Genomic DNA, 57,671 nt, shown 5'->3' with positions numbered 1-57,671 from the left:
TTTTTGAGAACATCAAGAAAGAATCTCTAAATAATGTTAGGGAATTCCCTAAACAATAGAAAATATATCAGAAAAAGCAAAAAAAAGCGCCTCTGTCTTACGACAGAAGCGCTTATATGTAGTGAGATCTTTTGTAACTTATTCAGCTGCAGCCTCTTCAGTTGCAGGAGCCTCAGTTGCAGGAGCCTCCTCAGCCTTAGTTGCCTTGCGACTACGACGAGTCTTCTTAGCAGCAGCCTTAGGAGTCTTAGCCATGTTCTCATCAAAGTCAACGAGCTCGATGAAAGCAATCTCAGCTGCGTCACCCTGACGGGTACCCAACTTGATAACGCGAGTGTAACCACCTGGACGGTTAGCTACCTTCTCAGCTACCTCACCGAAGAGAGCCTTAACAGCATACTTGTTCTGAAGATAACGGAAAACAACACGACGTGATGTAGTTGTATCATTCTTTGAACGAGTGATTAATGGCTCAACATACTTTTTGAGAGCCTTTGCCTTTGCGAGGGTCGTAGTGATTCTTTTGTGCTCGCTCAAGATAAGTGATGCAGCCATGTTAGCCAACATCGCGTTACGATGAGAAGCAGTACGACCTAAATGGTTGAATTTCTTATTGTGTCTCATTTTTGTTTTTGTTCTTTTTGGACAAAGGATGCATTACGCATCCTTGTCTAATTTATACTTTGAAATATCAGTTCCAAAAGACAGATTCAGACTCTCGAGCAAATCATCAAGCTCTGAGAGCGATTTCTTACCGAAGTTGCGGAACTTCAAGAGGTCAGTCTTGTTATACTGAACCAAATCACCAAGAGTCTCAACATCAGCTGCCTTCAAGCAGTTGAGCGCACGAACACTCAGGTTCATATCTACGAGACGAGTCTTAAGCAACTGGCGCATGTGGAGAACCTCCTCATCAAACTCTTGATTGCTCTCTTGATCAGGGCTTTCAAGCGTGATCTTCTCATCAGAGAAGAGCATGAAGTGATAAATGAGGATCTTCGCAGCCTCTTTCAGTGCATCCTTAGGACTAATGGAACCATCTGTTGTAACTTCAAGCACGAGCTTATCGTAGTCAGTCTTCTGCTCAACACGATATGGCTCTACAGCGTACTTCACGTTACGGATAGGGGTGTAGATGGAATCGATTGGGAGAACGTTAACGTCTGTGCAGAATTGACGATTCTCATCAGCAGGCACGTAACCACGTCCCTTATTAATAGTCAAATCAATCTGCATCGAAGCTTTGGAGTCTAAATGACAAATCACCAAATCAGGGTTTAACACTTCAAATCCAGTCAGATACTTGCCAATGTCACCAGCCTTGAATTCTGTAGAATTCTCAACGGTGATACTAACTTTCTCATTCTCGAATTCTTCTACTACTTGCTTGAATCGAACTTGCTTGAGATTCAAGATAATGTTGGTAACATCTTCCTTTACACCAGGAACTGAAGAGAACTCGTGCTCAACACCCGCAATGCGGATTGTGTTGACAGCATAGCCCTCCAGTGATGAAAGGAGAATGCGGCGCAAGGCGTTACCGATGGTTACGCCAAAGCCAGGCTCCAAAGGACGGAATTCAAACTTTCCGAACTGGTTGTCAGCCTCCAGCATTACTACTTTATCAGGTTTTTGAAATGCTAATATCGCCATTAATTTAATGATTTATTTAGAGTACAACTCAACGATTAACTGCTCCTTGATATTCTCTGGAATGTCAGCACGCTCTGGCTTGTGCAAGAACTTGCCACTCTTTGAATTATCATCCCACTCAATCCATGGGTACTTGCTATGATTGAAACCAGCGAGTGCTGCTTCGATTACCTCGAGAGACTTAGACTTCTCACGAACAGCAACAACCATACCTGGCTTAACTGCAAATGAAGGGATATTAACTACCTTGCCATCAACAGTGATGTGCTTGTGACCTACCAACTGGCGTGCAGCAGCACGTGTTGGAGCGATACCAAGACGGAAAACCACGTTGTCAAGACGGCACTCGAGATTCTGAAGAAGAACCTCACCAGTAATACCCTCAGCCTTAGCAGCCTTCTCAAACATATTACGGAACTGACGCTCTAATACACCATAAGTGTACTTAGCCTTCTGCTTCTCTGCCAACATGACACCATACTCAGACATCTTTCTACGACGGCTGTTGCCATGCTGTCCAGGAGGGAAGTTTCTCTTGGACAAAACTTTGTCTGCGCCGAAGATTGGCTCACCAAAACGACGCGCAATTTTAGATTTCGGACCTATATATCTAGCCATAATATTTATAAAATGCTATAATGTTTGTATCAATGAATGCTATTATACACGACGACGCTTTGGAGGGCGACATCCGTTGTGTGGTAATGGAGTTACGTCAACGATTTCAGTAACCTCGATACCTGCACCGTGTACGGCACGAATAGCAGACTCACGACCATTACCTGGACCCTTAACATAAGCCTTAACCTTGCGAAGACCAAGGTCGAATGCAACCTTAGCACAATCCTCCGCAGCCATCTGTGCAGCATAAGGAGTATTCTTCTTAGAACCACGGAAACCCATCTTACCAGCTGAAGACCAAGAAATAATCTGACCCTCGTTGTTAGCAAGAGATACAATGATGTTGTTGAATGAGCTGTGTACGTGAAGCTGACCGATAGCGTCAACGCGTACGTTTCTCTTCTTAGATGTTGCTTTTTGCTTTGCCATAATTAATTTCCTCCTTAGAATTACTTAGTAGCCTTCTTCTTATTAGCAACAGTCTTCTTCTTACCCTTACGAGTACGAGCATTGTTCTTAGTGCTCTGTCCGCGAACAGGAAGACCATTACGATGTCTAACTCCACGATAGCAACCAATATCCATCAGTCGCTTAATGTTCATCTGGATCTCTGAACGGAGATCACCTTCAACCTTGAACTCAGCGCCGATAATTTCACGGATCTTGGCTGCCTGATCGTCAGACCACTCGCTGACTTTCAGGTCACGGCTTACACCTGCCTTATCCAATATCTTTGCTGAACTACTTCGACCAATACCGTAGATATAGGTCAATGCGATTTCGCCACGCTTATTCTGGGGCAAATCTACTCCAACAATTCTTATTGCCATTGTTTAATAAAAAATTAAAAAATTAATACCTTGCGTTAAAAGCGGTGCAAAAGTACAACTTTTTTTTGAAATAGCCATACTTTTACCAAACTTTAACATTAACCCTGACGCAATTTCATCTTAGGGTTCTTCTTGTTAATAACGAAGAGACGACCCTTACGACGTACGATCTTGCAATCAGCTGAACGCTTCTTCAATGATGCTCTTGTCTTCATAACCTTATATTGTGATAATTATTTGTATCTAAAAACAATTCTACCCTTTGTCAAGTCGTATGGACTCATTTCCACCTTAACCTTATCACCAGGTAAAATCTTGATGTAATGCATTCTCATCTTACCAGAGATGTGGGCAGTAATGTCAACACCATTCTCCAATTCTACTCGGAACATAGCATTTGATAATGCCTCTACAATAGTTCCATCTTGCTCAATAGCGGCCTGTTTTGCCATAATCAAAAATTTTGTCCTTCTAAATGTTCAACTTCTACGAATGAAGATAAAATTTCAGCTTTACCTTTTCGAACAACTATAGTATGCTCGTAATGAGCAGCTGGCAGACGATCTCTAGTTACTATACTCCATTTATCGGGAAGTAATCCTATCTTTCGGTCGCCCATAGTAATCATTGGCTCAATGGCAAGGCACATGCCCTCTTTCAACAAGATGCCAGAACCTCTACTACCGTAGTTACGGACTGGAGGATCTTCATGCATTTCCTTTCCAATACCATGACCAGTCAATTCACGAACAACTCCATAACCAAAACCTTGGCAATGGTTTTGAATCGCATAACCAATATCACCCAAGTGATTTCCTGCTACAGCCTGTTCAATACCTAGATACAAAGATTCTTTAGTTACCTTTAGAAGTTGCCTAACATCAGAAGATATTTCTCCAACGGCGAAAGTATAGCAACTGTCACCATTGAAACCTTCGAGAAGAGTACCACAATCAATGGAAATAATATCGCCATCCTTGAGAACACTCTTTTCACTTGGTATTCCATGTACAACTACATCATTGAGAGATGTACATATACTAGCGGGAAAAGGCTCTCCAAATGGATTAGGAAAATTCTTAAACGTTGGAATCGCACCATGATCACGGATGAATTCCTCGGCTACCTTATCCAATTGGAGAGTCGTTACACCTGGTTTTATATGTTTACCTAACTCTGCAAGGGTAGCACCAACAAGTTGGTTTGCCTTGCGCATTAGGTCAATTTCATCCTCTGTCTTCAGAAATATCTGCATTTCAAAAGATAAAGATTAATATGCAGCAACACCACCCTGACGAGTATGGCCTGAATTAAGAAGACCATCGTAGTGGCGCATAAGCAAATGACTCTCAATCTGCTGCAATGTGTCAATAACAACACCTACCAAAATCAACAGAGATGTACCTCCGAAGAATTGTGAGAAGGCCTGCTGCACATCAAGAAGTCCTGCAAGAGCTGGCATAATCGCAATAAATGCTATAAATAATGAACCTGGTAAAGTAATACGAGACATTACGGTATCAATGTACTCAGCGGTATCCTTACCTGGCTTGACACCAGGAATGAAACCATTGTTACGCTTCATATCCTCTGCCATCTGAGTTGGGTTCAATGTAATCGCAGTATAGAAGTATGTAAATGCAATCACTAAGATAACATAAACAACATTATAAAGCAAACTGCGGTTATCCATGAGCTGCTGAACTACGCTGCTGGCGTTCTCAGACTGATAGCGAACTATCGCCAATGGAATAAACATCAAAGCCTGTGCAAAGATGATAGGCATTACGTTGGCTGCAAAAAGCTTCAATGGAATGTACTGACGTGCACCACCATACTGCTTATTACCAACCAGACGCTTGGCATACTGAACCGGAATCTTGCGTGTACCCTGTACCAAAAGAATTGAAGCACAAACTACAGCATAGAGAATGAGTATCTCAACAATGAACATAATAAGACCACCACCAGAGATTGCCTGCAAACGGGAAGTAACCTCCTGTACGAATGCCTGAGGCAAACGAGCCATGATACCAATCATAATGATCAGAGAGATACCATTACCAACACCCTTATCAGTAATACGCTCACCTAACCAGAGAATGAACATACTACCTGCTGCCAAGATGATAGTTGCCGGAATCATGAAGACAGTCCAGCTAATACCTGTTGCCAGAGCATTAGCTGCCTGCATCTTCAAGTTCAAAAGGTAACTAGGAGCCTGAAAGACCAAGATGGCGACAGTCAGGACTCTAGTATACCATTGTATTTTTTTGCGGCCACTCTCACCCTCTCGCTGCATCTTCTGGAAATAAGGTACAGCGACAGCAAGAAGCTGCATAACAATTGAAGCTGAGATATAAGGCATTATTCCCAACGCAAAAATAGACGCATTGGAAAATGCACCACCAGAGAACATGTCCAAAAGCGACATAAGACCGCCAGAGGTCTGCGACTGCAATTTTTCCAACATGCTCGGGTTGATACCAGGAAGTACAACGAACGAGCCAAAACGGTAAATAGCCGTAAACAGAAGAGTAATAAGGAGTCTCTGACGGAGATCCTCAATCTTCCAACAGTTCTTTAGTGTCTCAATAAACTTTTTCATTTACTTAGATTATAGTTGCGTTACCACCAACTGCCTTGATTGCCTCTTCAGCAGTCTTTGAGAAAGCATTAGCTTCAACTTCCAATTTTGCTTTAAGTTCACCGTTACCGAGAACCTTAACCAGTTCCTTACCATTGGTAAGACCTGCAGCCTTAAGTTCCTCAATACCGATCTTTGTAAGGTTCTTTGCCTCAGCAAGAGCCTGAAGAGTTGAAAGGTTAACTGCGAAGTACTCCTTATGGTTGATATTCTTGAAACCAGCCTTTGGAACACGACGCTGCAATGGCATCTGACCACCTTCGAAACCAATCTTTCTCTTATAACCAGAACGAGCCTTGGCACCCTTGTGACCACGTGTAGAAGTACCACCGAGACCAGAACCTGGACCACGACCAATACGACGACGTGAATGGGTAGAACCTGCAGCAGGTTTCAAATTATTTAATTTCATAACCGTTCCTAATTTATAAAAATTAATTAATCAACTACACTTACGAGGTGATGAACCTTACGGATCATACCACGGTTGCTAGGAGTATCCTCTACCTCAACAACCTGAGAAATCTTGTGGAGACCAAGACAAGCGAGTGTACGCTTCTGATCTACTGGAGCACCGATTTTACTCTTAATCTGCTTGATTTTAATTGTTGCCATATTCGACTTTTCCTAATTAACCGTTAAATACTTTATCCATACTGATACCACGCTCACCTGCAACAGTGTAAGCATCACGCATCTGAGCAAGAGCTGCGATAGTAGCCTTTACAAGGTTGTGGGCATTAGAAGAACCCTTAGACTTTGCGATGACATCCTTGATACCAACACTCTCAAGTACAGCACGCATAGCACCACCGGCCTTCAAACCGGTACCGGCTGCAGCAGGCTTGATGAGCACCTTAGCACCACCGAATGCAGTCTCTACCTCGTGAGGAACTGTACCCTTGAGTACAGGAACCTTAACCAAGTTCTTCTTAGCAGCCTCAGTACCCTTGGCGATGGCAGCTGTAACCTCACCTGCCTTACCAAGACCGTAGCCGATTACGCCATTACCGTCACCAACAACGACGATAGCAGCGAATGTGAAAGTACGACCACCCTTAGTAACCTTAGTTACACGGTTGATAGCAACCAAGCGATCCTTAAGTACTTCTTCGTTATTTACTTTTACTTTATCCATTGCCATAATCGTTTAAAATTTAAGACCACCATTACGAGCACCCTCAGCCAACTGCTTTACGCGACCATGGTAGAGATAACCATTACGGTCGAAAACTACTGCCTCAACGCCAGCAGCCTTGGCCTTCTCAGCGATGAGCTCGCCAACCTTAGTTGCCTGCTCCTGCTTAGGCATCTTCTCCAAACCGAGTGAAGAAGCTGATGCAAGTGTAGTGCCTGTCAAATCATTAATAACCTGAGCGTAAATCTGCTTGTTAGAGCGGAAAACACTAAGACGTGGACGCTCAGCTGTTCCGTTAACACTCTTACGAATGCGGAACTTTATCTTAATTCGTCTTTCTACTTTCTTTGTTGTCATAATCGTAAATACTTAAAATTACTTAGCTGAAGCACTCTTACCAGACTTTCTGCGAATAACTTCACCCTTAAAGAGAATACCCTTACCCTTATAAGGCTCAGGCTTGCGGAAAGAACGAATTTTTGCACAAACGAGTCCCAACAACTGCTTGTCGCATGACTCCAATGTCAAGATTGGGTTCTGGTTTCTTTCAGACTTAGTCTCAACCTTAATCTCCTTAGGCAACTGGATGAAAATAGGGTGAGTGTAACCCAAAGCGAACTCAATAAGGTTGCCCTGGTTAGAAACACGATAACCAACACCTACCAATTCCAAAACCTTTGTATAACCAGCGCTAACGCCAACAACCATGTTGTGAACGAGAGAGCGATACAAACCGTGGAAAGCCTGCTTCTGCTTAACATTTACAGGACTATTTTCATCGATTTCAAAGCTAATATGACCATCTGCATTGTTAAACTTGATAGATGGATCAATCCACTGAGAAAGTTCACCCTTAGGGCCCTTTACTGTACAAACGTGTGAATCGTTGTCATAGTTTACAGTAACGCCTGCAGGGATACTAATTGGCAATTTTCCTATTCTAGACATATAAAAGCCTCCAATTAATAAATATAGCAAAGAACCTCGCCACCGATCTTAAGATCAGAAGCCTCTTTGTCTGTCATTACACCTTTGGATGTAGATAAGATTGCGATACCTAATCCGTTAATAACTCTTGGCATGTCCTTGTAACCAGTGTACTTACGCAAACCTGGAGTAGACACGCGCTTCAAACACTTGATAGCGTTTTGCTTTGTAGTTGGGTTGTACTTCAAGGCAACCTTGATTGAGCCCTGAGGACCATCCTCTACAAACTTGTAGTTGAGGATGTAACCTTTCTCGAAGAGGATCTTAGTAATCTCTTTCTTCAAGTTAGACGCAGGAACTTCAACAACACGGTGATGAGCCATGATTGCGTTTCTGAGTCTTGTCAGATAATCTGCTATTGGATCTGTCATAATATAAATGTTTAATTAATCGGGACTACCCCGACAATATTAAATAAAAAAATTCTTTTGCCTGTAAGGATTACCAGCTTGCCTTCTTTACACCTGGAATCAAACCTGCAGAAGCCATCTCACGGAACTGGATACGAGAAAGACCGAACTGGCGGATATAACCCTTTGGACGACCAGTGATCTTGCAACGGTTGTGAAGACGGATAGGGTTTGCATTCTTAGGGATAGCCTGAAGCTTACGAGCTGCCTCGTATGCTTCGGCTGGATCATTAGAAGTTGCAATAATCTTTTTCAGAGCTTCGCGCTTTTCAGCGTAACGAGCTACAAGCTTTGCACGCTTAATCTCGCGAGCTTTCATTGATTCTTTTGCCATATCTCTTAATCTTTATTTGCGTTCTTGAATGGAAGACCAAATGCCTTCAAAAGAGCAAAACCTTCCTCGTCTGTCTTAGCAGTTGTAACGAAGGTGATGTTCATACCCTGGATGCGATCGATCTCATCGATGTTGATCTCAGGGAAGATAATCTGCTCAGTGATACCCAATGTATAGTTACCACGGCCATCAAACTTGCTCTCAATACCCTTGAAGTCGCGGATACGAGGAAGAGAAACACGAACGAGCTTCTCCAAGAACTCATACATACGCTCACGACGCAATGTTACCATAACACCGATAGGCATCTTCTTACGAAGCTTGAAGTTTGCAATATCCTTCTTAGAATATGTAGCAACAGCCTTCTGACCGGTGATAGCAGTAATCTCATTGATAGCTACGTCAACAATCTTCTTGTCCTGTGTAGCATCACCGAGACCCTGGTTGATAACAATCTTCTTCAACACAGGAATTTCCATTGCTGAAGAATAGTTGAACTGCTTCTGCAAAGAAGGAGCGATAGTCTCCTTATATACTTTCTTTAACTGTGCTGTATCCATTACTTGATTTCCTCCCCTGACTTTTTAGCGATGCGAACAACGTTTTTACCCTCATGCTTGATAGCAACGCGAGTAGCCTTGCCACTCTTAGGATCGATCAAACTCAAATTTGAGATATGAATAGGAGCCTCCTGCTTAACAATACCTCCCTGAGGATTCTTTGCAGATGGCTTAGTGCTCTTAGATACCATGTGCACACCCTCAACGATGGCACGGTTCTCGTCAACGAGGACCTTGAGCACCTTACCTGTCTTGCCCTTATCAGCACCGGCAATAACGATAACGGTATCGTCTTTCTTAATATGTAACTTACTCATTACTTTATACTTTTAAAAATATTAAAGAACCTCAGGTGCCAAAGAAACGACTTTCATATTAACTGCACGAAGCTCACGAGCAACAGGGCCGAAGATACGGCTACCACGAAGCTCACCTGCATTGTTGAGCAATACACAAGCGTTATCATCGAAACGGATATATGAACCGTCTGGACGACGAATTTCCTTCTTTGTGCGAACAATCAAAGCCTTTGATACTGCACCTTTCTTCAAATCACTTGATGGGATAACGTTCTTGACAGCAACGACAATCACGTCACCAACACTAGCGTAACGACGGCCTGTACCACCGAGAACTCGAATGCAAAGAGCCTCGCGAGCACCGCTGTTGTCACATACTGTAAGTCTTGATTCTGCCTGTATCATAATTACTTAGCTTTTTCTACAATTTGTACTAATCTCCATCTCTTAGTCTTAGACAGAGGACGAGTCTCCATGATCATAACTGTATCACCTACGTTAGCCTCATTGTTCTCGTCATGTGCATGGTACTTCTTTGTCTTCTGGACAAACTTACCATAAATAGGGTGCATCTCCTTGAACTTAGCTGCAATAACAATGGTTTTATCCATCTTGTTGCTGATAACAACACCCTGTCTTACTTTTCTTAAATTTCTTGTTTCCATCTGGACCATTATTATTTGTTAAGTTCTCTCTGACGAAGTTCAGTTTTCATACGTGCGATATCACGACGAGCAACCTTAATCTCTGATGGATTCTCAAGTGGAGTTACATTGTGGTTGATCTTCTTCTTGTTCAAAGCGTCAACAGCTGCCTCCAACTTCTCAACCAATTCCTTGGTCTCGATATTTTTAATTTCTGCAATCTTCATAATTAAGCGTTTTTATCGTAATCACGTCTAACAATAAACTTAGTCTTCACAGGAAGTTTCTGAGCGCAAAGACGGAGTCCCTCCTTTGCGATGTCGAAACTAACACCCTCTACTTCAAAGAGAATGCGACCTGGTGTAACAGGTGCAACCCATCCTGCTGGATCACCCTTACCTTTACCCATTCGGACATCGGCTGGCTTACGAGTGATTGGCTTATCAGGGAAAATGCGGATCCAGACCTGACCCTGACGATTCATGTAGCGGTTCAATGCCACACGAGCTGCCTCGATCTGACGGCTATCGATCCACTTTGACTCAAGAGTCTTGATGCCGAAAGAACCGAATGCCAATTGTGTACCTCTATGAGCGTTGCCTTTGTTGCCACGACCATCTTGAGGTCTTCTATATTTTACTCTTTTTGGCTGTAACATGATAGCTTTCTAAAATTTAACGGTTATTGTTTCTTTTACGATTACCACCACGGTTGTTAGAGCGACCGTTACCACGGTTGTTGTTGCTCTTGTTATCCTGAGAGAAGTTTGGAGTAAGATCAGCCTTACCATAAACCTCACCACGACAAATCCAAACCTTGATACCAAGCAAACCTACCTTAGTAAGTGCCTCGCACTGGCAGTAGTCGATGTCTGCACGGAAAGTGTGAAGAGGAGTACGACCCTCCTTGTACATTTCCTTACGTGCCATTTCAGCACCGTTCAGACGACCTGTAATCTGAATCTTGATACCCTCAGCACCAGCACGCATAGTGTTAGCAACTGCCATCTTGATAGCGCGACGATAAGCAATCATGTGCTCAATCTGGCTCGCGATGTTCTTACCTACGATGGTAGCATCAAGCTCAGGCTTCTTAACCTCGAAGATGTTGATCTGAATATCTTTCTTATAAAGCTTCTTCAACTCTTCCTTCAACTTATCTACATCCTGACCACCTTTACCAATGACAATACCTGGACGGGCTGTGCAAATAGTAATGGTAACAAGCTTCAATGTACGTTCGATAACGATACGAGAAACGCTTGCCTTAGCAAGGCGCTCGTTAAGATACTTACGGATTTTCTGATCCTCAACGAGGTTGTCACCGAAGTTCTTACCACCGAACCAATTTGAATCCCAACCACGGATAACACCAAGTCGGTTACTAATCGGATTAACTTTCTGTCCCATTCTACTTAATTATTTTTCGTCATTAGTTTTTGCATCAACAAAGAGAGTTACATGGTTAGAACGCTTACGGATTCTATAACCACGACCCTGTGGTGCAGGTCTCATACGTTTCATTGTAACGCCTTCGTCAACGAAGACCTTACTGATATAAAGCTCACCGTCTTCAGCCTTGCGATTATTCTTTGCCTCCCAGTTAGCGATAGCTGAACGAAGTAATTTCTCAACGTCAGCAGATGCCTGCTTCTTAGAGAAGCGAAGTACTCCGAGTGCACGGTTAACCTCCATACCACGAATCATGTCTACTACATAGCGCATCTTACGTGGAGAAGAAGGAACGCCTACCAACTTAGCGAAGTACAAGTTTTTACGGGCTTCTTTCAATTTCTCAGCCGCAATATGTTTTCTTGCTCCCATTATTTACTTAAATTTTTAAATGGTTTAACCCTTAGCTTACTTTCTGTTACCAGAGTGACCGCCAAAGCGACGTGTTGGAGCGAACTCTCCAAGCTTGTGGCCAACCATATTCTCTGTAACATAAACAGGGATAAATTTGTTACCGTTATGAACTGCAACAGTATGTCCTACGAAATCAGGAGATATCATTGAAGCTCTAGCCCATGTCTTAACAACATTCTTCTTGCCACTCTCGTTCATAGCGAGAATCTTCTTCTCGAGAGAAACGTTGATGTATGGACCTTTTTTAAGTGAACGACTCATAATTTACTCTTTATTTTTTGTTAGCTCTTTCGATAATATACTTGTTAGAAAGCTTCTTAGGTGCGCGAGTCTTAAGACCCTTAGCGTACAAGCCCTTACGTGAACGTGGGTGACCACCACTCTGGCGACCTTCACCACCACCCATTGGGTGATCAACAGGGTTCATAACAACACCACGGTTGTGTGGACGACGACCCAACCAGCGTGAGCGACCAGCCTTACCAGACTGCTCAAGAGCGTGGTCAGAGTTACCAACACTACCAACTGTAGCCTTACAAGCACTCAAAATCTGGCGTGTTTCACCAGAAGGGAGCTTAATTACACAATAACTGCCCTCACGAGAAGTCAACTGAGCAAAATTACCAGCCGAACGAACCAACAAGGCACCCTGACCAGGACGCAACTCAATGTTGTGGATCACTGTACCAACAGGGATGTTTGCCAAAGGAAGACAGTTACCAATCTCAGGAGCAGCTTCTGCACCTGACATCAAAGTAGCGCCTACCTCAAGTCCGTTAGGAGCAATAATGTAACGTTTTTCACCATCAGCGTAGTAAAGCAATGCGATACGAGCCGAACGATTTGGATCGTACTCGATTGTCTTAACAACTGCTGGAACACCATCTTTCTCACGTTTGAAGTCGATTAAACGATACTTCTGCTTGTGACCACCGCCAATGTAGCGAACGGTCATCTTACCGGTGTTGTTTCGACCGCCGGTAGAACGTTTACCGTAAACGAGAGACTTCTCTGGCACGGATGCAGTAATATCCTCGAACGTGCCAATAACCTTGTGTCTTTGACCCGGAGTAACCGGTTTTAATTTACGTACTGCCATTTTTTATTTTAAATATTGCTGTAAAAATCAATTGTATCGCCCTCCTTAAGAGTAACGATTGCCTTCTTGAACGCATTCTTCTGACCCTTAACAAGACCTGCCTTAGTGTAACGGGCAGAGCGCTTGCCAGCGTAGCGAATTGTGTTCACGTCAACTACTGTAACATTATACAGACTCTCAACTTCCTTCTTAATCTCGAGCTTATTAGCCTCAGGACGAACAACGAAGCCATAGCGGTTAGGCTGCTTGTCTGTAATCTTGGTCATCTTCTCAGTAACCAATGGTTTGATAATAAATGCCATATTCTAATATCTCCTTTTTACTTTGTTAAGATCTGGTCGATAGTCTCCAGCGACTTTTCAGTAATCACTACTACATCAGCGTTCAAAACTTTGTACGAATTGACGTTAGATGCGAGGATAACCTCAGCGCGCTGTAAGTTACGTGCAGACAAATATACGTTTTTATTTGATTCTGGCAAAACGAAGAGCACTTTTTTGCCCTCAATTTTAAGATTCTTAAGAACACTTAAGAATTCTTTAGTCTTAGGAGCCTCAAAAGTGAAATCTTCCAACATCACGATAGAGTTCTCCTGAGCCTTGTAAGACAATGCTGACTTACGAGCAAGAATCTTTACTTTCTTGTTGAGCTTAAAGCGGTAATCACGTGGCTTAGGACCAAATACGCGAGCACCACCTACGAGTACAGGTGAGTTAATATCACCACGACGAGCACCGCCGCCACCCTTCTGACGACCAAGCTTACGAGTAGAACCGCTCATCTCGCTTCTCTCCTTAGACTTAGCTGTACCCTGACGCTGGTTAGCGAGATACTGCTTTACGTCGAGGTAGAGAACGTGATCGTTAGGCTCAATGCCGAAGACTGCATCATTAAGAGCTACCTTGCGGCCGGTCTCCTGACCTTTGATATCTAATACGCTAACTTCCATTATTTCTCAATTAAAACAGTTGAACCTTTGCATCCAGCGAAAGAACCCTTAACGATAAGGAGATTCTGCTCTGGAATTACCTTTAACACCTGAAGGTTCTGAGTAGTAACTCTGTCACCTCCCATTTGGCCGCCCATGCGCATACCCTTGAATACCTTAGCAGGGTAAGAACATGCACCAATAGATCCCGGCTTGCGAGCGCGGTCATCCTGACCGTGAGTAGACTGACCTACACCACCGAATCCGTGACGCTTTACAACGCCCTGGAAGCCTTTACCCTTTGATGTACCAATTACGTCAACGAACTTGCAGCCGTTGAAGATTTCAACTGTAATGGTGTCACCGAGGTTGTACTCCTCATCAAACTTGAACTCGGCCAAGTGCTTCTTAGGTGTTGTGCCTGCCTTCTTGAAGATTCCCATCATAGGCTGAGAAGTACGCTTCTCCTTAGCCTCACCGAAACCTAACTGATAAGCCTTGTAACCATCCTTCTCTACGGTCTTAACCTGGGTTACAACACAAGGACCTACTTCGATAACAGTGCACGGAATATTCTTACCGTCGGCACTGAAAACGGATGTCATTCCGATTTTCTTTCCAATTAATCCTGGCATTTCAATTTAATTTTTAATAATTAGACTTTGATTTCTACTTCTACACCACTTGGCAATTCAAGCTTCATCAAGGCATCAACTGTCTTAGCTGTTGAGCTGTAGATGTCGATGAGACGCTTGAAATCTGAGAGCTGGAACTGCTCGCGAGACTTCTTGTTAACGAAAGTACTGCGGTTTACAGTAAAAATACGCTTGTGTGTTGGCAATGGAATAGGACCGCTAACGATAGCGCCTGTTGCCTTAACAGCCTTCACAATCTTCTCAGCTGACTTGTCAACCAACTGGTGGTCGTAAGACTTCAGCTTAATTCTGATTTTCTGACTCATTTTTAAAATTAAGTTATTAATATTATGAATTATTTTAGTCTAATGGAAGAAGAGGTACGCTGCTTAAGAGTCATTCGCTAAGCAGCGCCTCATCTTACCGTTATTTCTTTTTATTAAAGGAGTTCTGCGTGACCCTTAACCTCCTCCAACACTGCCTTAGCGATTGTTGAAGAGAGAGGTGCATGGTGATCATACTCCATAGAGCTTGTTGCACGACCAGAAGTGATAGTACGCAAAGCTGTTACATAACCGAACATCTCAGCCAATGGAACCATAGCCTTTACGATGCGAGCACCGCTACGGCCTTCCTCCATACCCTGAACGAGACCACGGCGCTTGTTCAAGTCACCGATTACATCACCCATGTTCTCTTCTGGAGTAACAACCTCTACCTTCATGATAGGCTCCATCAAAACAGGACCTGCCTTAGGGCAAAGTACCTTGAATGCCTGATGTGCTACCAACTCGAATGACAACTGGTCAGAGTCAACTGGGTGGAAGCTACCATCGGTCAAAGTTACCTTCAAACCTGTCATTGGGAAGCCACCGAGTACACCATTTGACAAGCAATCAGCGAAGCCCTTCTGTACAGATGGGATGAATTCTTTAGGAACGTTACCACCCTTAACCTCGTTGATGAACTGCAAGTCGCCCTCCTTGTAATCCTCGTCCTTAGGACCGATGGTTACGTCGATACAAGCGAACTTACCACGACCACCAGACTGCTTCTTGTAAGTCTCACGGCTCTGAGCTGTCTTAGTGATAGCCTCCTTGTAGTTAACCTGAGGCTTACCCTGGTTACACTCAACCTTGAACTCACGCTTCAAACGGTCGATGATGATATCCAAGTGGAGCTCACCCATACCAGAGATGATAGTCTGACCGCTCTGCTCGTCTGTACGAACTGTGAAGGTTGGGTCCTCCTCAGCCAACTTAGCGAGACCGTTATCCATCTTAGCGATGTCAGCCTGGCTCTTTGGCTCAACTGCGATAGAGATCACAGTATCAGGGAATGTCATAGACTCCAATACGATTGGGTGATCCTCATCACAGAGTGTATCACCTGTACGGATATCCTTGAAACCTACACCTGCACCGATATCACCAGCATCGATAGACTCCATTGGAATCTCCTGCTTTGAGTTCATCTGGAACAGACGGCTGATACGCTCGCGCTTACCGGAACGTGGGTTGTAAACGTAAGAACCAGCAACAACCTTACCTGAGTAAACACGGAAGAATACCAAGCGGCCCATGAATGGGTCTGTAGCAATCTTAAATGCGAGAGCAGATGTTGGCTCATCCTCAGATGGCTTGCGATCCTCTTCCTCCTCAGTATCAGGGTTAGTACCGATGATATTTGGAGTATCCATTGGTGAAGGCAAGAATGCGCATACATAGTCGAGCAATGGCTGAACACCCTTGTTCTTGTATGAAGAACCGAGCAACATTGGGCAGCACTCCATAGCGCAGCAACCCTTGCGGATAGCAGCGAGGAGCTTCTCCTCAGGAATATCCTTACCATCGAGATAGAGCTCCATCACCTCGTCATCGAAGTTAGCAGCACCCTCAAGAAGCTTATCACGCCACTCAGCAGCCTCATCAGCCAAGTCAGCAGGAATTTCCTCTACGTCATACTCAGCACCCATAGTCTCATCGTGCCAGAGAATAGCCTTCATCTTGATCAGGTCAACTACACCCTTGAAGTTCTCCTCTGCACCAATAGGAATCTGAATAGCAATAGGATTAGCACCCAAGATATCCTTCATCTGCTGAACTGTCTCAAAGAAGTTAGCACCTGAACGGTCCATCTTGTTTACATAACCGATACGAGGTACATTGTACTTGTCAGCCTGGCGCCATACTGTCTCTGACTGTGGCTGTACACCATCAGCTGCAGAATATGTAGCAACAGCACCATCGAGTACACGGAGTGAACGCTCAACCTCAGCAGTGAAGTCAACGTGTCCCGGAGTATCGATCAAGTTAATCTTATAAGACTTACCGAGATAGTTCCAGTTACAAGTTGTAGCTGCAGAAGTAATAGTAATACCACGCTCCTGCTCCTGGGCCATCCAGTCCATTGTAGCAGCACCATCGTGTACCTCACCAATCTTATGAGTCTTACCTGTGTAGAACAAGATACGCTCAGATGTTGTTGTCTTACCGGCATCGATGTGCGCCATGATACCGATGTTACGTGTCAAATGTAAATCGCGATTTGCCATTTTTCTTTTAAACCTATTTATATATTAAATTAGAATCTGAAGTGAGCAAATGCACGGTTAGCCTCAGCCATACGATGCATATCCTCCTTGCGCTTGAAAGCGCCACCCTGATTGTTATAAGCATCCATAATCTCAGCAGCGAGCTTATCTGCCATAGTCTTACCACCACGCTTACGAGCGAAGATAATAAGATTCTTCATAGAGATACTCTCCTTACGATCAGGACGAATTTCTGTAGGAACCTGGAAAGTAGCACCACCGATACGGCGGCTCTTAACCTCAACCTGTGGAGTAATATTATCGAGAGCCTGCTTCCAAATCTCAAGTGCAGACTTCTCCTCGTTAGCCATCTTAGCCTTTACGGTATCGAGTGCATTGTAGAAAATCTCATAAGATGTATTCTTCTTACCGTCATACATCAAATGATTTACGAATTTAGAGACCTTCTGGTCGTTGAAGACTGGATCTGGAAGGATCACTCTCTTCTTTGGTTTTGCTTTTCTCATTTTTAATTGAAAAATTTAAATTCTGCATGGGGCTGTATATCGTTCTTCAACACTCGCACCCGAGTATTTACTCAACCTGTTACTTCTCCAGCAAAACGTTTAAAAAATAATCTTTTTACCTAGAACTCCCGACCTTCTCCGACCGTGAGTTTTTGGATTTTAATTTTTGTCCGGATTGAAGAATTACTTCTTAGCCTTTGGACGCTTAGCACCGTACTTAGAACGACGCTGTGTACGGTTTGCAACACCTGCAGTATCAAGAGTACCACGAACGATGTGATAACGTACACCAGGAAGGTCCTTAACACGACCACCACGAACCAATACGATTGAGTGCTCCTGCAAGTTGTGACCCTCTCCTGGGATGTAAGAGTTAACCTCCTTAGAGTTTGTCAAACGAACACGGGCAACCTTACGCATTGCCGAATTAGGCTTCTTAGGAGTTGTTGTGTAAACACGGACACAAACACCACGACGCTGTGGACATGAATCCAAAGCTGGTGACTTGCTCTTGTCTACCAAAACTCGTCTGCCTTTTCTTACTAACTGTGAAATAGTAGGCATAATTTTACTTTTTAATTTATTATTTTGTTTTTATTATTGTCTTATTTCCGTATAAGCCACCACATTATGGGGCTTTCGGGGTGCAAAGTTACGATTTTTTCGGCAAACTACCTAATAATAAAAGTAACTTTTGAAAAAGGAAGGCAAGTTTTAACGTTATATAACTATTAAAAACAAATATTATAAAGAAAAAGCAGTATTCAGCGGAAAATTTAGTCTTAGTACGTATGCTCTGTCAATTAAGCCTCTCCTTTTGGAGTACCGAATGGAGCGATGGTACGCTCTTGCTCATCGGCAATCTTAATCTTACCAAAAGTCTGCTCGTAATTGTAGATATTACCCTGCAATGCCTGAAGCAGACGCTTAGCATGTTCTGGTGCCATGATAACACGGCTCTTAATCTGTGGCTGTGGCATTCCTGGGAGTGCACATGCAAAATCCAAAATGAAATCAGAACTTGAGTGAGTAATCAAAGCCAAATTTGAATAGGTGCCTTCTGCAACCTCTGGCTTGATGCCCATCTGAAACTGACTCTGCTCTTGATTATTCTTATTTTCTTCCATAATTATATTAAGTTAATAGGGTTAAACTTCTTTTGATGATGCAAATTTACACATAAAATCTGAAAAAAACAAATATTTTTATACTTATTTTTAAATCAGCACTCAAAAAAGACAAAGAACAGCCTACAAAGCAAAGAGCCATAGATGAATCATCACCTATGGCTCTATACCTTATTATATATACTCTATATGGTTTTAATCAACGATTGGTGAATCACCATAGTCGAGTACTGTCTTTCTATTAGCCTGCATGCGCTCGTATTCTTCCTTAGAGCCTACAATCAGCTTATCCCACTGACGAAGACCTGTACCTGCAGGAATCAAGTGACCGCAGATTACATTCTCCTTCATTCCCTCAAGGTAATCTACCTTACCACGGATGGCAGCCTCATTCAAGACCTTAGTGGTCTCCTGGAAGGAAGCAGCACTCATGAAGCTCTTAGTACCAAGAGCAGCACGGGTAATACCCTGAAGAATCTGAGTTGATGTTGCAGCTACGGCATCACGAACCTGAACAAGTTTCTTATCACGACGCTTCAAAGCAGAATTCTCATCACGCAACTTGCGGGCTGTGATAATCTGACCTGGCTTGAGTTCTGTACTGTCACCAGCGTTGGTAACAACCTTCTTACCCCAGATACGGTCATTCTCCTCTGCGAAGTCGAGCTTGTCAACCAACTCCTGCTCCAGGAATGTAGTATCACCTGGATCGTCGATACGAACCTTACGCATCATCTGACGAACAACCACCTCGAAGTGCTTATCGTTGATAGCCACACCCTGGAGACGGTAAACGTCCTGAATCTGGTTAACGATGTACTCCTGAACTGCGGTAGGACCCATGATAGCGAGGATATCGCCTGGAGTTACGCTACCATCAGAAAGAGGTGTACCAGCACGAACGGCATCATGCTCCTGTACCAGAATCTGCTTAGAGAGTGATACGAGATACTTCTTCTGGTCGCCAGTCTTTGAGGTAACGATGATTTCACGGTTACCACGCTTTACCTTACCCATGGATACCTCACCATCGATTTCTGATACGACAGCTGGGTTAGATGGGTTACGAGCCTCAAGAAGCTCGGTTACACGTGGAAGACCACCGGTGATATCACCTGCACCACCTACGGCACGAGGAATCTTAACAAGCACCTCACCTGTCTTGATAGTCTGACCATCCTCAACAACAAGGTGACCACCTACAGGGAAGTTGTAAGTACCAATTACCTCACCATGAGCATCGATTACATCACAAGATGGAACCATTGCCTTGTTCTTTGAATCAGTGATGATCTTCTCCTCCAAACCTGTAGTCTCATCGACCTCGGCACGGTAAGTCTGATCCTTCTGAACATCATTGAACTTCAATGTACCAGCATACTGGCTGACGATAACGGCGTTGAATGGGTCCCAACGGGCAATCACAGTATCCTTCTCTACTACTTCACCCTCCTTGTGATACAAAGAAGAACCATAAGGAACATTCAATGTTGCAAGGATGATATTGGTATTAGGATCAACGAAACGGATTTCAGCCAAGTGGCTTACAACCTTCTCGCACTTGATATCGTTGCCTTCCTCGTCTTCCTCTACGAATGGAACAGTGCTCAACTCATCAAACTCGATACGAGACTTATTCTTCGCTGCAATCTTAGCATTGGCAGCAGCGTTAGATGCAATACCACCGGCGTGGAATGTACGGAGAGTAAGCTGAGTACCAGGCTCACCAATAGCCTGAGCAGCGATGACACCCACAGCCTCACCAAGCTGAACCATACGGGCTGTAGCCAGGTTACGACCGTAACACTTCATGCAGACACCCTTCTTGCTCTCGCAGGTAAGTACTGAGCGGATTTCTACGCTCTCGATAGGTGACTCGTCAATCATCTTAGCCTTAGCCTCTGTGATTTCCTCACCCGACTTAACAATCAGTTCACCAGTAGTTGGGTGAATGATGTCATGTACAGAAACACGACCCAGGATACGCTCATAGAGAGAAGAGATGATCTCATCACCATTCTTCAAAGCCGTGCAAACCAAGCCACGCAATGTACCACAGTCTGGCTCAGTAATAATCACGTCATGTGATACGTCTACAAGACGACGGGTCAAGTAACCGGCATCGGCAGTCTTCATCGCGGTATCAGCAAGACCCTTACGGGCACCGTGAGATGCAATAAAGTACTCCAATACAGACATACCCTCCTTAAAGTTAGAAAGGATAGGGTTTTCAATAATCTGCGCACCCTCGGCACCAGCCTTCTGAGGCTTAGCCATCAAACCACGCATACCAGACAACTGCTTAATCTGATCCTTAGAACCACGGGCTCCGGAATCAAGCATCATGTAAACGGCATTGAAACCCTGGTCAGCCTCGGTCATCTCCTTCATCAAGATGTTACCCAAGTCGGTGTTCACGTGAGTCCACGCATCAATCACCTGGTTGTAACGCTCCTTGTTGGTGATGAAACCCATATTGTAGTTATTGGTGATTTCCTCAACCTCCTTGCGGCCACGCTCTACGATAGTCTCCTTCTCTGGTGGGATGATGATATCACCAAGGTTAAATGACAAACCTGCCACGTAAGCCATGCGGTAACCCAAGTTCTTGATACCATCGAGGAACTCACATGCCTCAGCCATACCTACAGCCTTGATAACATTTGAAATCAAACCGCGGAGAGTCTTCTTAGAGATGACATCATTAAAGAAGCCCACCTCATCAGGGATGATACCATTTACGATAACACGACCTACAGAAGTCTCGATCATACGCTTCTGAATCTTACCATCAACCAAGTCATCAACGATAACCTTTACCAGAGCGTGAAGGTCACAACGACCCTCATTACGGGCAATCAAAGCCTCCTCAGGTCCATAGAATGTCAATCCCTCGCCCTTAGCACCTGGGCGAATCTTGGTAATATAGTAGAGACCAAGCACCATATCCTGAGAAGGAACGGTGATAGGCGCACCATTAGCAGGGTTCAGAATGTTGTGACTCTGGAGCATCAAGATCTGAGTCTCCAAAATAGCCTCATTGCTCAATGGAAGGTGAACAGCCATCTGGTCACCATCGAAGTCGGCGTTGAACGCTGTACATGCCAATGGGTGCAACTGGATAGCCTTACCCTCAATCATCTTAGGCTGGAAAGCCTGGATACCGAGACGGTGAAGTGTAGGGGCACGGTTCAACATAACCGGATGACCCTTCATTACATTCTCCAGGATATCCCAGATAACAGGCTCACGGCGATCCACAATCTTCTTGGCACTCTTCACAGTCTTTACGATACCACGCTCAATCAACTTGCGGATGATAAATGGTTTGTAAAGCTCTGCAGCCATCAACTTAGGGAGACCGCACTCACCCATCTTCAACTCAGGACCAACGACGATAACCGAACGAGCAGAATAGTCAACACGCTTACCCAAGAGGTTCTGACGGAAGCGACCCTGCTTACCCTTCAAAGAGTCAGAGAGTGACTTCAATGGACGATTGCTCTCACTCTTCACAGCAGAGCTCTTACGAGAGTTGTCGAACAAACTGTCAACAGCCTCCTGCAACATACGCTTCTCGTTACGGAGAATAACTTCAGGAGCCTTAATCTCAACCAATCTCTTCAAACGATTGTTACGGATAATAACACGACGATAGAGATCGTTCAAGTCGGATGTTGCAAAGCGACCACCATCCAGTGGTACCAAAGGGCGGAGCTCAGGTGGAGTAACTGGGATAATCTTCATCACCATCCACTCAGGCTTGTTGATGCCCTTGCTGGCACGGAAGCCCTCTACTACGTTCAAGCGCTTCAAAGCCTCAGTCTTACGCTGCTGGCTAGAATCGTTATTAGCACGGTCGCGGAGCTCGTAAGACAATGAATCGAGGTCTACATTCTGCAACAACTGATAGATTGCCTCAGCACCCATCTTGGCAATGAACTTGTTTGGATCAGAATCATCCAAGTTCTCGTTGTCACCATTTGGGTCATACTTGTCGAGGATGTCCATGTATTCATCCTCTGACAAGAGATCAAGCTTGGCAGAACCAAGCAAAGGAAGACCGTCGGCATCTACCTTACCCTCGAGAATACCTGGCTGAATCACTACATACTTCTCGTAGTAGATAACAGCATCAAGCTTCTTGGTTGGCATACCCAAAAGGTAACCAATCTTATTTGGCAGAGAACGGAAATACCAGATATGAGCTACAGGAACAACGAGTTCGATATGACCAGAACGCTCACGACGAACCTTCTTCTCAGTAACCTCAACACCGCATCGGTCACAAACGATTCCCTTATAACGGATGCGCTTGTACTTTCCGCAGGCGCACTCGTAGTCCTTGGTAGGACCAAAAATGCGCTCGCAGAACAAACCGTCACGTTCCGGCTTATATGTACGATAATTAATGGTTTCAGGCTTAGTAACCTCACCATACGAATTTTCCAGGATCTCCTCTGGCGAAGCGAGACCGATGGTAATCTTCGTAAAATTATTCTTTACCTTTGTATCTTTTTTGAAAGCCATGTTTCTTTATCTTAATTAGGGGTTCTCAAAATTAATCAAGTTTGATGCTCAAGCCAAGGCCGCGAAGCTCGTGGAGCAATACGTTGAGTGACTCTGGAATGCCAGGTGTTGGCATTGGGTCGCCCTTAACAATTGCCTCGTATGCCTTGCTACGTCCTACAACATCATCCGACTTAATGGTCAGAATCTCCTGCAATACGTGGCTAGCACCGAATGCCTCGATGGCCCAAACCTCCATCTCTCCGAATCGCTGACCACCAAACTGTGCCTTACCACCAAGTGGCTGCTGGGTAATCAGAGAGTAAGGACCGATAGAACGTGCGTGCATCTTATCCTCAACCATGTGACCCAACTTCAAGAAGTAGGTCATACCTACGGTAGCTGGCTGGTCAAACTGCTCACCTGTCTCACCATCATAAAGGTAAGTAGAACAGAAGCGTGGCAAGCCTGCCTTATCTGTCCATTCAGAGAGGTCTTCCAACTTAGCACCATCAAAGATAGGAGTAGCGAACTTAACGCCCAACTTCTTACCTGCAGCACCGAGAATACACTCGAAGATCTGTCCAAGGTTCATTCGAGAAGGCACACCCAATGGGTTCAATACCATATCTACAGGGCGACCATCAGCCATAAACGGCATATCCTCAAGACGTACCACCTTAGAAACGATACCCTTGTTACCGTGACGACCGGCAAGCTTATCACCTACCTGGATCTTACGCTTCTTCGCGATGTATACCTTAGCCATCTGGAGAATACCAGAAGGAAGCTCGTCACCGATAGTAATAGCAAACTTACGACGCTTCAACTCTGCATCAAGCTGCTTGTACTTGCGGATATAGTTCATGATCAGACGCTGAATCAAAGTATTTGTATGATCATCATCTGTCCAACCATTAGACTGAACACCATCGTACTCCAAGTTCTTCAAAGCTGCTGCTGTGAATGTGCTACCCTTAGTGATGATTTCAACACCTGAGTAATCCTTCACACCCTGAGAAGTCTTGTCTTCCGTCAGAGTGAGCAACTTATCAACCAGGATATCCTTCAAGTCATCACCCTTAGCCTCATACTCCTCATCAATCTTGGCAAGGATAATCTTATCCTGCTTCTTAGACTCACGAGTCTTAACGGCACGAGAGAACAGCTTCTTGTCGATGACAACACCACTCAATGATGGATTAGCCTTCAAGGAAGAATCCTTCACATCACCAGCCTTATCACCGAAGATGGCACGAAGCAACTTCTCTTCTGGAGAAGGATCACTCTCGCCTTTAGGAGAAATCTTACCGATCATGATGTCGCCTGGCTCAATACGCGCACCAACACGTACGATACCGTTATCGTCGAGATCCTTTGTTGCTTCCTCACTTACATTAGGAATATCAGAAGTGAACTCCTCTACACCACGCTTTGTCTCACGTACATCGAGAGAATACTCATCCACGTGAACAGAGGTCAAAACGTCATCACGAACCATACGCTCAGAGATAACGACAGCATCCTCATAGTTGTAACCCTTCCAAGGAATGTAAGCAACCAGCAAGTTTCTACCCAAAGCCAGCTCACCGTTCTCGGTAGCATAACCCTCTGTCAGGATATCACCAGCCTTAACGCGCTGACCCTTGTTACAGATAGGACGCAAGTCGATGGTCATATTCTGGTTGGTACGACGGAACTTAGGAATGCGATACTCCTTCAAGGCAGGCTCGAAGCTGACGAACTCATCATCCTCTGTGCGATCATAAAGGATACGGATGGTTGTTGCGTCAACATACTCGATAACACCCTCGCCTTCTGCGGTAATCATTGTACGTGAATCCTCACATACCTGCTTCTCAAGACCGGTACCTACGATAGGTGCATCATTGTGAAGCAATGGCACTGCCTGGCGCATCATGTTACATCCCATCAACGCACGGTGACCATCATCGTGCTCCAAGAATGGAATCAGACCGGCAGAAACAGATGCAATCTGCTGTGGAGAAACATCCACATAGTCAACGTCTGATGGTGGAACCACTGGATAATCAGCATCCTGACGGCACTTAACCACGTCACGGATGAAGGCACCATCCTCTGTCAAAGGCGCATTACCCTGACCGATGATCTTAGCTTCCTCATCCTCAGCTGTCAGATAAACAACATCCTCGTTGTCCATATCTACAGTGCTGTCATTTACCTTACGGTAAGGGGTAACGATGAAACCGAGGTCGTTGATCTTTGCATACATACAGAGTGAAGAAATCAAACCGATGTTAGGACCTTCAGGACTCTCGATAGGACAAAGACGACCATAGTGGGTATAGTGAACGTCACGAACCTCGAAACCTGCACGCTCACGAGACAGACCACCAGGACCAAGGGCAGAAAGACGACGCTTGTGAGTTACCTCAGCCAATGGGTTTGTCTGGTCCATGAACTGTGACAATGGGTTTGTACCAAAGAAAGAGTTGATAACGCTAGAGATAGTCTTGGCATTGATCAAGTCTGTTGGAGTAAACACCTCATTGTCGCGTACATTCATACGCTCACGGATGGTACGGCTCATACGTGCCAAACCAATAGAGAACTGGTTAGCCAACTGCTCACCTACGGTGCGTACACGACGGTTAGACAAGTGGTCGATATCGTCGACAGTAGCACTTGAATTGATGAGCTGAATCAAATATTTGATAATCTCGATGATATCGTCCTTCGTCAATACGCGGACATCCATATCGGTATCGAGACCTAATTTCTTATTAATACGGTAGCGACCTACCTCACCCAAATCGTAACGCTTGTCAGAGAAGAAGAGGTTCTGGAAAACTTCGCGTGCACTGGCATCATCGGCAGGATCAGCATTACGCAACTGACGATAGATGTAAGTAACAGCCTCCTTCTCAGAGTTACTTGGGTCTTTAGACAAAGTATTGAAGATGATAGTGAACTTGCTGGCAGCCTCTTCGTCCTTATGCAGGAGCACGGTAGTAGCACCACTCTCAACAATCTCCTCAATATTATCGGCAGTAAGCTCAGTCTCACGCTCCATGATTACCTCGTTACGCTCGATAGATACAACTTCACCAGTATCCTCATCAACGAAGTCCTCATTCCAGCTCTTCAAGACACGAGCAGCCAATTTACGACCGATGGCAGCCTTCATATTCTTCTTGTTCACCTTCACCTCTTCAGCGAGGTCAAAGATCTGGAGAATATCCTTATCCTGCTCATAACCGATGGCACGGAGCAAGGTAGTAACAGGCAACTTCTTCTTACGGTCGATGTAAGCATACATCACATTATTGATGTCAGTAGCAAACTCAATCCAGCTACCCTTGAATGGGATGATACGTGCTGAATAGAGCACAGTACCATTCGCATGCACACCCTGACCAAAGAACACGCCAGGAGAACGGTGCAACTGAGAAACGACAACGCGCTCAGCACCATTGATTACGAATGTACCATTGGCGGTCATATAAGGGATTGTACCCAAGAAAACATCCTGGATGAAAGTACCGAAATCCTCGTGATCAGGATCCGTACAATACAGCTTCATCTTAGCCTTCAAAGGTACGCTATATGTAAGACCACGCTCCAGGCACTCATCGATGGTGTAGCGAGGAGGGTCAATATAGTAATCCAAGAACTCAAGAACGAAATTGTTACGTGTATCGGTGATAGGGAAGTTCTCAGAGAACACCTTATACAAACCGTCATTCTTGCGTTCCTCAGGCGGAGTATCCAACTGTAAGAAGTCCTTAAAAGACTTTAACTGCACATCGAGGAAATCCGGATATGGGTACGGATTATGAACGCTGGCAAAATTTACTCTGTTATCAACAATTTTTGTAGCCATTAGAAGTTATTAAATGGGGTTTTATTAACATGATAATAAAAGACACAAAAAGGTTAGGACTCGCCTACCAGGAGAATCCTAACCATTATGTAAGAGATGTAATTAATCTAATTACTTGAGCTCTACCTTAGCACCAGCCTCTTCGATAGCCTTCTTAAGGTTCTCTGCCTCGTCCTTAGATACACCCTCCTTGATTGTAGAAGGAGCACCGTCTACGAGATCCTTAGCCTCTTTCAAACCGAGACCGCAAGCCTCCTTAACAGCCTTAACAACCTGGAGCTTAGCGCCACCAACCTCAGCGAGGACTACGTCGAAAGAAGACTTCTCCTCAGCTGCAGCTGCACCACCAGCAGCAGGACCAGCAGCTACAGCTACAGCTGCAGCAGCAGGCTCAATACCATACTCGTCCTTGAGGACTGTTGCCAACTCATTAACTTCCTTAACAGTAAGATTTACTAACTCTTCTGCAATAGCTTTGATATCTGCCATTTTATTCTAAATTTTTATTTTGTTTATACTATTAAATTTGATAACATTGTGATTGATTACTCAGGACGCTCGCCCAATGTCTTAAGCACACCGTGAATAGTGTTGCTTCCTGATTGAAGAGCAGAAATAACGTTCTTTGCTGGAGACTGGAGCAAAGCAACAACCTCTGCGAGAACCTCGTTTTTGCTCTTGATTGCTGAAAGTTCTGCGAGCTTGTCTGCGCCAACATAGAAACCTTCCTCTGCATAAGCAGCCTTCAATGCTGGAACGCCGTCCTTCTCGTACTCTTTCAACAACTTAGCTGGTACGTTAGCTACGTTAGTGAACATAACTGCTGTAGTACCCTTCAAGCTGCCATAAAGCTCAGAGAAATCGATGTCTGAAGCCTCGAATGCCTTGTGAAGCAAGGTATTCTTAACAACAACCATCTTAATCTCACTCTTGAAACACTTGCGACGAAGATTACTTGTCTTCTCTGCATCCAATCCTGTAACGTCTACAAGATAGAAATGAGGGAACTCCTGAAGCTTCTGTCCAAGTTCGGTGATGATAGTATCTTTAACTTCTTTCTTCATTTTACAAAACTTTTAGAGTTATTCAACTGATTTAGGATCAATCTTGATACCCTTACTCATAGTGCTTGAAATAAAGATACTCTTGATATATGTACCTTTAGCAGCAGCAGGCTTCAACTTGATAACAGTATTGATGAACTCCTTAGCATTTCCGTAGATCTGCTCAGCTGTCATGCTAACCTTACCGATTGAAGTGTGGATAATACCAGCCTTATCAACCTTAAAGTCAATCTTACCTTGCTTAACTTCCTTAACTGCCTTAGCAACATCCATAGTTACAGTGCCACTCTTAGGGTTAGGCATCAATCCACGAGGACCGAGAACACGACCCAAAGGACCAATCTTACCCATGCAAGATGGCATTGTGATGATGACATCAATATCTGTCCAACCACCCTTAATCTTCTCAACATACTCGTCGAGACCTACGTAGTCAGCGCCTGCTTCCTTAGCAGCAGCTTCCTGATCAGGAGTACAGAGTGCGAGCACGCGAGTAACCTTACCGGTACCGTTTGGCAATGAAACAACGCCACGAACCATCTGGTTAGCCTTACGTGGGTCAACACCTAAGCGTACATCAATATCAAGAGAAGCATCAAACTTGGTAGTGGTAATTTCCTTTACCAACTCTGAAGCCTCCTTCAATGTGTATGCCTTCCCTGCTTCAACCTTATCAGCTACTGATTTTTGATTTTTTGTCAGTTTACTCATTTTTCTAATTGAAGTTTTAAATTATTTACCAGGGAAGTCTCCCTTTACAGTAATACCCATACTTCTTGCAGTACCAGCGATGAGCTTCATAGCTGACTCTACAGTAAAGCAGTTCAAGTCCTTCATCTTGTCCTCAGCGATTACCTTTACCTGATCCCAAGTAAGGGTAGCAACCTTCTGACGGTTAGGCTGAGCAGAACCTGACTTGATCTTAGCAGCCTCTTTCAACTGTACTGCAGCAGGAGGAGTCTTGATTACGAAATCGAACGACTTGTCAGTGTAGTATGTAATAACAACTGGCAATACCTTACCTGCCTTGTCCTGGGTACGGGCGTTGAACTCCTTGCAGAATCCCATGATATTAATACCTTTAGAACCCAGAGCAGGTCCTACTGGAGGTGAAGGATTTGCAGCGCCACCTTTAATCTGTAATTTGATTAATCCAGCAACTTCTTTAGCCATTTTTTTGTTAATATTTAAAATTGAAACTTATAAAAGGACTTCAAGTTCTCGTAACAGAACCCTATTCCTTTTCTACTTGCATAAAACCTAATTCCAATGGAGTTTTACGTCCAAAGATCTTAACCGTAACTTTCAGCTTGCGCTTCTCCAAGTTAACCTCTTCGATAACGCCGCTAAAGCCACTGAATGGACCTTCCATCACCTTGACTGTATCATTAACCAAGTATGGACAATCAAGATTCTCCTCAAACTCAGTCTCTTCTACAGAACCCAACATGCGATTAATATCGCGCTGTGGTACAGGAGTCGGTTCATCCAATCCTCCAAGGAAACCCAAAACATTTGGCATGAAGCGCAAAGTATGCGCCACATCACCCTTCAGTCTTGCCTCTACAAAAACGTAACCAGGAAGAGAGACCTTTTCCTTAACGACCCTCTTACCATTACGTACAGATGCATGCTTCTCGAGTGGAATTAACACCTGAGAAACATTTGCTGCAAGTAAATCATTGTGCTTCATTTCAGCCTCGATGTATTCTTTCACCTTGGCTTCCTTGCCACTAGCGGCCTTGAGCACATACCATTTATTTCCTGTGTCTGCCATTTCCTTAAAAAATTAACCTGGATAAACTACACCCATAAAGGCTTTGAATACAGAATCCATCGCGAACACAACTAATGCAATGACTAGGGAAGCAGATAATACAACCATTGCACTATGAGTTAGTTCGGCACGTGATGGCCAAGTAGTCTTATGCGCAAGTTCATCGTAACATGCCTTGCAATAACTTACTATTTTATTCATATTATCTTCTATTTAGCACGGGTTGAAGGGCTCGAACCCTCGACACCTGGTTTTGGAGACCAGTGCTCTACCAACTGAGCTAAACCCGTAAGTTGACTTCCGCCTCCGCAGAAGCGGAAGTCATTATATAGTAAATCTAGAAAATTCTAAATTACTTGATATCGTCAAGGATTGATGTAATCTGACCAGAACCTACTGTACGACCACCCTCACGGATAGCGAAACGGAGACCCTCGTTCAAAGCAACCTTGTAGATCAACTCTACCTCAATCTCTACGTTATCACCAGGCATTACCATCTCAACTCCCTCTGGAAGCTTGATCTCACCTGTACAGTCCATAGTACGGAGATAGAACTGAGGACGATACTTGTTACCGAATGGTGTATGACGACCACCCTCTTCCTTCTTCAATACGTAGATAGAAGCCTTGAAGTGATCGTGAGGAGTAATAGCACCTGGGTGTACAACTACCATACCACGCTTAACCTCTGCCTTATCAATACCACGGAGAAGCAAACCTACGTTATCACCTGCCTCACCCTCAGCGAGTACCTTGCGGAACATCTCAACACCAGTGATGACAGACTTCTTATCCTCACCAAGACCGAGCAACTGAACCTCGTCACCTACCTTACAACGACCAGTCTCGATACGACCAGTAGCAACAGTACCACGACCTGTGATTGAGAATACATCCTCGATAGGCATCAAGAATGGCTTGTCAACCTCACGCTCAGGCTCCTGGATCCACTCGTCAACAACGTCCATCAAATTCTCAACAGACTTAACCCACTTCTCAACGCCGTTCAAAGCACCGAGAGCAGAACCGCGTACGATTGGAGTATCCTCCTCATAACCGTACTGCTCGAGGATCTCATGAAGCTCCATCTCAACGAGCTCAAGCATCTCCTCATCGTCAACCATATCGCACTTGTTCAAGAAAACAACCAAGCGAGGAACGTTTACCTGACGTGCAAGAAGTACGTGCTCACGTGTCTGTGGCATAGGACCATCAGTAGCAGCACAAACCAAGATAGCACCATCCATCTGAGCAGCACCAGTAACCATGTTCTTTACATAGTCAGCGTGTCCAGGACAGTCAACGTGTGCATAGTGACGCTTTGCTGTCTCATACTCGATGTGAGCAGAGTTGATAGTGATACCACGCTCTTTCTCCTCAGGAGCATTATCAATCTGATCGAATGACTTAACTGCCTCAGATGTACCGAGCTTCTCATTCAATACCTTAGAGATAGCTGCAGTAAGAGTAGTCTTACCATGGTCAACATGACCAATTGTACCAATGTTTACATGCGGTTTGGTACGCACGAATTCTTCTTTAGCCATAGCTTTTTCTTTTTATTTATATAAATGAATAATCAATTAATTAATATATTGTTTTTAATCTTTTCTACCCATCCTTTCGGATTTGAGTAGAGCTGTAACTGAGAGTTGAACTCAGGACCTCTTCCTTACCAAGGAAGTGCTCTACCACTGAGCTATTACAGCATTTAAAACATTGAGCGGAAAACGGGGCTCAAACCCGCGACCCCCAGCTTGGAAGGCTAGTGCTCTATCAACTGAGCTATTTCCGCTTATCAAGGAAGTGGGTGGTGATGGATTCGAACCACCGAAGGCATAGCCAGCAGATTTACAGTCTGCCCCATTTGGCCACTCTGGTAACCACCCTACTTTCTTTTCCTTTGAGCCTCTTGTCGGATTCGAACCAACGACCCCGAGATTACAAATCACGTGCTCTGGCCAACTGAGCTAAAGAGGCAATCTTCACAGCCGCATTACGGCTAAGTTTTCGACCTATCGGAAAACGGCTGCAAAGATACTACATTTTTTTGAATCCACCAAATTTTTCGGCGATTTTTTTATCTATTTCTTGATTTTTCTTTAAATTTGGTCAATTGAACCTTCATTGAGTCCACTGCCTGGTCAATTCCCTCCTCAAAAGTATCACATGTCTTCTCAACGAACAATGTCGTTCCTGGGACCGTAACTTCCAAGTGAACTTCCTTATTAAGAGCAGTAGCTGGCTTAACGACCTTCAGTTGCACCTCTACTTTCTGTATATCTTCATAAGTTTTTTCTAACTTGGCGACTTTCTTCTCGATAAACGCCTGTAACTTCTCGGTAGCGTCGAAATGAATCGACTGAATCTTAATTTCCATAGTGACCTCCAATTTTTAAAAGGTTACGCCCTTGGATGGGCTTCATTATACACTCGTTTTAATTGCTCGAACGTTGTATGCGTGTAGATCTCGGTTGTAGAGATGCTCGCATGCCCAAGCAGCTTTTTCAGATTTTCAATACCTACATGGTGATTCAGCATTGCCGTAGCAAATGAATGCCTCAGCACATGCGGGCTTTTCTTCTTCAACGAGCAGACCCTTGAAAGGTTACTCCTCACGATATCTTGAACCTTCGACGGACTCATGCGAGTTCCCTTATCAGAAACTACGAGTGCAGGAGTCTTCACTTCCACGCTTGCATCACGTAGCCGTCTAAACTCAAGAAGAGTATTTTTAAGCTCGTCGCCGAATGGCACTATACGTTGTTTGTTTCCCTTACCGGTAATCTTGATTTCCGACGTAACGAAGTTCACATCTTTATCATCCAGATTAACCAGTTCTGATAATCGCATCCCGGTTTCATAAAACAATATTATAATAGTACGCGCACGTACATTATTATAATCATCGCCCCATGCCTGCCTGTCGAGGAGTTCATCCATCTCGCTTTCCTTAACGAACTGCGGAAGTGGCTTTTCCTTCTTAGGTCCCTTGATGCTATACACTGGGTCTGACTCAACATAGCGTCTTGCCAGAGCAAACCGATAGAAAGTTTTCAGAGCACTGAGTCGTCTACTGACCGTGGCTGCTGAATTTCCCTTATCCATCATGCTTTCCATCCAATCCCGAACCATGTCGGAATCAACGGTCTCCCAGGAGAACGAATCAGACAAGTCTTTGGCAAACTTCTCGAAGTGTTTTAAATCATCCCGATAGCTTTCCACCGTCTGTTGCGACCTATTCAGTTCGCTACTCAAGTAATCCAAAAACTTGTCTACATTCAACATACTAGTTGCACTTATTTCTTTTCGGCAACGAAAGTACGAAAATTATTTGAAACTACCAAATTTTTTGAGGTTTTTTTAATATTATTCCTCAAAAAAGAGGAAAATTACTCCTCGTTAGCGCGCAACTGCTGTACGTAGATGGCGTGTTCCATCTTGAGACGCTTCAAAACAGATGGCTTGTCGTACTGCTGACGAGCACGCAACTCCTTAACAACACCTGTCTTTTCAAACTTTCTCTTAAACTTCTTGAGAGCTCTCTCGATGTTCTCACCGTCCTTAACTGGTACAATAATCATTTTTTTGCTTTTTAATTTATTATGTTAAACTTATGTTATTTCTAGCGAAAAGGGCATACTGCCACAATTTGCGGGTGCAAAATTACATCTTATTTTTCAGATAACCAAGAAATTAGACGTTTTTTTTGCTTTAACCCCTTCATTTTATGAGTTTTGTCGCATTTTTCAGCCAAATTTGCTCTTCTTCATCAAGATAAGGAGCCAATTTTGCATAAACTTCAGCATGATAGCTGTTCAGCCAGTTCAATTCTTCAGGAAGCAGCATATCCACGTCAATAGGGGCCGTATCTATCGGACAGAGCGTAAGAGATTCCATCTGCAGGAATTTACCGAACTCCGTCTCCATATAGTCCTTAATCAACAGGGTGTTCTCTATTCTCACACCAAACTTGCCTGCCAGATAAAGACCCGGTTCATCCGTCACAGTCATACCGGCACGAAGCGGAGCTGGCATATATTCCATTCTAACCTGATGAGGTCCCTCATGCACATTCAGATAAGAACCTACTCCATGTCCCGTGCCATGCAGGAAGTTGAGTCCTTCTCTCCACATACACTCTCTTGCCAGTGCATCGAGCTGGGTTCCGGAAGCGCCATCAGGGAACTTTGCCAATTCCAGCTGAATGTGTCCCTTGAGAACCAGAGTATAGATATGCTTCATTTCCTCTGTCACCGGTCCCAGGGCTATGGTGCGGGTAATATCCGTGGTTCCATCCTGATATTGAGCACCCGAATCCAAGAGCAAAAGTCCTTCCGGCTTCAGCGGTGCATCCGTTTCGGCTGAAGCTTCATAATGAACAATGGCACCATGGGCCTGGTAGCCTGCAATCGTATCAAAGGAAATATCACGGAACAGATCCTGCTCTGCACGCAAGGAGGTCAACTTCCTGTCGATAGACATCTCCGTCTGTCCTCCAGCCTCAACAGCCGGAACCAGCCATTTCAGGAATTTAACCATGGCTACGCCATCACGAAGCATCGCTCTGCGATAGCCCGCAATTTCAGCCTCGCACTTCACAGCCTTCATTGCCGGGATAGGAGAAGTCTTAGCCACTATTTCCTGGCATCTTACCGTCTTCCAGAGATAATAGTTGGTTTCATTGGCATCCAGAAGAATATTATACTCCGAATACTCCTTCAACCCATCTTCCACCTTATTATAATTATATAGGGATACGCCATGAGCCACAAGATAAGCACGCACCTCGGCGCTCACCTTAGCCTCATCCACAAAAAGAGACACCTTATCGGACGCTATCAGGAGATAGCTAACAAACACAGGATTACAATGCACATCCGTGCCACGCAGGTTCAAGGTCCATGCGATATCATCCAAGGCGGAAACCAGCATGCCGTCAGCATGATAAGTTCTCAAAGCCTTTCTGATGCGCTGGATTTTAGAAGTTGCATCTTCGCCTGCATATTCCAAAGGCTGGATTTCTACCGGATTCTCAGGAATAGAAGGACGGTCTTTCCATATTTCCGCCAAAGGATCCAGGTTAGTACGCATCGTGACACCTCCTGCCTTGCGCAAATCTGAAATCAAGCTAGAGGTTGCAGCATAGGAATTCACCCATCCATCCAATCCCACTTCAGGAGAAGCAACATCAGCCAACTCCTTTCCCAGCCACTCAGCAATAGAAGGAGTTCCCGGAATTCTCAGCTTCATCAACTGGAACTCAGTTCCATGCAACTGTTCTTCTGCCGCAAGGAAATAGCGGGAGTCGGTCCACAGCGCAGCAGAAGTCATGGTAACCACGGCAGTTCCTGCCGAACCGTTGAAGCCTGAAATCCAAGCCCTACCCAACCAATGGTCTGCCACATACTCACTCTGGTGAGCATCCGTACTAGGGAAGATGAACGCAGCAAGATGTTCGCGCTTCATCACTTCCCTCAAGCTTGCCAATCTTTGATTAATATTGTTCATGAATACACATTATTATAATTATACATTTCATTTTTACAGCCATAAATTCCCCTGGAAAGAGAAATAAATATGGCATTTTGCTAGTTAGAGATTACAAAGATACGAATTTTAAGAATTAATCACAAATTTAAGCGGAAATAAATGCACGTTTTACATTACTTTTTAGTAATTTTGCGGTCGGAAAGCCAAAAGAGCGAGATTTACGGTCTTTTTATCCGATGACTTTCCACAAAACAAAAGCTGCAAGAGCTTGCAGCCCAATAGACAAGAAATTTATAAACATCTTAAATAAAATATTGTAGTTATGGAATTTTTAACAAATGACAAACTCGTTATCGTCGGTGCAGGCGGTATGATCGGTTCTAACATGGTACAGAGCGCTTTGATGCTCGGTCTTACTCCAAACATCTGTCTTTATGATATCTTCGAGCCAGGTGTACATGGTGTATTCGATGAGATTCAGCAGTGCGCATTCCCAGGCGTAAACGTTACTTATACAGTAAATCCTGAGGAGGCTTTCACTGGTGCTAAATATATTATTTCTTCAGGTGGTGCTCCTCGTAAGGAGGGTATGACTCGTGAGGACCTCCTCAAGGGTAACTGCAAGATCGCCGCTGAGTTCGGTGACAACATCAAGAAGTACTGCCCAGAGGTTGAGCACGTAGTTGTTATCTTCAACCCAGCAGACGTTACAGCTTTGACAGCCCTCATCCACTCTGGTTTGAAGCCAAATCAGTTGACTTCACTCGCAGCTCTCGACTCTACCCGTTTGCAGCAGGCTTTGGCTCTCGAATTCGGTGTACAGCAGGATAAGGTTACTGGTGCTCACACTTACGGTGGTCACGGCGAGCAGATGGCAGTATTCGCTTCTCAGGTTAAGGTTGACGGCAAGCCATTGTCTGAGATGGGTCTTTCTGACGAGCGTTGGGAGGAGATCAAGCACCACACAGTACAGGGTGGTTCTAACATCATCAAGCTCCGTGGCCGTTCTTCATTCCAGAGCCCAGCTTACAACGCTGTTAAGATGATCGAGGCTGCTATGGGTGGCGAGAAGTTCACATTGCCAGCAGGTTGCTACGTTAAGTGCGACAAGTGCGGCTTCAAGAACGTAATGATGGCTATGCCTACTACTATCGACAAGACTGGTGTTCACTTCACAGAGCCTACAGGTACAGAAGAAGAGCTCGCTAGCCTCGCTAAGTCTTACGAGCACCTTTGCAAGATGCGCGATGAGATCGTAGAGCTTGGCATCGTTCCTCCAGTAGCTGAGTGGAAAGAGATGAACCCTAACTTGTAATTCTCCACTTCGGATTTTTAGAAGTTAACTCGATAAGGGCTGAATCGTGAAAATGCTTCATGATTCAGCCTTTTTTTGATTTCTCATCCATCCCAAATGCCCTATTCTCGGCAAATACGCCAAATAGTTACATTTTTCAGTATCTTAGGTTATACGACTTTGGCATTATTTTTGTATTTTTGCAAACAGAAATAATAATCAAGAAAGGATAAAAGAAAATATGGAACTGATAAAGAACAAATCATTCGGCGGTGAACGCCCTCTTTTTGGTGCGCATGACGTACGCCTGGAAGATATTACGATTACAGATGGCGAGTCGGGCATCAAGTGCTGCAAGAGCATAGAATGCCATAACTCCAAGTTTTATGGCAAATACCCTTGGTGGCATGTGGATGGTTCCCTTATCACAGACTGCTACTTCGCTCCAGAAAGCCGTTCTGCCATCTGGTATAGTGATAATATGGTAATGAAGGACTGCACCATCGATGGTCCAAAATTCTTCCGCGAGATGAAGAACCTGGAACTGGAGAATGTGAACCTCACCGATGCTGACGAGACTTTCTGGAAAGTTGACGGACTGAAACTGAAGAACGTAAAGCTCCACGACGGCACCTATCCATTCATGTTCTCCAAGAATATCTATGTAGATGGACTGGAAAGCGATTCCAAGTATGTATTCCAATACTGCAGCAACGTGGAGATTCACCATGCCAAGATTACTACCAAGGATAGTTTCTGGGAATGCGAGAATGTGACGGTTTATGATTCAGAACTGAATGGCGAATATCTCGCCTGGCACAGCAAGAACATCAAGCTGGTGCGTTGCCACATCAGCGGCGAGCAGCCTCTCTGCTATATGGATCATGTGACATTGGAGGATTGCACCTTTGACAAGGAATGCGACCGTGCCTTTGAAGATTGTACCAATATCGATGCGCACATCAAGGGAAGCATTACCAATATCAAGAACCCAATTTCCGGAAGAATCGAGGCAGACGAAGTGGGAAGCGTAACCTACACCGAGTTTGCCAAGGCCCCAAAGGGAGCATGTGAAATCATCGACCATTCGAAATAGCAGAAGCATTCATTGCGATTCTGTATTCTCTTAAATAAAATAAGCATTGCCATTAAGGAAAAATGTTCTTAGTATTAGGAGAAATCTCCGTTCATAAGCTCTGAACTTACATTCAAAAGCTTTGAATGTAAGTTCAAAGGCTTTGAACATACGTTCAAAGCTTATGAACGGAGATTTAGATTAAGGAAAAAGAGATTTATCCTACGGGCAATGAAGAAATAATATAGATAGAAAACAAATATGAAATACAATTTTGATGAAATCATCGAACGCCGCGGCACCAATTCCTACAAATGGGATCTGGTAAAGGAAGACGGCGTTATTCCGATGTGGGTAGCCGATATGGATTTCCAGACTGCTCCCTGCATCATCGAAGCTCTGCAGAAGCGCGTGGCTCACGGCATCTTCGGCTACACCCTCGTACCGGATTCTTATTACGAGGCTATCATCAGCTGGTTCGCACGCCGCCACCAGTGGAACATCGAGAAAGACTGGATTCTCTATACTTCGGGCGTAGTGCCAGCCATCTCCTGCTGCCTGAAGGCAATCTGCATGCCAGGCGAGAAGGTTTTAGTGCAGACTCCAGTGTACAACTGTTTCTTCTCATGCATTACCAACAGTGGCTGCGAAGTAGTGGAAAATGAATTGAAGCGTGTGGGCAACTGCACCTACGAAATCGATTTCGAGGATTTCGAGCGCAAGTGTGCCGACGAGAAGACAACCGCCTTTATTCTCTGCAACCCTCACAACCCAGCTGGAAGAGTATGGAAGAAAGAGGAACTGGAGCGAATGAACGACATCTGTCTCAAGCACGGGGTAAAGGTCATCGCAGATGAAATCCATTGCGAACTCATCATGCCAGGCTACCAGTATACTCCATTTGCAAGCATCAGCGGAGCTTGCCGTGACAACTGTGTGGTACTGAACTCACCTTCAAAGCCATTCAATATTGCCGGACTCCAGATTGCCAACATCATCTGTCCGGATGCAGCATTGCGCCGCCGCATCAACCGTGCCATCAACATCAACGAAGTATGTGATGTTAATCCATTCGGTGTCATCGCTCTCCAGGCTGCCTACAACGAGGGTGAGGAATGGCTCGACGAACTGAACCAATATCTCTACGAGAACTATCAGGCTGTAAAGGAATTCTTCAATTCTGAGTTGCCGCAGGTTCGCGTTACCCGTCTTGAGGGCACTTATCTGGTTTGGCTCGACATCCTGCCATTCGAGTTATCAAGCGACGAGGCTTACGAAAAGCTGATGAATGACGGCAAGGTGTTCGTCAACAGCGGTACGATGTATGGCAGAAAGGCTGGTCAGGGCTACCTGCGCCTCAACATCGCCTGTCCTCGCAAGACCCTGATGCAGGGGTTGATTCGCATCGCACGAGTTCTCAGCCAGTATATGGATGAAGAGGATTTGAGCGGATGCCCTGCATAAAAGAGAAAAGAAAGAGAAAAGATTTCTAAATACAATGTTTAAAACAAGATAACATGGAAAATGAAGTTTTAAAAGCCATCAAGGAGAGAAGAAGCATTCGTCGCTTCAAGGCTGACCAGATTACCGACGAAGAATTGAAGACTGTATTGGAAGCTGGCACATGGGCAGCAACAGGTCATGGTACCCAGGAGCCTTTCATCATTGCCGTTCAGAACCCTGAGGTTTGCGCACAGCTTCGCAAGATGAACGCAGACATCATGGGCGTAGAGAGCGATCCTTACTACGGAGCACCAACCATCGTCATCGTCCTGGCTCCTGAAAGCAATGTGAACGGAGTAAAGGATGGCAGCCTCATCTTGGGCAACATGATGCTTGCCGCCCACTCTATCGGTCTTTCTTCCTGCTGGATCAACCGTGAAGACGGCATGTTCGCTTCAGAAGAAGGCAAGAAGCTGATGAAGGATTGGAATCTCCCGGAAGGTCTGATGGGTGTAGGTGCCCTGGCATTGGGTTATGCTTCAGCTCATCCTCACACCGTGAAGCCTCGCAAGGAGGATTACTACCGCATCATCAAATAGAAAAGTATAATACAAGCATGGAATGAAACAAATGGAATTCTATGCCAAACATCAAAAAAGGTCTCATGGATTTTGAAAACCATGAGACCTTTTATTTTTATATATAAGATACTATATATTATATAATGTAATCCTTTTTTATATTATAATTCAATCTTTGCCAGAACCTTACCGGTGGCACCCGAAAGACTCGCTACGAAAGCTCCAGCCTTATCGCCAGCCTGCTTCAGGAAAGCCTCATCGTTCATCATGGAACTCATCAGCCCATCGAAGTCCTCATAGGTATTGATTTCAAAACCGCCACCCGACTTCAGCAAGCCCTGAGCTTCCTGGAATTTCTTGTTGTTCGGACCAAAGATTACCGGCATATTCCATACAGCAGCCTCCAGGGTATTATGAATACCCACACCGAAGCCACCACCGATATAAGCCACATCACCATAATTATACATGCTGCTCAACAATCCGAAGCAATCAATAATCAACACATCAGCCTTGGCAGCCTCCTCCGGAGTAGTCTGAGTATAGCGCACCACCTTCTTATCCTTCAGCAAGGAGAGAATCAGTTTCAGATGCTCCTCAGCAATCACATGAGGTGCAATCAGCAGTCGCCAGTCCTTATGCTCATTGAAGAAGCGGATAAAGATTTCCTCATCAGGAGGCCAGGAACTACCAGCAACGAATACCTTATAGTCAGGATGAACTGCATTCTCCGAAGAAGAATCAGAAGAAGCCGAAGCATTTCCTTCCGGCGTCGCCACCCCACTTCTGAACGCCTCGCAGATAGGCAGATGCTTAGCCGCCTGCTTAATCTGCAGCACACGGTCGAAACGGGTATCTCCTACTACATCCACATCCTTGATACCGATGCTTTCGAGCAATCGCTTGCTCTCCTCGTTCTGCACGAAGAAACGGGTAAAGCATTTCAGAACATTCGCATAGCTTCTGCCATACCACTTGAAGAACACCTGATCCTCACGGAAGATGCTGCTCACACTATAGGTAGGAATATTGCGATGCTTCAGGATATGAAGGAAGTTAGACCAGAATTCATACTTGATGAAGAAAGCCATCACCGGATGTACCAGACGAAGGAAGCGGATGGCATTCAGGCGGGTATCCACAGGCATGTAGCAGATGATATCAGCCCCCTCATAGTTCTTGCGCACCTCATAACCCGAAGGAGAATAGAAGGTGAGCAAAATCTTATACTGAGGATAATCCTTGCGGATTTGCTCCATCAATGGTCGTCCCTGCTCAAACTCGCCGAGCGAAGCCGCATGAAACCAGATGTACTTGGCATTGGGATCCACCTTCTGCTTTAATATCTTGAAAGCCTCACGCTCGCCACGCCACATCTTGCGCACCTTTTCATTAAACAAGCTGGCGACGGCTATGCCCCAAAGGACGAAATAGATTACGATATTATAGATCATGATATTTCTTTATATTGGTTACTATCTATAAATACGTGAACTCTCTGAGGAAAATGCCGCATCATCTGCCAGCCATTTCCCCAGAGAGATATTTATATTCGAAAATTATCCCAGAACTTCGATTGCCTTGCGAAGACGACGCAATGTCTCCTCCTTACCAAGGAAGGCAGAGATGTCGAACATGCCAGGACCCTTACCCTCACCAACGAGAGTCAAGCGGAAGGCGTTCATCACGTCACCGAGCTTATAGCCCTTGTCCTCTACCCACTTCAATACGATAGGCTCCTGACCCTCGATAGAGAAATCCTCAATGCCCTCGAGTACCTCAGCGAGTTCGGTCATCTGCTGTGCAGAATACTCCTTCCAGCGCTTCTTGGCGGTCTTGGCATCATACTCTGTAGGAGGAATGAAGAAGAATGAGCACAATGGCCACAACTCATAGACGAAGTTCACACGGTCCTTCATCATGTGTACCACCTGCTTTACTCTATCCAAAGTCTCCTCTACACCATTGTTGGCAACAATTGGTGCAAAGAGGTTGGCAATCTCATCATCACTCTTCTTGAGAATGTACTCGTGGTTGAACCAGATACCCTTCTTGAAGTCGAACTTGGCGCCAGCCTTAGAGCAGCGGGAGATATCGAATGCCTTCACCAACTCGTCGAGAGAGAAGATTTCCTGCTCTGTACCTGGGTTCCAGCCGAGGAGCGCCAGGAAGTTGACCACTGCCTCTGGGAAGTAGCCACTCTCACGATAACCGGAAGAAACCTCACCCGTCTTAGGGTCGTGCCACTCCAATGGGAATACAGGGAAACCAAGGCGGTCGCCATCACGCTTAGAGAGCTTACCCTTACCCTCTGGCTTGAGGAGCAAAGGCAGGTGGGCGAAGCGAGGCATGGTGTCCTCCCATCCGAATGCCTGATAAAGAAGAACGTGCAATGGAGCACTAGGCAACCACTCCTCACCACGGATTACGTGAGAGATTTCCATCAGGTGGTCGTCTACGATGTTGGCCAAGTGATAGGTTGGCAATTCGTCTGCGCTCTTATAGAGAACCTTGTCGTCCAAGATGTCGCTCATCACCTTCACGTCGCCACGAATCATATCGTTGACGTGGATTTCCTGTCCTGGCTCAATCTTGAAGCGAACGGTGTACTGCTTGCCGTCGGCTATCAGCTGATCCACCTCCTCCTTAGAGAGAGTCAGGGAGTTGCGCATCTGCATACGGGTATGAGCATCATACTGGAAGTTCTGAATTTCGGCACGCTTAGCCTCCAACTCCTCAGGAGTATCGAAAGCGATGTAAGCCTTGCCATTGTCCAAAAGCTGCTGCACATACTTCTTATAGATGTCGCGACGCTCGCTCTGGCGGTAAGGACCATGCTCACCACCGAAGCTCACACCCTCATCAAACTGGATGCCCAGCCACTTGAAGGATTCCAGGATGTATTCCTCGGCTCCAGGAACGAAACGATGAGAGTCAGTATCCTCGATACGGAACACGAGTTCACCACCATGCTGGCGGGCAAACAAATAATTATAAAGGGCAGTACGAACACCACCGATATGCAATGCACCCGTTGGACTTGGGGCAAAACGCACTCTTACTTTTCTATCTGTCATGTCTTATTTTATAGCTAATTTTAAATTTTTCTGCAAATTTACATCTTTTTTTGCGATTATAATAGTTTTTTTTCGTATTTTCGCACTGTGAATGGGAATTAATCGTAGAAAAGTGGCTTTTTTGCTCAAAACAGAGGAAAATGAGCAGCTATTTCGCCCCATATCAGAAGTTAGACAACAAGAGTATTCACGACTAAACAAAGCGATACAATATGAGCATATTTAACAATCCGGAGGAGAACTTCTGGCGCAACTTCATCACCAAGGTCGTCCTCATCCTCTTCACCGTTTCCATCATTGTATGGTTCCTGCCACGCAATGAGGGCAGACAGTTCCGCTACGATGTAGGCAAACCGTGGATGTATGGTTCTGTCATTGCCACCTTCGACTTCCCTATCTACAAGACTGACGAGTCGATCAAGCACGAACAGGATTCGCTGCTCAAGCAGTTCCAACCTTACTATACGGTGAACACCACCGTGGGTGACGAACAGGTTAAGCGATTCCTCCACGACTTCAGCCAGGGCATCCCGGGATTGCCGAAGGAATTTGTGGGGCTTGTTGCCCAGCAGCTGCATCATGTTTACCAGACGGGAATCGTAAGTACCCCCGAGTACAATCGCATCTACAAGGATTCCACAAGCATGATCCGCATCATCAGCGGCAAGAACGTAAAGAGCGTACCCATCGGTACGTTCTACTCTACCATTGCTGCATACGAACGCATTTTCTTCAACCAGCAGATTGCCGAACAGCGACAGATTCTATCACGCTGCAACCTGAACGACTACGTGGAGCCTAACCTGATATACGACAAGGAACGCTCGGAGACGGAGAAGACCGATTTGCTGAGCAGCATTCCGCTGGCAAGCGGTATGGTGATGAGCGGTCAGAAAATCATCGACCGTGGTGAAGTCATCACCCCTTCCAACTATCGGGTGCTCACATCTTTTGAAAAAGAGACGAAGCGCCGCAGTTCCACCGAGGATGAACTTACCACCACCATCATCGGCCAGGTACTTTTTATCTTCCTCCTCGTCATCATGTTCACCAGCTATCTCACGCTGTTCCGCAAGGATTACTTCGACAAGCCTCGCAGCATCACCATGCTCTATGCGATGATTACGCTGTTCCCTATCTTCGTGTCACTCATCATGAAGCACAATTTCTTCAGCGTCTACATCATCCCATTCGCCATGGCCCCTATCTTTGTGCGCGTGTTCATGGATTCCCGAACGGCATTCATCACCCATGTCACGATGATCCTCATCTGTGCGGCTGCGGTGAAATACCAGTACGAGTTTATCATCGTACAGCTGGCATCAGGTCTGGTTGCCATCTACAGCCTGCGTGAACTTTCCAAGCGTTCGCAGATATTCATCACAGCCCTGCTGGTCACCCTGAGCAGCGGCATAGTCTATCTCGCACTCCAGCTGATGCAGGACAACCAGGTGTTCAACATCGACCGCAGCATGTACACCTATTTCACCGTGAATGGCATCTTCCTGCTGCTGTCCTATCCGCTCATGTATATCATCGAGAAGACATTCGGATTCACCTCTAATGTCACCCTCTTCGAGCTGTCTAACACCAACAAGGGATTGCTCCGCAACCTGAGCGAGATTGCACCGGGCACCTTCCAGCATTCCATCACGGTGGGTAATCTGGCAGCAGAGATTGCCAACCGCATCGGTGCCAACAGTCTGCTGGTACGTACGGGCGCACTCTATCACGACATCGGAAAGATGACCAACCCAGTGTTCTTCACGGAGAACCAGGCGGGCGTGAATCCCCACGACCAGTTGAGCGACCTGGAGAGTGCCCAGATCATCATCAGCCACGTAACCGAGGGTCTGAAGATGGCAGAAAAGGTGGGACTTCCGGGCATCATCAAGGATTTCATCACCACCCATCACGGCACAGGTCTGACCAAGTATTTCTATGTAAATTATTGCAATGAGCACCCTACTGAGGTGGTGGACAAATCACTATTCCAGTATCCGGGACAGAACCCATTCACCCGCGAACAGGCCATTCTGATGATGGCTGATACCGTGGAAGCAGCTTCCCGCTCGCTCAATGAATACACAGAAGAGAGCATCAGCAACCTGGTAAACAAACTCATCGACGGACAGGTGGCAGAGGGCTTCTTCAAGGAATGTCCTATCACCTTCCGCGACATCGCCCTCGCCAAGCTTGTATTGACTGAGCGACTCAAGGCCATCTATCATACCCGCATCTCTTACCCTCACATGAATACGAAGGCTGAGAAAAATGCAAAGAGTGACACTCCTGAACAGGAGGAAGCTCAAAACGAGGAAAAAATGATAGAAAAGGCGGAAAGCTAAGCACTTAGCCTTGCCCTATTTTACATCTCAAAAACTCCTTTTTCCTGCACAGTTTTAATAGATTGTGCAAGAAAAAGGAGTTTTTGCGTTAATATATTTTAAATAAACTCCCGTTTTAATAGAGAAATAGAACATTATAATTACCTTTGCGGACGTTTTTATTTAATATTATTAAAATGAAGAAAGTAAAATTAGTTAGTTTAGCCATTGCGATGGCTTGTGCAGCACCTTCTTTTGCAGGTGGTTTGCTCACTAATACCAACCAGCATGTTGCATTCAACAGAATGATGAGCCGTGAGGCTTCTATCGGTATTGACGGCGTTTACTACAATCCTGCCGGCGTTGTATTCATGGGTGAAGGAAAGCATCTTGCCATCAACTGGCAGTTGGCTTACCAGACACGTAGCATTGAAAATGATTATCCATTGTTCACTAACAATGTGAACAATCCTACTACTCCACGCGAGTTCAAGGGTAAGGCGTTTGCGCCTGTCATCCCTTCTTTCCAGTATGCTTATAATAAAGGCAGATGGTCACTCCAGGCAGGTTTCGCCCTTACAGGTGGCGGCGGAAAGTGTACCTTCGATGATGGATTGGGCTCTTTCGAGAAGATTGTTGCCGAAACTGCTTTGGCAGCTTGCCAGTTGGCAGGTGCTGTGGATCAGGTTGCAGCACAGTATGGAGTTCCAGCCGTATTCACTGGCGAAAATGCTTTCGGAAAAAAGGGACAGTATAGCTACAACAGCTATATGCACGGCCGTCAGTACTACTATGGTCTCTCTTTAGGTGCAGCCTATAAGTTCAGCGACAACTTCAGCGCATTCGCAGGTGTACGTGGTATCTATGCATCTACTAACTACTACGGATATGTAGAAGATATCAAGGTTGGCAACATGCCTCTCTATAAGGTGCTCGACCCAACCAAGGAAACAGCTGCCAACATTGAGTTGAGCTGTGACCAGAGCGGTGTGGGCTTTACTCCTATTATTGGTGTGGATTTCAAGACTGGCAAGTGGAACTTCGCAGCTAAATACGAGTTCAAGACTCGCATTCGCCTGAAGAACAAATCAGTAAACCAGGTGCCTAGTATCGGTAACCTTCCTGACAACCTCCGCAATGCTTACATCGCAGGCGGTGTACCTGAGCAGGCTGCTGATGCTATCTTGAATAACGCCACCATCCAGGGAGCAATGGGTCAGTTGAAGACCCAGTTCGACACCAAGCTTGATAAGGCTATCGGCGAATACGCAGATGGTAAGAAGATTGCAGGCGATATTCCTGCATACCTGGCACTTGGTGTAGGTTACAGCCCTGTAAATGCCGTACGCGTAAACGTAGGTTTCCACTGGTTCGACGACAAGCACGCAACATCATACAACAATCGTCAGGAGAAATTGGACCGTGGTACCTTGGAGTACAACGCAGGTGTTGAGGTGGATGTCAACAAGAAGATTACCTTGAGTACAGGTTGGCAGAACACCAACTATGGCTTGAGCGATGAGTATATGGATGACAAGTCATTCGTTGTTGGTTCCAACTCTGCTGCCGTCGGTGGTGTTTACCACATCAACAAGAAGATGGATTTGAACGTGGCTTACTTCCACACATTCTATCAGCATAAGAAGACCTCAGAGAATGTTCAGCTCAGTGCAGACAAGAGCATCAACTACACCTCTGACTACACCCGTAACAACAACGTGTTTGCGGTGGGTCTCGATATCAACTTCTAAAGAAGAGGTTGAAAAAAGTAGAATTAGACTTATGTTTCCTAAACATAATAGATCAATTCATAACTACAAACATGCAAAAAAGGCTATCCCTCTCTTTCGATTGGGATAGCCATTTTTATTTTGTCACATCAATCATCTGTCTGATTATTGCGGATCCACATCATAGTATATTTGCAAAGCCCCATACCTCGGATCTTTTGCCATCATCTGCTGGGCATACTTCAGATATTCGCGCACCTTCTTCTGGTCGATACCATTCTCCAGTTTGATGACAATCTTGCGGATATTCATTGTCTTCACCCTAGCCACAGCCGGCTTATCCGGTCCGAGCACTCTTTCGCCAAACCAGCTTCTCAGCGTCTTGCCGAGTTCCAGACTTGCCTGCTGGCAAACCTTCTCGTTCTTATGTTTCAGGAACACGTTGATAAGATGGAAGAACGGTGGATAATGAAACATTCTTCTCTCTTCCAGGATACCCTTGAAAAGGGCTTCGTAATCATTGTGTACCACCTGACTGATGATAGGAAGCGTAGGATTCTTGGTCTGCAGAATCACGAGTCCCCGCTTGCCCTTTCTTCCGGCTCTTCCGCTCACCTGCGCCATCATCATGAAGGCATGCTCGTAGGCTCTGAAGTCAGGATAGTTCAGCATCGAGTCGGCATTCAGAATACCCACAACCCTCACTTTGTCAAAGTCGAGACCTTTGGATATCATCTGCGTACCTATCAGAAGATTGGTCTTTCCCGATGAGAAGTCGCTGATCAGTCGCTCGTAGGCATTGCGCGTACGGGTGGTATCCAGGTCCATGCGGGCGATACGTGCCTCGGGGAATATCTCGGCTATCTGGTCTTCTATGCGTTCCGTTCCGATGCCTCGTCCCATCAGTTCCGTACTACCGCAGTTAGGGCATACCGTAGGCACGGGATAGGTGAATCCGCAGTAATGGCAGGTCAGCAGGTTGATGCTCTTATGCAGGGTGAGCGAAACATCACAGTTCTTGCATTTCGGAACCCATCCGCACACCTTGCACTCTATCATCGGTGCAAATCCCCTTCGGTTTTGGAAGAGAATGGCTTGCTCACCATTCTTCAACGCCTCCCTCACCGCTGCCAGCAACTGTGGCGAATAAGCCCCCGTCATCATCTTTCTATGGCGAAGGTCCTTCACATCCACCACCTGAATCTCCGGCAATTGAATGTCCTTGAATCTCGTCTTCAGTTCCACCAGTCCATACTTGCCCTGCTGCGCATTGTAGTAACTCTCCATCGATGGCGTAGCCGTACCCAGCAGCACCTTTGCCTCGGGATACATGCTGGCAAGCACGATGGCGGCGCTTCGGGCATGATAGCGTGGCGATGGGTCCTGCTGCTTGAAAGAGTTCTCGTGCTCCTCGTCGATGATGACGAGTCCCAGTTTCTGGAAAGGCAGGAAGACGGCACTTCTCGCTCCCAGGATTACATCATAAGGATGTCCCGATAGCTGCTTCTGCCAGATTTCCACACGTTCTGCATCGCTGTATTTAGAATGGAAGATGCCGAGCCGGTCGCCAAACACCTTGTGCAGTCGCTCCATAATCTGAACGGTGAGGGCGATTTCGGGCAGCAGATAAAGCACCTGCTTATGTTCCTCGATGGCTTTCCTGATAAGATGGATGTAGATTTCAGTCTTTCCACTCGAAGTCACACCATGCAGAAGCACCACGTTCTTATTCATCATCTTCAGGAGTATCTGATTGTAGGCATCCTGCTGGGCTTCGGAAAGCGGTTTGATGAGTTCGAAATGCGATTCGCCCGAAGTGTTCAGTCTGCCCACCTCCAGTTCATAGGTAAAGAGAATACCCCGGTCGATGAGTGCCTTGACGGCTGCAGCCGTGCATCGTGCCTCGTTCATCAGTTCCTCCTTGGTCACCTTCTTGATACCTTCCCTGGGCGTATCACCCTCCAGACTGTCCCAATGGGAAAGAGCAAGGAAGGTGGTTAAGGTCTTCGATTGCTTCAGGGCACGCTGCACCATATTGAGTGCCACGTGCAGAGCCTGTTCATTGCGATAACTGCTAGCCAGCTCCACGTAAAGTTCCATCTTGGGCTTGAATTTCTCCGTAGATTTCATGCCCGATGGCATGGCAGCACCAAACACATCGCCCAGGGGAGCCATGTAGTATTCGCTGATCCATTGCCAGAGACGCATCTGCTGGGGAAGGAGCGACGGATATTCGTCGAGCACCGCCTCGATGGGCTTGCAGGTGAATTCCGGCTTTTCCGAATGCACATCAGCAACCATCGCGATATACTTCTTGCTCTTGCCCAATGGAACAAGCACGCGCATGTTGGGCACAACCTTCTCTTCCATCCCTTCAGGGATAGAATAGGTAAAGGTTCCGTCGAGCGGAAGGGGCAATATCACATCTACGTATCTCATGTTATAACGTTCTCCTTTTCTTTTTACGATCTAAAGTTCTGCAAAGATAGCAAAAAAAAAGCAGATACCCAACTAGGGGTACCTGCTTTTATATATTTTAATGTATAAACTTGTGAAGTATACTGTCTAACTTCTCATTAGAACCAGTAACCCAAGGCAATCTGCCAAGAGTTGTTGCGGCTCTTGTCCTTGCCTGCATTGGTAAGTGCCTCGGCAGCCTTGACAAGGCTGGCATCAGCCGACTTGCCACAAGCGATGTTGTAGTTGGCTGAAATCTGAAGATGGCTCAACAGGGTAACACCAGCACCTACGTTTACGCTGAAGTTTGACTTCTTCAGAGAATAGCTGCTTGTCTCATTCCACTTGAAGTTCTTGTCACCTACATTGATACCCCACTGTGGACCAGCAAAAACAAAGGCATTTGCCAAACTGCTCAAGCCGAAGCCATAACGCACGTTCACAGGGATGTTGATAGACTGCTGCTTCACGTTGACTTTACCCAGTTCACCATCAGTATCGGCATACTTAACGTCAGCCTCCTTCTGGTCGTACAAGGCTGCAGCATCAAAGCTCAAGCCCACGATAGGCACAGTGAACTTAACCATAGGACCTACAAAGAAACCTGTCTTGTTGGAAGCATCGAATACATCCTCGCTAAACGACATACTTGTCACATTCAAACCGCCCTTCAAACCGAACTTTACCTGGGCGTTAGCGCTAGTAGCAAACATCATTGCCGCTACCAAAAATACAAGAGATAAAATCTTCTTCATTTTTTCTACCTTTTAAAATTAAAATTCTATTTTCTATCATCACACATATCACACACGTTGTGATTCATTTTCTAATGTCTCTGGCGGCGCACGGTTACTCGTGCCGAACCGCTGGATGCAGAAGAAGAACTGCTGTTGCTGCGCTTCTCCTTCACCTTAGCCTCTCTTCTGGAAGATGAACCGCCACGGCGATTGCTCTTCTTCTCCTTCTTCACCTTGCCCTTTACGTTCTTGTCCGCCTTGGCAATACTGTCGAGCGAATCCTTCTTCTCCTGGTTTCCCCAGAGATTCTTCTCAAAGGTAGCCAGTTCGCCCTCAATTCGCTTCTGCTCCTTTACCAGAGCCGAATCGGAGTGGCAATACTGCGCCAAGGTTTGTCCCAACATGTTGTTGGTCTTGTAGATTTTTCCTTTATACTGATTTCTCACAAAGTAATCATCCACACTCATCACCGCCGCATTGTTCAGATTGCTGGTCATTATCTGCTGCTTGGCAAGATATGGAGCCAGGTCGTCGTAGCGCACCCAGAAAAGCGGATACTTGGTTCCGCCATCACCGAAGTCATCATCACGGGTCATGATAGGACAAAGTGCCAACACCTTGGTATGGAAGGTGGAAGTTCGCTGGTCGAAATAGGTTGACTCCTTAATATAATATGCCTTCACTTCTCTGGAAGGAATGTCGCTGTTGTCGAGCGAGATTCTTCCGTTTGCCTTCTTTTCATAATAGATATGATAGTTGTCCAGGAAAGACTTCGGGTCAACCCTGTCTGCTGCCGTAAAACTCTCGTTACCATCCAGACGATATTGGAACACCGCCACCTTACCGGTCATCATCAATCTGAAGATGTTGGTAAAGAGGTTCATCTGGTTGCCCATAGGCTCCACAGGATAATACAGTCCGGCATTGGCATTATCGGTAAGACTCAGCTCACGATAGATGTCTCTTCTCCATACCACGTCCTCCTCCATAGGAGCAGCAGTAGGGAAAGAGATTTGTGCACGGGTGGTAATGTTGCCGGCATTCGATTTCTTCGCAGCCGCCTCCTTTGCCGCCTGCTTACGGCGTGCCTGAGGTTGAGCCACGATGCCCTGCACCATTCCCAAGAGCATGAATATGAACAATATCTTTTTCATTATTTTGAACTTTGAAATTTTACTAATTTATTTCACGATTACTTCCATCGCAGTAGGCAGATTTCTGGTGATGCCATCCGGCCCCACAGCCTTGATATGCGAAATATAGAAACGGCGACTGCGAGAAAGCTTTCTGAATTCGTTTCTCTGACGATCGGAGAAGTTGGCACCTGCCGATGCCAATGGAATGGCGTTACCCATGTTGTCGAAGAAGACGGTCTCGAAACTCAACACCTTGAAAGGTATATCCAGCAATCCGTCGTCGATGGCTGCATGGATGCCTGTGGCACCCATCAGGGATGCCTTCGCCAGACCGCCGCCACGGAAACGGGTGGTTCCCAATGCCAGGTAAGCCGTTGGATCTGGCAACTTTCTTACATGGAATACGAATGGAGGCATCGTGCGGGTCTGCCCCTTGTCGCGTGCCGTTACACGGATGGTTACATCCTTGCCCACAGCCGCTGGGGTTGCCACGAAATGGCCGTTGCCCTTCGATACGAACGAACCGCCAGTCATCGATGCAGAGATGGCATTGGCTGGCACGCCCGGCACACTGATACTGATAGGATTCTGAAAACCTGCATAGAGCACGTTCATCAGGTCTGCCGCCACTGTTGCCGTATTAGGTGCCGGAATCACGCTATATTTCTGGATGAAGTTGCGCTTCATCACATCGCCCTTGGCATTGTTCATCAGAATGTAGCCGGAGAACTGGTGCTCTCCCACTCCACCTGCCGTGAAACTATACTGTCCACTGGCGCTGTTCACTCTCATGCCATTCACGTAGATTTCCGGCTGCTGGGTAGTATCCACGGCAGCCATCACGATGTTGGCATTGAATCTTTCGCCCGGATAAAGCGTAGTCTTCTCAGGAATCACGAAGGCATCGAGTTTGTTCACACGGATATCCTTCATGTCGATATTCGCCACCAGGTTGTGCAGCACTTCTCCCTCAGCATAGCGCACATCGCTCTGAATCTTCGAGAGCAGGGTTACGGCAGCAGCCACCGGCATATTCTCAAACATGTATTCCTGCCAATTCTTACCCAGATATTTCTCGCTCTTAGGCACCTGGGTAGAGAAGTTGCTGGCGATGATTTTCTTCTGATGCTCATCGGTCACCAGCTCCAGGATGCGGTCGCGGTAGCGATTCAGCTCCCTATAGAGTTTCTTTCCCTTGCCCGTACCCGGTGCAAGCATCACGATGCCGGCAGCCTCCAGGTTTTCCTTGTTCTTGATATTGCTCACGTCGCCATCCTTGCCGTCAGCCTCTTTTACGATAGCAACCTTCAGTTCCTGGGCAAAGTTATAGAGCGCATCACTCATGTCCTTTACCTGCTTAGCCTTCTCGAACCATTCCCTCACCTTGGTAGGGTTTTGCTTCATCTGATCGGCAAAGTCACTATAGATTGCATTGTTCTCTGCGGAAGAGTTGGCTGTGGTTCGATTCAGACTGTCTTCCACAATAGAGAATCCGTCGAGCACCTCCGTAGAGACGTTCAACGCAAGCATAGCCATCAGGACGACGTACATCAGGTTAATCATCTTCTGGCGTGGTGAAACGGGTCTTTTCTTTATAGCCATTTATATTAATTTGCTAAATTCAATACTTTTCTTTACTCTTCACTCTTTACCTGAGGAGCTGCAGCACGCATGTTTACGGTCATCGCCTCTATCATACGTGCGTAAATCTTGTTCAACTGCTCAATCTGCTGGGCCATCTTGCGGCTCTGCTCGTTAATCTGGTCGATAGTTCCAATCTGCTGACTGGCACCCTTCAACTGCATCTCATAAACCTTGCTGATACCTGTGAGCGTACGGTTCAGGTTCTCCATCTCCTCGCTGTCACGGGTCAAACGGGTACTCTGCTCATTCACCTTTTCAAGGGTTTCAACAAGCTTCTTCAATTCCTCAACATAATTGTTCTGTGCATCAGCCATCTCTGGGGTAACACCCTGCTGACCAGCTACCCAAGCGGCATTACCGCCTGCAACAGAGCCACCGGCCACTGAACCACCAGTCATAATGGCACCGGCTACGGCTTCACCATTCTCCGAGAATCCTGCTCCTGGAGCTACGGCCGCTGCAACACTCTCGTCAATCTGCTCAGCGCCTTCGCTCTCGCTTCCAGGAACAGAAGAAGATGCAGATACACCAGCACCTCCGCTAAAGCTTCCACCGCCGATAATGATGGTCTGACCACCAGAAACAGGAGTTCCTGAAACAGAAGCAGCAGAAGATGAACCAGCTACAGTTGCAGAACCGGATGCAGCAGATGCCGCTGCTTCTTCAGCCTCCCCATAAGTAACCTTTCCAGTCTCCAAGTATTCCTCAGTAACATGAGTAGGAATATCTCTGCCATCGGCTGTCTTGTCAAAAGGACGGTCGAAGGCTGAAAGGAAGAACACGAACGCCTCAGTACCCATACCGGCAAACAACATGAAATTGGCTCCCGGCAAGTGGGTCAACTTAAAGAGGGCACCCAGGATAACGATAGATGCACCCCAGCTATAAGCATAGTTCAGAAAGGTCTGTCCAGGCACACTGTCCATCCATTTCTGCAGATGATATACGATGTTAAACTTACTATATTCGCCCATTTTTATTATCTCCTATTCTTGTTCTTTGATGGTTTCTGTTTTGCACTCGATGTGGTGGCAAGACTGCGCACACAGCGGAATCCGATATACGAACGTGGCTGGTTCTGGTATTCCCAGGAGCGCCATGCCGAACGGATGAACGATTCCGGATCTTTCCAGGAACCGCCTCTCACGCTCTTCTTCTTCAAGCGGTAAGGGTCTTCCTTCGCTGCATTGTATTTCAACTCAGGGTTCAGGTCGTTCATGGCATCCACACCAGCCTCGGTATAGATGGTACTGGTCCATTCTGCCACGTTACCTGCCATATCATAAAGTCCGTTTGAGTTTGGCGAGTAGATGCCCACCTTGCTGGTTATCAGATTGCCGTCCTTGGTATAATTACCGCGATCTGGCTTGAAGTTGGCATAGAAGCATCCGTCTCCGTTCTTCACGTCCTGGTTCTCCCAAGGGAACTCGTTCTGGTTCTTGCCTCTTGCCGCATACTCCCATTCTGCCTCAGTAGGCAAGCGATAACGCTGCACGAATCGGGCTTCAGGTCCCAGACCTTTCAGCAGATAGTCAGTACGCCAGGCGCAGAAAGCATTTGCCTGCTCCCAAGTAACGCCCACCACCGGATAATCATTGTATGCCGGATTACTGAAATAACTTCTCAAGTAAGCCTCGTTGTCTGAATTGCGGAAATCATTCACCCAGCAGGTGGTGTCTGGATACACATTCACGATGTAGGTATTAAGGAAGTCCCATGGTCCGCTCAACGGGCGGTTGATGGTTTCGCTGATGATTCGTCCCTCATCATCCACATAGGCAGTATCCTTAGAAATCATCACCACCTCGTTGGCATTCACCTGCTCATCGGTATTCAGGTTGCGCTCCTGCGGGTTCAGACGGTTTCTGCGGAGTGCCGCAGCGGTATAATCGTAAATCTCGTATTTGTAGTTCAGCTGTCGCCAGTCAATCAGCTTTTCGCCAGTCACAGGATTGGAAGTATAGAGACTTTCCATCGCTCTTTTCTCATCCTCGTTTGGCTTTCTAGGCAACTGCTTCTTCCAGTTAATCTGTGGAGTTACAGGGTCGCCGTTCTTATCCTCGGTAATCATGTAAGTCTCGTCGCCGCCATAGGCAGGATCTGCCAGACGGGTACGGAGGATGGAATCGCGAACATAGGCGATAAACTGCTTGTATTCTGAGTTGGTGATTTCCGTATCATCCATCCAGAAGCCATCCACGGAAACATCCTTGCGAGGCGTCTTCTGTCCCCACAAAGAATCCTGGGTTTCCAGACCCATCTTCAGGAATCCCCGGTTCACCTTCACCATGCCGTATGGGGCAGGTTCGGCGAAACTTCTTCCGCCAACTCCAACCACCTCACCGCCTCTGCCTGCCATCGAGCTAGACTTGGCACCGAAACAACCGCTGAGGGTCAGGAGAGCCACCAGCGAGCTGAGGAGCATTATACTTTTCTTCATATTACGGTTCATATTCTTGATATTCTTCTTAGAGTATTCTTACACTTTGATGTTTGTTTCTACCTTTCTTCACCAGGTTCAGATCCATCTGGTATCCGATGTAAAGCTCATGGCTTCCGTTGCCAAAGCTCAGCTTCGAGGTGTACCATTCATAACTGTAACCCAAAATGACGCCATGGAAGGAACCGCCCACCAGGAAAGTTACGGAATTGTCAGGACTGTAGGTCAAGCCGCCATAGAGCAGACGCTTGTCGTATTGGTAAACCAATCGCCCGGTAACGTCGCCTCGCCATGCCGTTCCGTCATACTTCACGAGGGCAGACGACTTTATAGTTAAAAACGGATTTCGGAGCTTAATATTGTATCCGCCAGTCAAATAATACGTTGCGTCAATCTTAAGCTCATTGGTTTCTCCCAGCTCGATGGTTGGAGAGGTAAGATGCTGTGCGGAAAGTCCCACATACCAGTTGCCATGCAGATAGTAGAGTCCGGCTCCCGCATCAAATCCGCTCCCCTTCACTTCAGATGTGGCGAGTGCAGGGTCGCCCGATTCTCCAGCATCCACTTTGCTGCCGTCGAAACTCTCGCTGAGGAATCCGGCTTGCAGACCCACGCTCATCGTTCCTCCGAAGAGTTTGGTCTTGTAGGCATACTGCAGGTTGAGTCGCTGATGGGTGAAGAGTCCTATCTGGTCGTTCATCATCGTAGCACCCACGCCGTGATAATTCTTCAGCGCATAGAAAGGCAGGTCGGCTGCCAGATACATGGTTCTAGGATTATGTTCGAATCCGGCCATATCCAATGCGTAAGCAGCCGTTACGTTGAGTTTTGCCTGCTTACCCACTGCCGCAGGATTGTAGGATGGTTCCATGTCGAAATAATGACTGAAGGAAGGATCATACTGTGCTCTGGAAACGAGCACTCCTGTCAGCAAAAAAACTAATATGATGATTCGTCTTAACACAATGTAATAACGTAAAAGCGGGCGAAATATTATAAATCGCCGGGATTATTATATATTAATAAGGTATAGTCGGAAGAGAGACATCAGAAAGATGAAAAAGGCTGCCCCCTGGTAAGAGAACAGCCCTATCATCGACTTTTAATATTCGTCGTCATTCCATAAGAAGTCATCCTTTGAAGGATAATCAGGCCAGATGTCCTCGATACTCTCGTAAACATCACCTTCGTCTTCTATCTCCTGCAGATTCTCCAGAACTTCCAGAGGCGCACCTGAGCGAGTTGCATAGTCGAGCAGCTCTTCTTTAGTTGCAGGCCATGGTGCATCTTCTAGCTTTGAAGCTAATTCAAGTGTCCAATACATAGCTATATTATTTAACGTTTCTACCAATTTGGCTGCAAAAGTAATAAAATTTATTTTATCTGCAAGTTTTTTGGCGTTTTTTTTCGCTAGAAAGTGCAGATAATAGCATTTATTTGCATTTTTTCTAGAAATTCATGCGATAATGCTGCTTAAATTTCTTTTTATCGAAGAAAATGATGCCCAAAGAGTAGAGGTCGTAGGTGATGCCACAATAATCTGATTCCTGCAGCTGGTGCCACTCCTCGCCTTGCTTTTCACGATAGAGATTGCCCAGAAGTACGAGCATCGTCTGGTCGTCGCAAAGTGGAAGAACCTGAGTTCTCACTTCCTTCATTCCCATCTTCTCCAGGTCGATGACCACCATCCTTTTCCTGCCTTTTGCAGCTGCCAGAAACTGTTCATCCATCACTTTCTGCATCGCTTTCAAGCAACCGGCATGCAGATACGCATCAAAGCGATGCTCATTAACCATACAGATTTCCGGCTGCCAGAAGTTGGCAAGTCTCAAAAGGAGTCTTCCAGTTTGATGTCCTCGTTTGTCAAACCAGGAAAGCCTATCCTGCAGTTCCAGGTAAGCATAATAAGGATAATGCTCATTGATGACATAGCGGATAAAGGCATAAGCCGAAGGCGACTGCACCCCGAAGCCACGGCTACAGCCGCAGCGTCTCAACCATCTCCACCATGTACTCAAATAATAATGCATAATCCTTTTTTTAATGCAAAGATACAAAAAATCTGTGAAATCACAGACCGAACAGGTCAAAAAATCTGTGCACATCTGTGAAATCTGTGGGAAATAAAAAAAAATCTGTGTAAATCTGTGAAATCTGTGGGAAAAAGAAGAGCCTCAGAAATC

The 57,671-nt window shown here is 45.7% G+C and carries 64 protein-coding genes and 5 tRNA genes; 6 read left to right on the top strand and 63 right to left on the bottom strand.

The features are described from left to right. Positions 1-138: 138 nt before the first annotated feature. The 52 genes from rplQ to KUA49_RS16050 all read right to left on the bottom strand — a co-directional run bounded on the left by rplQ (position 139) and on the right by KUA49_RS16050 (position 35,565). Positions 139-624, bottom strand: coding sequence for a 50S ribosomal protein L17 (gene rplQ / locus KUA49_RS16305; protein ID WP_089543910.1), 486 nt, complete (start codon positions 622-624; stop codon positions 139-141). A gap of 33 nt (positions 625-657) precedes the next feature. Further along, positions 658-1,653, bottom strand: a complete 996-nt coding sequence (locus tag KUA49_RS16300) for a DNA-directed RNA polymerase subunit alpha (RefSeq protein ID WP_203041086.1) — start codon at positions 1,651-1,653, stop codon at positions 658-660. Between the two features lie 12 nt (positions 1,654-1,665). Next, positions 1,666-2,271, bottom strand: coding sequence for a 30S ribosomal protein S4 (rpsD, locus tag KUA49_RS16295; protein ID WP_203041085.1), 606 nt, complete (start codon positions 2,269-2,271; stop codon positions 1,666-1,668). 42 nt (positions 2,272-2,313) lie between these two features. Further along, positions 2,314-2,703: a 30S ribosomal protein S11 gene (gene rpsK, locus KUA49_RS16290; protein WP_153092358.1), complete on the bottom strand. Its 390-nt coding sequence runs from the start codon at positions 2,701-2,703 to the stop codon at positions 2,314-2,316. A gap of 20 nt (positions 2,704-2,723) precedes the next feature. Then, on the bottom strand, positions 2,724-3,104 hold the full coding sequence (gene rpsM / locus KUA49_RS16285; RefSeq protein ID WP_022252022.1) for a 30S ribosomal protein S13: 381 nt from the start codon (positions 3,102-3,104) through the stop codon (positions 2,724-2,726). Positions 3,105-3,202: 98 nt separating this feature from the next. Next, the gene (gene rpmJ, locus KUA49_RS16280; protein ID WP_006848814.1) at positions 3,203-3,319 is read right to left on the bottom strand and encodes a 50S ribosomal protein L36; all 117 of its coding nucleotides are present in this window, start codon (positions 3,317-3,319) and stop codon (positions 3,203-3,205) included. A gap of 18 nt (positions 3,320-3,337) precedes the next feature. Then, complete coding sequence (gene infA / locus KUA49_RS16275) at positions 3,338-3,556, bottom strand: translation initiation factor IF-1 (protein WP_006848815.1); 219 nt, start codon at positions 3,554-3,556, stop codon at positions 3,338-3,340. A 2-nt stretch (positions 3,557-3,558) separates the two neighbouring features. Next, on the bottom strand, positions 3,559-4,359 hold the full coding sequence (gene map / locus KUA49_RS16270; protein ID WP_218411757.1) for a type I methionyl aminopeptidase: 801 nt from the start codon (positions 4,357-4,359) through the stop codon (positions 3,559-3,561). 15 nt (positions 4,360-4,374) lie between these two features. Then, positions 4,375-5,712, bottom strand: coding sequence for a preprotein translocase subunit SecY (secY, locus tag KUA49_RS16265; protein ID WP_218411756.1), 1,338 nt, complete (start codon positions 5,710-5,712; stop codon positions 4,375-4,377). A 4-nt stretch (positions 5,713-5,716) separates the two neighbouring features. Further along, positions 5,717-6,163: a 50S ribosomal protein L15 gene (gene rplO, locus KUA49_RS16260; protein ID WP_006848817.1), complete on the bottom strand. Its 447-nt coding sequence runs from the start codon at positions 6,161-6,163 to the stop codon at positions 5,717-5,719. A gap of 26 nt (positions 6,164-6,189) precedes the next feature. Continuing rightward, the gene (gene rpmD / locus KUA49_RS16255) at positions 6,190-6,366 is read right to left on the bottom strand and encodes a 50S ribosomal protein L30 (RefSeq protein WP_006848818.1); all 177 of its coding nucleotides are present in this window, start codon (positions 6,364-6,366) and stop codon (positions 6,190-6,192) included. 16 nt (positions 6,367-6,382) lie between these two features. Beyond that, positions 6,383-6,895, bottom strand: a complete 513-nt coding sequence (gene rpsE, locus KUA49_RS16250; RefSeq protein WP_218411755.1) for a 30S ribosomal protein S5 — start codon at positions 6,893-6,895, stop codon at positions 6,383-6,385. 6 nt (positions 6,896-6,901) lie between these two features. Next, positions 6,902-7,246 (bottom strand): 50S ribosomal protein L18, encoded by a 345-nt coding sequence (gene rplR, locus KUA49_RS16245; protein WP_022122151.1) that lies wholly within the window; start codon positions 7,244-7,246, stop codon positions 6,902-6,904. An 18-nt stretch (positions 7,247-7,264) separates the two neighbouring features. Continuing rightward, entirely contained in the window at positions 7,265-7,837 is a 573-nt protein-coding gene (gene rplF, locus KUA49_RS16240; protein ID WP_203041081.1) for a 50S ribosomal protein L6, read from the bottom strand. Between the two features lie 14 nt (positions 7,838-7,851). Further along, positions 7,852-8,247 (bottom strand): 30S ribosomal protein S8, encoded by a 396-nt coding sequence (gene rpsH, locus KUA49_RS16235; RefSeq protein ID WP_006848822.1) that lies wholly within the window; start codon positions 8,245-8,247, stop codon positions 7,852-7,854. 70 nt (positions 8,248-8,317) lie between these two features. Further along, the gene (gene rpsN / locus KUA49_RS16230) at positions 8,318-8,620 is read right to left on the bottom strand and encodes a 30S ribosomal protein S14 (protein WP_089543921.1); all 303 of its coding nucleotides are present in this window, start codon (positions 8,618-8,620) and stop codon (positions 8,318-8,320) included. Positions 8,621-8,625: 5 nt separating this feature from the next. Further along, positions 8,626-9,180 carry a 50S ribosomal protein L5 gene (rplE, locus tag KUA49_RS16225; RefSeq protein ID WP_203041080.1) on the bottom strand — a complete coding sequence of 185 codons (555 nt, stop codon included), beginning with the start codon at positions 9,178-9,180 and terminating at the stop codon, positions 8,626-8,628. Further along, positions 9,180-9,497, bottom strand: a complete 318-nt coding sequence (gene rplX / locus KUA49_RS16220; protein ID WP_203041079.1) for a 50S ribosomal protein L24 — start codon at positions 9,495-9,497, stop codon at positions 9,180-9,182. The genes rplE and rplX overlap by 1 nt, the downstream gene beginning before the upstream one ends. 21 nt (positions 9,498-9,518) lie before the next feature. Further along, on the bottom strand, positions 9,519-9,884 hold the full coding sequence (gene rplN, locus KUA49_RS16215) for a 50S ribosomal protein L14 (protein ID WP_217763089.1): 366 nt from the start codon (positions 9,882-9,884) through the stop codon (positions 9,519-9,521). A 2-nt stretch (positions 9,885-9,886) separates the two neighbouring features. Then, entirely contained in the window at positions 9,887-10,153 is a 267-nt protein-coding gene (gene rpsQ, locus KUA49_RS16210) for a 30S ribosomal protein S17 (protein WP_006848827.1), read from the bottom strand. A 2-nt stretch (positions 10,154-10,155) separates the two neighbouring features. After that, the gene (rpmC, locus tag KUA49_RS16205; protein ID WP_006848828.1) at positions 10,156-10,350 is read right to left on the bottom strand and encodes a 50S ribosomal protein L29; all 195 of its coding nucleotides are present in this window, start codon (positions 10,348-10,350) and stop codon (positions 10,156-10,158) included. A 2-nt stretch (positions 10,351-10,352) separates the two neighbouring features. Continuing rightward, complete coding sequence (gene rplP / locus KUA49_RS16200; RefSeq protein ID WP_006848829.1) at positions 10,353-10,781, bottom strand: 50S ribosomal protein L16; 429 nt, start codon at positions 10,779-10,781, stop codon at positions 10,353-10,355. 16 nt (positions 10,782-10,797) lie between these two features. Further along, the gene (gene rpsC, locus KUA49_RS16195; RefSeq protein WP_203041078.1) at positions 10,798-11,532 is read right to left on the bottom strand and encodes a 30S ribosomal protein S3; all 735 of its coding nucleotides are present in this window, start codon (positions 11,530-11,532) and stop codon (positions 10,798-10,800) included. 9 nt (positions 11,533-11,541) lie between these two features. After that, on the bottom strand, positions 11,542-11,946 hold the full coding sequence (rplV, locus tag KUA49_RS16190) for a 50S ribosomal protein L22 (RefSeq protein ID WP_006848831.1): 405 nt from the start codon (positions 11,944-11,946) through the stop codon (positions 11,542-11,544). 36 nt (positions 11,947-11,982) lie between these two features. Beyond that, positions 11,983-12,249, bottom strand: coding sequence for a 30S ribosomal protein S19 (gene rpsS, locus KUA49_RS16185; RefSeq protein WP_006848832.1), 267 nt, complete (start codon positions 12,247-12,249; stop codon positions 11,983-11,985). Positions 12,250-12,259: 10 nt separating this feature from the next. Continuing rightward, positions 12,260-13,087, bottom strand: coding sequence for a 50S ribosomal protein L2 (rplB, locus tag KUA49_RS16180; RefSeq protein ID WP_022122147.1), 828 nt, complete (start codon positions 13,085-13,087; stop codon positions 12,260-12,262). 8 nt (positions 13,088-13,095) lie between these two features. Then, positions 13,096-13,389, bottom strand: a complete 294-nt coding sequence (gene rplW, locus KUA49_RS16175; RefSeq protein WP_006848834.1) for a 50S ribosomal protein L23 — start codon at positions 13,387-13,389, stop codon at positions 13,096-13,098. Positions 13,390-13,406: 17 nt separating this feature from the next. After that, positions 13,407-14,036, bottom strand: a complete 630-nt coding sequence (gene rplD, locus KUA49_RS16170; RefSeq protein ID WP_203041077.1) for a 50S ribosomal protein L4 — start codon at positions 14,034-14,036, stop codon at positions 13,407-13,409. Beyond that, positions 14,036-14,650 carry a 50S ribosomal protein L3 gene (gene rplC, locus KUA49_RS16165; RefSeq protein WP_153125299.1) on the bottom strand — a complete coding sequence of 205 codons (615 nt, stop codon included), beginning with the start codon at positions 14,648-14,650 and terminating at the stop codon, positions 14,036-14,038. The genes rplD and rplC overlap by 1 nt, the downstream gene beginning before the upstream one ends. 20 nt (positions 14,651-14,670) lie before the next feature. Beyond that, positions 14,671-14,976 (bottom strand): 30S ribosomal protein S10, encoded by a 306-nt coding sequence (rpsJ, locus tag KUA49_RS16160; RefSeq protein ID WP_006283658.1) that lies wholly within the window; start codon positions 14,974-14,976, stop codon positions 14,671-14,673. A gap of 113 nt (positions 14,977-15,089) precedes the next feature. Further along, a complete protein-coding gene (fusA, locus tag KUA49_RS16155; RefSeq protein ID WP_218411754.1) occupies positions 15,090-17,204 on the bottom strand; it encodes an elongation factor G in 2,115 nt (704 codons plus the stop codon). Positions 17,205-17,233: 29 nt separating this feature from the next. Next, positions 17,234-17,710, bottom strand: a complete 477-nt coding sequence (gene rpsG, locus KUA49_RS16150) for a 30S ribosomal protein S7 (protein WP_022110377.1) — start codon at positions 17,708-17,710, stop codon at positions 17,234-17,236. Positions 17,711-17,893: 183 nt separating this feature from the next. Then, on the bottom strand, positions 17,894-18,274 hold the full coding sequence (rpsL, locus tag KUA49_RS16145; protein ID WP_006848839.1) for a 30S ribosomal protein S12: 381 nt from the start codon (positions 18,272-18,274) through the stop codon (positions 17,894-17,896). A gap of 239 nt (positions 18,275-18,513) precedes the next feature. Continuing rightward, positions 18,514-18,837, bottom strand: a complete 324-nt coding sequence (locus tag KUA49_RS16140) for a DUF3467 domain-containing protein (RefSeq protein ID WP_203041075.1) — start codon at positions 18,835-18,837, stop codon at positions 18,514-18,516. A 195-nt stretch (positions 18,838-19,032) separates the two neighbouring features. Further along, the gene (gene rpoC / locus KUA49_RS16135; protein WP_218411753.1) at positions 19,033-23,367 is read right to left on the bottom strand and encodes a DNA-directed RNA polymerase subunit beta'; all 4,335 of its coding nucleotides are present in this window, start codon (positions 23,365-23,367) and stop codon (positions 19,033-19,035) included. Between the two features lie 31 nt (positions 23,368-23,398). Next, the gene (gene rpoB / locus KUA49_RS16130; RefSeq protein ID WP_218411752.1) at positions 23,399-27,211 is read right to left on the bottom strand and encodes a DNA-directed RNA polymerase subunit beta; all 3,813 of its coding nucleotides are present in this window, start codon (positions 27,209-27,211) and stop codon (positions 23,399-23,401) included. A 111-nt stretch (positions 27,212-27,322) separates the two neighbouring features. Then, entirely contained in the window at positions 27,323-27,700 is a 378-nt protein-coding gene (gene rplL / locus KUA49_RS16125; protein WP_089543935.1) for a 50S ribosomal protein L7/L12, read from the bottom strand. 56 nt (positions 27,701-27,756) lie between these two features. Beyond that, complete coding sequence (gene rplJ, locus KUA49_RS16120) at positions 27,757-28,275, bottom strand: 50S ribosomal protein L10 (protein ID WP_203041072.1); 519 nt, start codon at positions 28,273-28,275, stop codon at positions 27,757-27,759. Positions 28,276-28,293: 18 nt separating this feature from the next. Next, positions 28,294-28,986, bottom strand: coding sequence for a 50S ribosomal protein L1 (rplA, locus tag KUA49_RS16115; RefSeq protein WP_203041071.1), 693 nt, complete (start codon positions 28,984-28,986; stop codon positions 28,294-28,296). Positions 28,987-29,007: 21 nt separating this feature from the next. Continuing rightward, entirely contained in the window at positions 29,008-29,448 is a 441-nt protein-coding gene (gene rplK / locus KUA49_RS16110; protein ID WP_118311603.1) for a 50S ribosomal protein L11, read from the bottom strand. Between the two features lie 61 nt (positions 29,449-29,509). Then, positions 29,510-30,052, bottom strand: coding sequence for a transcription termination/antitermination protein NusG (gene nusG / locus KUA49_RS16105; RefSeq protein ID WP_203041070.1), 543 nt, complete (start codon positions 30,050-30,052; stop codon positions 29,510-29,512). Positions 30,053-30,064: 12 nt separating this feature from the next. Next, positions 30,065-30,253 carry a preprotein translocase subunit SecE gene (gene secE, locus KUA49_RS16100; protein WP_089543940.1) on the bottom strand — a complete coding sequence of 63 codons (189 nt, stop codon included), beginning with the start codon at positions 30,251-30,253 and terminating at the stop codon, positions 30,065-30,067. Positions 30,254-30,269: 16 nt separating this feature from the next. After that, a tRNA-Trp gene (locus KUA49_RS16095) sits at positions 30,270-30,342 on the bottom strand. Positions 30,343-30,404: 62 nt separating this feature from the next. Then, positions 30,405-31,601, bottom strand: a complete 1,197-nt coding sequence (gene tuf, locus KUA49_RS16090) for an elongation factor Tu (protein ID WP_118311606.1) — start codon at positions 31,599-31,601, stop codon at positions 30,405-30,407. A 90-nt stretch (positions 31,602-31,691) separates the two neighbouring features. Further along, positions 31,692-31,763, bottom strand: a tRNA-Thr gene (locus tag KUA49_RS16085). 13 nt (positions 31,764-31,776) lie between these two features. Continuing rightward, a tRNA-Gly gene (locus KUA49_RS16080) sits at positions 31,777-31,849 on the bottom strand. Positions 31,850-31,861: 12 nt separating this feature from the next. Further along, positions 31,862-31,943, bottom strand: a tRNA-Tyr gene (locus KUA49_RS16075). A 17-nt stretch (positions 31,944-31,960) separates the two neighbouring features. After that, positions 31,961-32,034, bottom strand: a tRNA-Thr gene (locus tag KUA49_RS16070). A gap of 100 nt (positions 32,035-32,134) precedes the next feature. Further along, positions 32,135-32,434 carry a ribosome hibernation-promoting factor, HPF/YfiA family gene (gene hpf, locus KUA49_RS16065; RefSeq protein WP_203041069.1) on the bottom strand — a complete coding sequence of 100 codons (300 nt, stop codon included), beginning with the start codon at positions 32,432-32,434 and terminating at the stop codon, positions 32,135-32,137. A gap of 23 nt (positions 32,435-32,457) precedes the next feature. Then, complete coding sequence (locus KUA49_RS16060; RefSeq protein ID WP_218411751.1) at positions 32,458-33,342, bottom strand: tyrosine-type recombinase/integrase; 885 nt, start codon at positions 33,340-33,342, stop codon at positions 32,458-32,460. A gap of 104 nt (positions 33,343-33,446) precedes the next feature. Continuing rightward, the gene (gene rpsU / locus KUA49_RS16055) at positions 33,447-33,638 is read right to left on the bottom strand and encodes a 30S ribosomal protein S21 (protein ID WP_006848852.1); all 192 of its coding nucleotides are present in this window, start codon (positions 33,636-33,638) and stop codon (positions 33,447-33,449) included. 139 nt (positions 33,639-33,777) lie between these two features. Continuing rightward, a complete protein-coding gene (locus KUA49_RS16050; RefSeq protein ID WP_218411750.1) occupies positions 33,778-35,565 on the bottom strand; it encodes an aminopeptidase P family protein in 1,788 nt (595 codons plus the stop codon). A gap of 304 nt (positions 35,566-35,869) precedes the next feature. Between KUA49_RS16050 and KUA49_RS16045 the strand changes: the two genes are divergently transcribed. From KUA49_RS16045 to KUA49_RS16030, 4 genes are all read left to right on the top strand, one after another. Next, entirely contained in the window at positions 35,870-36,862 is a 993-nt protein-coding gene (locus KUA49_RS16045; protein WP_203041066.1) for a malate dehydrogenase, read from the top strand. Between the two features lie 220 nt (positions 36,863-37,082). After that, positions 37,083-37,937, top strand: a complete 855-nt coding sequence (locus tag KUA49_RS16040; RefSeq protein WP_218411749.1) for a DUF3737 family protein — start codon at positions 37,083-37,085, stop codon at positions 37,935-37,937. A gap of 240 nt (positions 37,938-38,177) precedes the next feature. Then, positions 38,178-39,380: a MalY/PatB family protein gene (locus tag KUA49_RS16035; protein ID WP_218411748.1), complete on the top strand. Its 1,203-nt coding sequence runs from the start codon at positions 38,178-38,180 to the stop codon at positions 39,378-39,380. A gap of 53 nt (positions 39,381-39,433) precedes the next feature. After that, a complete protein-coding gene (locus KUA49_RS16030) occupies positions 39,434-39,958 on the top strand; it encodes a nitroreductase family protein (protein ID WP_118311611.1) in 525 nt (174 codons plus the stop codon). Between the two features lie 143 nt (positions 39,959-40,101). On the opposite strand, the gene KUA49_RS16025 is transcribed toward KUA49_RS16030, so the two are convergent. Then, positions 40,102-41,391, bottom strand: coding sequence for a 3-deoxy-D-manno-octulosonic acid transferase (locus tag KUA49_RS16025; RefSeq protein WP_218411795.1), 1,290 nt, complete (start codon positions 41,389-41,391; stop codon positions 40,102-40,104). A gap of 108 nt (positions 41,392-41,499) precedes the next feature. After that, complete coding sequence (gene gltX, locus KUA49_RS16020) at positions 41,500-43,017, bottom strand: glutamate--tRNA ligase (protein ID WP_218411747.1); 1,518 nt, start codon at positions 43,015-43,017, stop codon at positions 41,500-41,502. 212 nt (positions 43,018-43,229) lie between these two features. Between gltX and KUA49_RS16015 the strand changes: the two genes are divergently transcribed. Next, the gene (locus KUA49_RS16015) at positions 43,230-45,365 is read left to right on the top strand and encodes an HD family phosphohydrolase (RefSeq protein ID WP_217763079.1); all 2,136 of its coding nucleotides are present in this window, start codon (positions 43,230-43,232) and stop codon (positions 45,363-45,365) included. A 176-nt stretch (positions 45,366-45,541) separates the two neighbouring features. Next, positions 45,542-47,095, top strand: a complete 1,554-nt coding sequence (locus KUA49_RS16010) for an OmpP1/FadL family transporter (RefSeq protein WP_218411746.1) — start codon at positions 45,542-45,544, stop codon at positions 47,093-47,095. A gap of 144 nt (positions 47,096-47,239) precedes the next feature. Here KUA49_RS16010 and priA read toward each other — a convergent pair whose 3' ends face one another. The 9 genes from priA to KUA49_RS15965 form a co-directional block, all read right to left on the bottom strand. Beyond that, the gene (priA, locus tag KUA49_RS16005) at positions 47,240-49,513 is read right to left on the bottom strand and encodes a primosomal protein N' (RefSeq protein ID WP_218411745.1); all 2,274 of its coding nucleotides are present in this window, start codon (positions 49,511-49,513) and stop codon (positions 47,240-47,242) included. A gap of 137 nt (positions 49,514-49,650) precedes the next feature. Then, positions 49,651-50,286, bottom strand: coding sequence for a porin family protein (locus KUA49_RS16000; protein ID WP_218411744.1), 636 nt, complete (start codon positions 50,284-50,286; stop codon positions 49,651-49,653). Positions 50,287-50,357: 71 nt separating this feature from the next. Then, entirely contained in the window at positions 50,358-51,422 is a 1,065-nt protein-coding gene (gene gldN, locus KUA49_RS15995; RefSeq protein ID WP_218411743.1) for a gliding motility protein GldN, read from the bottom strand. 27 nt (positions 51,423-51,449) lie between these two features. Beyond that, positions 51,450-53,006: a gliding motility protein GldM gene (gene gldM / locus KUA49_RS15990; protein WP_218411742.1), complete on the bottom strand. Its 1,557-nt coding sequence runs from the start codon at positions 53,004-53,006 to the stop codon at positions 51,450-51,452. A gap of 32 nt (positions 53,007-53,038) precedes the next feature. Then, on the bottom strand, positions 53,039-54,022 hold the full coding sequence (gene gldL, locus KUA49_RS15985) for a gliding motility protein GldL (RefSeq protein WP_218411741.1): 984 nt from the start codon (positions 54,020-54,022) through the stop codon (positions 53,039-53,041). Positions 54,023-54,027: 5 nt separating this feature from the next. Then, positions 54,028-55,488 (bottom strand): SUMF1/EgtB/PvdO family nonheme iron enzyme, encoded by a 1,461-nt coding sequence (locus KUA49_RS15980; protein ID WP_203041055.1) that lies wholly within the window; start codon positions 55,486-55,488, stop codon positions 54,028-54,030. Between the two features lie 28 nt (positions 55,489-55,516). Beyond that, positions 55,517-56,452: a type IX secretion system membrane protein PorP/SprF gene (locus KUA49_RS15975; RefSeq protein WP_217763071.1), complete on the bottom strand. Its 936-nt coding sequence runs from the start codon at positions 56,450-56,452 to the stop codon at positions 55,517-55,519. Positions 56,453-56,590: 138 nt separating this feature from the next. Then, positions 56,591-56,812, bottom strand: a complete 222-nt coding sequence (locus KUA49_RS15970) for a DUF2795 domain-containing protein (RefSeq protein WP_089543964.1) — start codon at positions 56,810-56,812, stop codon at positions 56,591-56,593. A 124-nt stretch (positions 56,813-56,936) separates the two neighbouring features. Then, a complete protein-coding gene (locus KUA49_RS15965) occupies positions 56,937-57,518 on the bottom strand; it encodes a hypothetical protein (RefSeq protein ID WP_218411740.1) in 582 nt (193 codons plus the stop codon). Positions 57,519-57,671 lie beyond the last annotated feature (153 nt).

Source organism: Segatella copri (assembly GCF_019249655.2).
GTDB lineage: Bacteria > Bacteroidota > Bacteroidia > Bacteroidales > Bacteroidaceae > Prevotella.
This window is presented reverse-complemented; position numbering and strand designations above follow the sequence as displayed.

Coding starts and splice junctions, on each gene's coding strand:
- rpsD (WP_203041085.1), bottom strand. CDS start 2,271: ATGGCTAGATATATAGGTCCGAAATCTAAAATTGCGCGTCGTTTTGGT.
- rplB (WP_022122147.1), bottom strand. CDS start 13,087: ATGGCAGTACGTAAATTAAAACCGGTTACTCCGGGTCAAAGACACAAG.
- gltX (WP_218411747.1), bottom strand. CDS start 43,017: ATGACAGATAGAAAAGTAAGAGTGCGTTTTGCCCCAAGTCCAACGGGT.
- rpsN (WP_089543921.1), bottom strand. CDS start 8,620: ATGGCAAAAGAATCAATGAAAGCTCGCGAGATTAAGCGTGCAAAGCTT.
- rpsE (WP_218411755.1), bottom strand. CDS start 6,895: ATGGCAATGGATAAAGTAAAAGTAAATAACGAAGAAGTACTTAAGGAT.
- rplO (WP_006848817.1), bottom strand. CDS start 6,163: ATGAAATTAAATAATTTGAAACCTGCTGCAGGTTCTACCCATTCACGT.
- rplE (WP_203041080.1), bottom strand. CDS start 9,180: ATGGATACAGCACAGTTAAAGAAAGTATATAAGGAGACTATCGCTCCT.
- rpoB (WP_218411752.1), bottom strand. CDS start 27,211: ATGGCTACAAAAATTGTTGATAACAGAGTAAATTTTGCCAGCGTTCAT.
- rplK (WP_118311603.1), bottom strand. CDS start 29,448: ATGGCTAAAGAAGTTGCTGGATTAATCAAATTACAGATTAAAGGTGGC.
- gldN (WP_218411743.1), bottom strand. CDS start 51,422: ATGAAAAAGATATTGTTCATATTCATGCTCTTGGGAATGGTGCAGGGC.
- rplD (WP_203041077.1), bottom strand. CDS start 14,036: ATGGAAGTTAGCGTATTAGATATCAAAGGTCAGGAGACCGGCCGCAAG.
- KUA49_RS16045 (WP_203041066.1), top strand. CDS start 35,870: ATGGAATTTTTAACAAATGACAAACTCGTTATCGTCGGTGCAGGCGGT.
- rpsK (WP_153092358.1), bottom strand. CDS start 2,703: ATGGCAAAGCAAAAAGCAACATCTAAGAAGAGAAACGTACGCGTTGAC.
- priA (WP_218411745.1), bottom strand. CDS start 49,513: ATGAGATACGTAGATGTGATATTGCCCCTTCCGCTCGACGGAACCTTT.
- map (WP_218411757.1), bottom strand. CDS start 4,359: ATGCAGATATTTCTGAAGACAGAGGATGAAATTGACCTAATGCGCAAG.
- secE (WP_089543940.1), bottom strand. CDS start 30,253: ATGAATAAAATAGTAAGTTATTGCAAGGCATGTTACGATGAACTTGCG.
- rpsH (WP_006848822.1), bottom strand. CDS start 8,247: ATGACAGATCCAATAGCAGATTATCTGACAAGACTCAGAAACGCAATC.
- KUA49_RS16000 (WP_218411744.1), bottom strand. CDS start 50,286: ATGAAGAAGATTTTATCTCTTGTATTTTTGGTAGCGGCAATGATGTTT.
- KUA49_RS15965 (WP_218411740.1), bottom strand. CDS start 57,518: ATGCATTATTATTTGAGTACATGGTGGAGATGGTTGAGACGCTGCGGC.
- rpsJ (WP_006283658.1), bottom strand. CDS start 14,976: ATGAGTCAGAAAATCAGAATTAAGCTGAAGTCTTACGACCACCAGTTG.
- rpoC (WP_218411753.1), bottom strand. CDS start 23,367: ATGGCTTTCAAAAAAGATACAAAGGTAAAGAATAATTTTACGAAGATT.
- rplA (WP_203041071.1), bottom strand. CDS start 28,986: ATGAGTAAACTGACAAAAAATCAAAAATCAGTAGCTGATAAGGTTGAA.
- tuf (WP_118311606.1), bottom strand. CDS start 31,601: ATGGCTAAAGAAGAATTCGTGCGTACCAAACCGCATGTAAACATTGGT.
- rpmJ (WP_006848814.1), bottom strand. CDS start 3,319: ATGAAGACAAGAGCATCATTGAAGAAGCGTTCAGCTGATTGCAAGATC.
- KUA49_RS16030 (WP_118311611.1), top strand. CDS start 39,434: ATGGAAAATGAAGTTTTAAAAGCCATCAAGGAGAGAAGAAGCATTCGT.
- rpsQ (WP_006848827.1), bottom strand. CDS start 10,153: ATGGTCCAGATGGAAACAAGAAATTTAAGAAAAGTAAGACAGGGTGTT.
- rplP (WP_006848829.1), bottom strand. CDS start 10,781: ATGTTACAGCCAAAAAGAGTAAAATATAGAAGACCTCAAGATGGTCGT.
- rpsS (WP_006848832.1), bottom strand. CDS start 12,249: ATGAGTCGTTCACTTAAAAAAGGTCCATACATCAACGTTTCTCTCGAG.
- rpsM (WP_022252022.1), bottom strand. CDS start 3,104: ATGGCAATAAGAATTGTTGGAGTAGATTTGCCCCAGAATAAGCGTGGC.
- rplW (WP_006848834.1), bottom strand. CDS start 13,389: ATGGCATTTATTATCAAACCATTGGTTACTGAGAAGATGACCAAGATT.
- rplX (WP_203041079.1), bottom strand. CDS start 9,497: ATGAGTAAGTTACATATTAAGAAAGACGATACCGTTATCGTTATTGCC.
- KUA49_RS15970 (WP_089543964.1), bottom strand. CDS start 56,812: ATGTATTGGACACTTGAATTAGCTTCAAAGCTAGAAGATGCACCATGG.
- rpmC (WP_006848828.1), bottom strand. CDS start 10,350: ATGAAGATTGCAGAAATTAAAAATATCGAGACCAAGGAATTGGTTGAG.
- KUA49_RS16140 (WP_203041075.1), bottom strand. CDS start 18,837: ATGGAAGAAAATAAGAATAATCAAGAGCAGAGTCAGTTTCAGATGGGC.
- rplL (WP_089543935.1), bottom strand. CDS start 27,700: ATGGCAGATATCAAAGCTATTGCAGAAGAGTTAGTAAATCTTACTGTT.
- KUA49_RS16060 (WP_218411751.1), bottom strand. CDS start 33,342: ATGTTGAATGTAGACAAGTTTTTGGATTACTTGAGTAGCGAACTGAAT.
- hpf (WP_203041069.1), bottom strand. CDS start 32,434: ATGGAAATTAAGATTCAGTCGATTCATTTCGACGCTACCGAGAAGTTA.
- fusA (WP_218411754.1), bottom strand. CDS start 17,204: ATGGCAAATCGCGATTTACATTTGACACGTAACATCGGTATCATGGCG.
- nusG (WP_203041070.1), bottom strand. CDS start 30,052: ATGGCAGACACAGGAAATAAATGGTATGTGCTCAAGGCCGCTAGTGGC.
- rpsL (WP_006848839.1), bottom strand. CDS start 18,274: ATGCCTACTATTTCACAGTTAGTAAGAAAAGGCAGACGAGTTTTGGTA.
- rplQ (WP_089543910.1), bottom strand. CDS start 624: ATGAGACACAATAAGAAATTCAACCATTTAGGTCGTACTGCTTCTCAT.
- KUA49_RS16010 (WP_218411746.1), top strand. CDS start 45,542: ATGAAGAAAGTAAAATTAGTTAGTTTAGCCATTGCGATGGCTTGTGCA.
- gldL (WP_218411741.1), bottom strand. CDS start 54,022: ATGGGCGAATATAGTAAGTTTAACATCGTATATCATCTGCAGAAATGG.
- KUA49_RS16035 (WP_218411748.1), top strand. CDS start 38,178: ATGAAATACAATTTTGATGAAATCATCGAACGCCGCGGCACCAATTCC.
- rplR (WP_022122151.1), bottom strand. CDS start 7,246: ATGACAACAAAGAAAGTAGAAAGACGAATTAAGATAAAGTTCCGCATT.
- KUA49_RS16300 (WP_203041086.1), bottom strand. CDS start 1,653: ATGGCGATATTAGCATTTCAAAAACCTGATAAAGTAGTAATGCTGGAG.
- KUA49_RS16040 (WP_218411749.1), top strand. CDS start 37,083: ATGGAACTGATAAAGAACAAATCATTCGGCGGTGAACGCCCTCTTTTT.
- gldM (WP_218411742.1), bottom strand. CDS start 53,006: ATGGCTATAAAGAAAAGACCCGTTTCACCACGCCAGAAGATGATTAAC.
- rplF (WP_203041081.1), bottom strand. CDS start 7,837: ATGTCTAGAATAGGAAAATTGCCAATTAGTATCCCTGCAGGCGTTACT.
- KUA49_RS16015 (WP_217763079.1), top strand. CDS start 43,230: ATGAGCATATTTAACAATCCGGAGGAGAACTTCTGGCGCAACTTCATC.
- infA (WP_006848815.1), bottom strand. CDS start 3,556: ATGGCAAAACAGGCCGCTATTGAGCAAGATGGAACTATTGTAGAGGCA.
- KUA49_RS15980 (WP_203041055.1), bottom strand. CDS start 55,488: ATGAAGAAAAGTATAATGCTCCTCAGCTCGCTGGTGGCTCTCCTGACC.
- rpsC (WP_203041078.1), bottom strand. CDS start 11,532: ATGGGACAGAAAGTTAATCCGATTAGTAACCGACTTGGTGTTATCCGT.
- rplV (WP_006848831.1), bottom strand. CDS start 11,946: ATGGGAGCAAGAAAACATATTGCGGCTGAGAAATTGAAAGAAGCCCGT.
- KUA49_RS16050 (WP_218411750.1), bottom strand. CDS start 35,565: ATGAACAATATTAATCAAAGATTGGCAAGCTTGAGGGAAGTGATGAAG.
- rplN (WP_217763089.1), bottom strand. CDS start 9,884: ATGATACAGGCAGAATCAAGACTTACAGTATGTGACAACAGCGGTGCT.
- rplJ (WP_203041072.1), bottom strand. CDS start 28,275: ATGAAGAAAGAAGTTAAAGATACTATCATCACCGAACTTGGACAGAAG.
- secY (WP_218411756.1), bottom strand. CDS start 5,712: ATGAAAAAGTTTATTGAGACACTAAAGAACTGTTGGAAGATTGAGGAT.
- rpsG (WP_022110377.1), bottom strand. CDS start 17,710: ATGAGAAAAGCAAAACCAAAGAAGAGAGTGATCCTTCCAGATCCAGTC.
- rpsU (WP_006848852.1), bottom strand. CDS start 33,638: ATGATTATTGTACCAGTTAAGGACGGTGAGAACATCGAGAGAGCTCTC.
- rpmD (WP_006848818.1), bottom strand. CDS start 6,366: ATGGCAACAATTAAAATCAAGCAGATTAAGAGTAAAATCGGTGCTCCA.
- rplC (WP_153125299.1), bottom strand. CDS start 14,650: ATGCCAGGATTAATTGGAAAGAAAATCGGAATGACATCCGTTTTCAGT.